The organism is Kitasatospora aureofaciens, from assembly GCF_019192735.1.
Classification (GTDB): domain Bacteria; phylum Actinomycetota; class Actinomycetes; order Streptomycetales; family Streptomycetaceae; genus Kitasatospora; species Kitasatospora aureofaciens_A.
This window is the reverse complement of sequence record NZ_JAHTKP010000045.1, coordinates 1-57,671: the sequence shown is the minus strand read 5'-3', so window position 1 is coordinate 57,671 and position 57,671 is coordinate 1. Positions and strand designations below refer to the sequence as shown.

Below are 57,671 nucleotides of genomic sequence, written 5' to 3'. Positions count from 1 at the left end.
CTACCTCTGCCAGGATCCCGCCTCGGACCACGGGCCGCCCGTCCTGGACGGCCTGCGGCCGCTGGCCGCCGACCTCCGGGCCGCGTTCGGCCGCCGGGGGGTGGCGGTCAAGGAGTCGCTGTGCGTCTCGGACGGCCGCTGGTGGTCCTTCCTCTGCCGCCGCGAGGGCTGCTGCGCTCCGGCGGGCAATCCGATCCGGCGGGCCCCCGCCCCGGGGCCGGCCGCCGCCGCGGCGACCTTCGCCGGCCTCGCCCCGCGCGGCAGCCGGAAGGCCATCGTCGCCGGGCTGGCCCCGATCGGGCCACCGGGCGGGGACGCCCAGCGCGCCGCCCTCGCCCGGGCCGAGGCGGTCGGCCTGCCGGAGCCGGGGGTCGACCTGCTCGACCAGGCCTTCGCCGAGTTCGCGGCCGGTGCCCGGGAACTCGACGACGACCGGGCGGCGCGGCTGCTGGTCGCCCTGTGCGACCGGCACACCCGGGACCGCGGCGCCGAGTACGTCCGGCCCGCCGAGCTGGCGCCCGCCGAGCGGCTCTGGCGCTTCCTCGCCCGGCGGGCCGTGCCGCCCTACGAGGGTTGTGCGGTGGCCCCGCTCACCCTGCTGGCCTGGGCCTCCTGGGTCGCCGGGGACACCGCGACGGCCCGGGTCGTCCTCGACCACACGCTCAAGCTCGACCCGTCGTACCTGCTGGCCGATCTGCTGCACGAGTCGCTCAACGACGGCATGACGCCGGAGGGGTTGCTCGCGGCCATCGAGGGCCAGCGGTTGCGCCGCGAGGCGCGGCAGGCACCGGCTCCGGAGCCAGTGGTCGAGGAGCGCCTGGGCCCGGCCCCCGGCCCGGGTGAGTCGCCCGGTCCAGCGACGGGCAGGCGCCGTCGGCGGAACGCCCGCCGGGCTGCCTCGGCCGGGGGCTCGGCCCCCGCGGACGTCGCTCCCGACAGCCCGGCCGAGGGCGCGTCGGAGCCGGGCGGGCCAGGGCCGGTCGCCCTGCTCCCGGCGCCCGGGTGTCGCTCGGGGGAGCGGTCCGCCGGAGGCCTGCGGCTGGGCCGAGGGCAGTCGTGCGCGTCGGCCTCACCCTCGCGCCGCCGGTGCAGCCGACGGTCGGCCCGGGGAGCCCACCGTGCGCGCTGACGTCCTCGGCCGCCCGCCGTGGGCGCCCCGGGGCCGGGCCCCGCTACGCCTCGCCGTGGGCCATCCTGATCAGACGGTCGAGCACCTTGCCGCCGCTCACCCGCAGGCCGTCGTGCTCCCACTCGTTGGTGATCCAGGTCCGCAGGCCGCGCACCGCGCGGGCGGTCTCCAGAGAGTCGGCGGTGTCCACGTACATGTCGTCGTGGTACACGGCCGCCACGACGGGCACCTCGTTGGCGGCCAGCCGCTCCGGGTCGTACAGGTCGGGCCAGTCGGTCCGGGCGGCGAGCAGGTGGGCGGTCTCCTTCAGCGGGCGCAGCGTCGCGTCCGTGTCGAACATCCAGGGGTAGATCATCTCCCCCGTGAACAGGACCGGAGCGCCCGAGTCCAGCGCCGCCCGGGCGTCGAACTCCGGGAACTCCTTGCGGATCCGCTCGGCCGACCAGGCGGTGCCGCCCTGGTCCACCGACCGCTGGCCGTAGATCGACTCGTGCAGTACCGCGTACAGCGGGCCCTCCGCGAAGGTGAGCTTGGCCTGGATGCCGTAGCGGAAGGTGTCGGAGAGCTCGGGCCCGTCCGCGCCCTCCACCCAGGCCTCCTCCAGCAGGTAGTGCAGGGCGCCGGAGCCGGTTCCGCCGCCGAGCATCATCCCGAGCGCCTGGAACGCATCGACGGTGAGCAGGCCGCCGTCGGGCAGGGTCGCGGGGGTGGCGGCGAGGTGAGCGGCGATCCGCCGTACCGCCTCGACGTCCTGCGGGAACCGGGCGTAGTGGCCCTCGTTCTTGTGGACCACCCGCGGGTAGGCGGCACGGTAGACGTCGTCCGCCGAACTGCGGAGGCCGGAGAGGCCGCCGGTGATGAAGGCCTCGGTCAGGCCTTCGGGGGCGATCGAGAGGTAGGTGAGCGTGCAGAAGCCGCCGAAGCTCTGGCCGAGCACGCTCCAGCGCCGGTCCGCGCCGAGCAGCTGGTGGCGGATCAGCTCGGCGTCGCGCACGATCGAGTCCGCGCGGAAGTGCGCCAGGTAGTCCGCCTGTTCCCGGGCGGCGCCGCGCCGGGCGAGGCTCTGCCGGGTCGCGGGCGTGGAGCGCCCGGTGCCGCGCTGGTCGAGCAGGAGCACCCGGTAGTCGTCCAGGGCGCGGTCCAGCCAGGCGTCCCGGCCGAGCGGGCGGGCCGCCTTGCCGCCCGGCCCGCCCTGGAGGAAGAGCAGCCAGGGCAGCTCGTCCCGCTCGCGGCCGGCGGCCACCACCTCACGGGCGTACACCTCGATCCGCTCGCCCTGCGGGGCGGCGTGGTCGAGGGGGAGCTGGAAGACGTGGTCGGTCGTGACAATCCCGGGCAGCCAGCTGGCGGTGGACATACAACTCCTCGGTCTCTGCTGGTCACAGCGGTCGCGTCGCCGTTCACGGTGTCACCGGGTGCGGGCGCGGCGACCCCCGCACCGTATCCTGGCGGCGGTCGAGCACCGGTTCGACGGCCACTGTCCACCCCGGGGCGTACCCGGGACCGGCCGACGCCGGGACCACGCGGTTCGCCCCGGCACGGCACAGGGCCGGCAGCGCGGTGGACCCCGCGACGGCGCCCGCCGGCCGATGCGCCGGAGTTCCGGGCCCCGCGCGGGCGTGACCTGCGGCCGGTCTGCGGCGTTCACCCCGGGGGCCCTGTGTCCGCCCGGCGGACGGTTTGGCACTGCGCCGGCACCCGGGGCGGCGGAGCACGGGCGGCCGTATCCGGCACCGCGCCCGGCCGCCGCCGCGAGAGCGGCAGGCCCGACGGGCGGCGGTCACCGGAAGAGGGCGTCACTGGCCTGCCGGGGCGCAGGACCTGACGACGGGCCGGGCACAGCGGCGTGCCCGGCGCGAAGGCACGGCGCGCCGGTACCGGCCCGGTACCGCGCACCGCATGGCACGACCCGGTGCCGGGTACGGCCAGACACGGCACACCCGCCGACGGGACACCCCGCCGGCCCGGCACCATCAGCACGCGATCGAGCATGCTCGCGGCCCACCGGCCTGACCCGGCCACCGGACCGCCGAGGGGAGGAGAGTCCGGTGACCGCCATGAGGCCACCACAGGCCATGCCGGCCGAGAGCGTGGTCGGCGCGCCGAGACTGGTCGGCCGCCCCGACCAGTTCCCGGCGGGGGCACCCGCCGGTCCGGGCCGGCCCGCCGCCCCGCCCCGACCGCAGCCCGCCGCCGTCCACCAAGCGGTGCTCTGCGTCAACGCCCCCGCGATGGCCGCCTCCGGCCCGGACGGCCAGCTGCGCGGCCACGGGCTGCACGGCTTCTACCGCAACGGCGTCCGGGTGGTGGCCCGGATGGAGCTGCGCCTCGGCGGTATGGAGCCGCTGCCGCTCCAGGGCACGCTGACCAGCACGGCCCAGGCCCGCTTCCTCGGCGCCGTCCGCCTCCCCGGCGACCTCGACCCCGACCCGGCGCTCTCCGTCGAACGGCTGCGCCACGCGGACGGCGTGGAGACGGTGACCGTGCGCAACACCGGCAGCCGGCCCGCCCGGCTGCCGCTGGAGATCGCCCTCGGCACCGACCTCGGCCCGGTCGCCGAGATCGCCGCCGGGCACCGCCGGCCGGACCTGCCGGGCCAGGTGCAGTCGGCCGGCCTGCGCTGGGCCGGTCCGGCCCACAGCGCGGTGGTCAGCGCCAAGCCGTCCCCGCACGCCGTCCTGGCCGGCGCCGGGGTGCTCCGCTGGGACCTGGAGGTGCAGCCCGGCGCCCGCTGGTCGGTCGAGCTGCGTGCCGAACTTGAGAGCACCGCGCCCGGCCCGCGCCCGCCGGGCGGACGCGGTACCGGCGTGCCACTGCCCTGGTCCGAACCGGAGGTCCGCAGCGACGACGCCCGGGCCGGGCTGCTGGTCACCCGCTCCCTCGACGCCCTCGGCGGCCTGCTGTTCGCCGACTCGGACCGTCCGACCGACCTCTACCCGGCCTCCGGTGCGCCCTGGCGGTTCGGCCTCGCCCCGGCCGACGCGCTCTGGGCCGCCCGTCTGACCCTCCCGCTCGGCACCCGGCTCGCCGCCGGAACCCTCCGGGCGCTGGCCCGCCGTCAGCAGCTCACCCCGGCCCCGGGCCGCACCGAGGGCCTGCTGCCCGGCGCCCTCCGGCACGGCGGCCCCGAGCTGCCGCCCACCTGCACCGCCACCGAGGCCACCCTGCTGTTCGTCACCGTGCTGGCCGAGGCCTGGCGCTGGGGCCTGCCCCGGGCCGAGGTTGCCGACCTGCTCCCGGCCGCCGAGCGGGCCCTCGCCGCCCTCCGCGAGGGCCAGGCCGACGGCTTCGTCACCGACCTGAGCCGTCCGGTGGAGGACCGGGCCGCCCACCCGGTGGCCGCCCGCGCGGAGGTCCAGGCCCAGGCGCATCGCGCCGCCCTGCACGGCGCCGAACTGCTGGAGGCCTTCGGCCGCCCCGGCGCCGAGGAGTGGCGCGGCTGGGCCGCCGAACTGCGCGGGCGCTTCCGCGAGCGGTTCTGGATCGACGACCTCTCCGGCGGACGGCCCGCCGCCGGCCTCGCCCCGGGCGGCCAGCCGCTCCCGGCGGTCGCCTCCTCGCTCGTCCACCTGCTCGACACCGGGCTGGCCGCCGACGGCGGCCGGCACGAGAGCCTGTTGGACCGCGAACAGACCCGGCTGCTCGCCCAGCGGCTGGTCGCGCCGGAGCTGGACAGCGGCTGGGGCCTGCGCACCCTCAGCGCCAAGTCGCCCCGCTTCAACCCGCTGGGCCACCGCGGCGGCGCGGTACGCGTGCACGAGACGGCACTCGCGATCGCCGGCCTCGCCGAGGCCGGCCACGAGAACGAGGCCGGCACCCTGCTGGAGGGCCTGCTCGCCGCAGCCGCCCACTTCGACGGCCGACTGCCCGAGATGTACGCGGGCGAGCAGCGCACCCCCGCCTGTCCACCCGTCCCGCACCCGGCCGCCTGCCGCCCGGCGGCAGTCTCCGCAGCCGGCGCCGCCCACGCGGTCTTCGCCCTCGCCGGCGTCCGCCCCGACGCCCCCGGCGGCCGAGTCCTGGTCCGCCCCGCCAGCACCGCCCCCCTGGGCGAACTGGAACTGACCGGCCTACGCGTCGCCGGTGCCCCCTTCTCCGTCCGAGTGAGCCGCATCGGCGTAGCCATGGTCGAAGAGGCCTCTCCCGCCCTCCAACTGGTCGCCCGCTGACCCCTCCCCAGAAGCAGCCACCCCACGCCACCCCGGACCCCCACCGAGCCGAGCCTGGCGCCCGGCCCGCCCATGGCACCCGGCAGGGGCCGAGCCTGGCGCTTGGCCCGCGCCGTGGGCAAGGGTTGGGGCGGGTCTGCGCGGGCCTGTGCTTATCGTCAGAGAGACGACTATGATCGTCGCCATGTCGCGCTATGACCCGTCGGCCTTTCCCCCGTTTGCTGTCACGGTTGACCTGGTGGTGCTGACGGTGCGCGACCACGCGCTGTGTGCGCTGCTGGTCAGACGGGGGGAGCCGCCGTTCCAGGGGTACTGGGCGTTGCCCGGGGGGTTCGTTCGGCCGGACGAGGGGCTGGCCGAGGCGGCGTCCCGGGAGCTCGCCGAGGAGACGGGGCTACGGGCGCACTCCGCGCCCGGGCATGATGCGGCGGGGCCGGGGGCGGCCGGGGCCCACCTGGAGCAGCTCGCGACCTACGGGCACCCGCAGCGTGATCCCCGGATGCGGGTGGTCAGCGTCGCCTACCTCGTGCTCGCTCCCGACCTGCCGACGCCCCGGGCGGGCGGCGACGCCAGCGGTGCCCGGTGGGCGCCGGTCGCCGAGCTGCTCGGACAGAGTCCGGTCGACGGTGTCCCGCTCGCGTTCGACCACGGGCTGATCCTGGCCGACGGCGTGGAGCGCGCCCGCTCCAAGATCGAGTACTCCTCGCTCGCCACCGCCTTCTGCCCGGCCGAGTTCACCGTCGGCGAGCTGCGGCGGGTCTACGAGGCGGTCTGGGGTGTGGTCCTGGACCCGCGGAACTTCCACCGCAAGGTCACCGGCACGCCCGGTTTCCTGCTGCCCTCCGGCGGTACGACGACCCGTCAGGGCGGCCGTCCGGCGCAGCTCTTCACGGCCGGCGGCGCGACCGTCCTCAACCCGCCCATGCTGCGCCCGGAGCCCTGACCCGCGAAACCCGCGGCCGCCGCGAAACCTGCGAATCGCAGGATCGGATTGTCCCCTGATCGGGTGAGGTGGGCTGCCGGAGGGCCCGTGCCGCTCCCGTAATGCCCGGAATCTCCTTCGCGGCCCCCTAATGTGCTGGCGCGGAGCCGTGCGGGCACGGTCCCGCTCCGCGTCGAGCAGGCCGACCGAGGCCGGCGCCAAGGGCATGGGAGCAGGCAGCGATGATCCAGATCACCGGACTCACCAAGGTCTGCGGCAAGGGCGCCCCGCCCGCCGTGTTGGACCTGACCTTCGACGCCCGGCCCGGCCTGGTGACGGCGCTGCTCGGTCCCGAGGGTGCCGGCAAGTCGACCGCGCTGCGCCTGATGCTCGAACTTGAGCGCGGCCAGGGCGTCACACTCTTCGACGGCCGCACCTACCGCCGGCTGCGCCGCCCCGAACGCGAGGTCGGCGTGCTGCTGCCCGGCCCGGGGGAGGGCGCGGCCGCGATGGCCGGCCACCCGGGCCGCAAGGCGCGCAGCCATCTGCGGATGCTCGCGGCGGTCGTCGGCGTGCCCGCCCGCCGGGTCGACGAGCTGCTGGAGCAGACCCGGCTGGCGCCCGTCGCCGGGCAGCGGCTGCGCACCTTCTCGCCGGGCATGCACCGGCGGCTGGCGCTGGCCGCCGCCCTCCTCGGCGATCCCGGCACGCTGCTCCTGGACGCGCCGACCGAGGGCCTGTCGCCGCGCAACGTCGAGTGGTTCCACTCCTTCCTGCGCTCGTTCGCGGTCGCGGGCGGGACGGTCCTGGTGACCACCCGCACCCCGCAGGAGGCGGCGCAGCTGGCCGACCGCGTCATCACGCTGGACCGGGGCCGGCCGGTGGCCGACCAGCCCGTGGCGGAGTTCTGCCGCACCCGGCTCAGCCCCGAAGTGGCCGTCCGCGGGCCGCAGATGGCGCGGCTGGCCGACCTACTGGTGAGTCAGGGCGCCGAGGTGCGCCGGGACGGCGGCGCCGGCCTCGCGGTGGCGGGCATCGGCCGCACCGAGATCGGTGAACTCGCCTACCGCCACGGCATCCTGCTGCACGAGCTGGCCGACCGGGTGGTCGAGCAGCCCGCGCCGAAGGCCGCCCTGCCGGTCTCCTCGGGCCGCTCCGGCCACATCCACGCGCAGCCGAAGCCTGCTGCCGAACCGGCCGAAGCGGAGCCCGCCGCCCCGAAGCCGCAGGACGACGCCACTCTCCCCATCCAGGCCCTGCCCGTCGCCTCGGTCGCGACTGCCCTTTCCGCCCTCGCCGTCGTCGCGCCCGAGCCCCGCGCAAGGGAGGACACCGCCCCGACGGTGGCCGTGGACCGCCTCTTCTGGGACGGCCCCAGCCCCGGCTCCGGAGACCGTGAGGCCGCCACCGACCTGCTGCTCGATGACACCGTCCGCCTACGCCGCCTCACGCCGAAGGCGGCCCCGGCCGCCGCCCCCGCCACCCCCGACGACCACCGGAGCGAGTGAACCGTGCGTGTTCTGGCCTACGAGCTGCGCCGGCTGCGCGGCCTCCGTTCCACCTGGCTGCTCCTCGCCGCCGTGCTGCTCTGCGACGCCGCGGTGGCCGCCGTCCTGGCGAGCCAGGCCCCTGCGGGCCCGCTGCCCGGCCCGGCGGAGGTGCGGCTGCTGACCGCCGCCGTCCCGCTGCTGCCGCTGCCCTTCGCGGCGCTCGGGGCGGGCGTGCTGGGCGCCCTCTCGTACGGGCACGAGGTGCGCCACCCGGGGCTGCCGGCCTCGCAGGTGTCGTACACGCGCCGGGTGCGGTTGCTGTTGGGCAAGTTGCTGGTGATCGGCCCGGTGGCGGGGCTGCTGGCGCTGGCCACCCTGCTGCTCGACACGCTGGCCGTGCACCTCGCGCTGCCCGCCGGGGTGTCGGTGGCGGCCTGGGCGGATCCGTCCGCGCTGTCCGGCCGGGTGTCCGAGGCGCTGACCTCCGCCGGGCTCTCCGGGCTGGCCGATCTGCCGGGCGCGTTCGCCCCGGTGGCGCTGGTCGCGGGGCACGGGGTGCCGGCCGCGCTGGTGGCCTTCGTCCTGCTGACCGTGGTGGCGGGCTGGACCGGGGTGCTCACGGCCTCGCTGACCCGCGGCGCCGCGGCCGGGGTGCTGCTGCTGTGCGCGCTGCCGCCACTGCTGGAGTCGGGCGTGGCGCTGCTGCTGCGGCAGACCGGCACGCCGTGGCCGGCCCGGGCGGCCGAGCTGCTGCCGTTCCAGTCCGGCGTCGAGTGGGCGTACGGGTGGGTGTACGGCGGGGACCGGGGGGCGGCGCCCGGAGGTGCGGCGCTGACCGATCCGGCTCTGCTCGCGGCGATGGCCGCTCCGGCGGCGGCCCTGCTGCTGGTGGCCCTGCTGGTCCAGGCTCGCCGCCGCGAGCTCTGAACCCCGCACCCGCTGCCCCCGAACCACCAAGATCGACCAGCAGTGACCGTAATGCGCGGTTCTTCCTGATAAGAAGTCAATTATCCAGTCGCGGTCGATCACCCTTTCGTGTGCTTTTCACGAGAATTCTCAAGCTGCGTCTGCCGATCGCCGACAAAGGAGCTGTGAGTACCCTTGCGCACCCCACCATGACCCCCGCCCGTTCCGCCGATGGGCCCATCCACGGCCCCAGCGATCCGGACCGCTTCTCGTACGCCGACCGGCCGACCCCGCCGGCTCCCCGCTGGGAGGGCGCTGAGTCCGACCTCGCCCGGGTCGGCCGCAAGACCACCAGCAGCCGCGGTCGCGGCCTGCACGGCCAGCTGGTCCAGCAGCTCGGCCAGATGATCGTCTCCGGTGACCTCGGCGCCGACCGCCCGCTGGTGCCCGAGGAGATCGGCCAGCGGTTCGAGGTCTCCCGCACCGTTGTCCGCGAGTCGCTGCGCGTGCTGGAGGCCAAGGGCCTGGTCAGCGCCCGGCCGAACGTCGGCACCCGGGTCCGCCCGGTCGCCGACTGGAACCTGCTGGACCCGGACATCATCGAGTGGCGCGCCTTCGGCCCGCAGCGGGACGAGCAGCGCCGGGAGCTGTTCGAGCTGCGCTGGGCGATCGAGCCGCTGGCCGCCCGCCTCGCCGCCGGCCACGGCCGGGAGGACGTCCAGCAGCGGTTGGTCGAGCTGGTCGAGATCATGGGCCACGCCGCCGCCCAGGCCGACCTCTCCACCTGTACCCGGGCCGATGCCGAGCTGCACGGCCTGGTCCTGCAGATGGCGGGCAACCGGATGCTGGAGCACCTGTCCGGGATCGTCTCCTGTGCGCTCCAGGTGTCCGGCGGCCCGACCACCTCGTGCGAGCGGCCCTCCGAGTCCTCGGTCAGCCTGCACGCCCGGCTGGTGGACGCGCTCGGCACCGGTGACGGCACCGCGGGCGAGGCCGCGATGCGGGCGCTGCTCACCGTCCACCCCGAGATCGAGCCGTCCGTCCCGGCCCCCCGGGAGCACTGAGCGGTCTGGTTCGTGCCGCCGGCCCACGGCCCTCCCGCCCGCACCGCCCGGTGCAACGGGAGGGCCGTCCCGTCGGCTCGGGGCGACTTCCCCCTCCAGGTCGCCATGTGCATGGTGACCGACTTCGGCGCGAGTGCGCGATGATGGATTCCGGCCCGGAGGCCGCGGACGCCGAGCGGTGTGACCCGCGACACGAAGGCCATGCGTAACACTTGACGAGTAGCAGCGATGTGTCCTGAGCGGAAGCAGCTCCGGAATTCGCCAGCACGCCAGACGGTTGTGTTGGTCCGCGGCGCTGCTGCCGTCCCAAACCCAGTCCTCAAGCCCGAGTCGGTCGGAATCGACACCGCGCGTCCGACGCGCGATCTCTTTCCCCGCCCGCTCGGGCGGCCGGTACGGGTTCGAGTCCACTCATCGTCCGAGAGGTTGTTCGTGTCGGCCAGCACATCCCGTTCGCTTCCCCCCGAGATCGCCGAGTCCGCGGCTCTGCTGGCGCTCATCGAGCGGGGCAAGGCCCAGGGGCAGATCGCCGGTGACGACGTGCGCCAGGCGTTCGAGGCGGACCAGATCCCGGTCACCAAGTGGAAGAACGTCATGCGCAGCCTCAACCAGGTGCTGATTGAGGAGGGGGTGGACCTCATGGTCAGCGCGGCCGAGCCGGCCGGTGCCAAGCGCAAGAGCGTTGCTGCCAAGAGCCCCACCAAGCGCACCGCCACCAAGGCGGTCACCACCCGGAGCCCGGCCGCTCCGGCGGCCCCGACCAAGCCGCCCGTGCGCATCGCGCCCGGCGCGCCCGTCGCGGCCCCGGCCGTGGCGGCCGCGGCCGCGCCGGCTCCGACGGTCTCCGCCGAGATCACCGTCGAGGGGACGACCTCGGTCGTCGCCGAGGTGAAGGCGCCCGCGAAGAAGGCGGCCCCGGCCAAGAAGGCCGCGGCCAAGAAGACTGCCGCGCCGGCCAAGAAGACCGCCGCCAAGAAGACCACCACCGCCAAGGCCGCCAAGGGCGGCGACGAGGAACTGCTCGGCGAAGAGGAGCTGCTCGAAGACGCGGCCCTGCCCGGCGACAAGGCCGGTGCCGAGGCCGAGGGCGCCCCGGAGGAGGAGTCGGAGGGCTTCGTCCTCTCCGATGACGACGAGGACGACGCGCCGGCCCAGCAGGTCGCCGTCGCCGGTGCCACCGCCGACCCGGTCAAGGACTACCTGAAGCAGATCGGCAAGGTCCCGCTGCTCAACGCCGAGCAGGAGGTCGAGCTCGCCAAGCGCATCGAGGCCGGCCTGTTCGCCGAGGACAAGCTCTCGGCCGCCGACAAGCTCGCCCCGAAGCTCAAGCGCGAGCTGGAGATCATCGCCGAGGACGGCCGCCGCGCCAAGAACCACCTGCTGGAGGCCAACCTCCGCCTGGTGGTCTCGCTGGCCAAGCGCTACACCGGCCGCGGCATGCTCTTCCTGGACCTGATCCAGGAGGGCAACCTCGGTCTGATCCGTGCGGTCGAGAAGTTCGACTACACCAAGGGCTACAAGTTCTCCACCTACGCCACGTGGTGGATCCGCCAGGCGATCACCCGCGCCATGGCCGACCAGGCCCGCACCATCCGTATCCCGGTGCACATGGTCGAGGTCATCAACAAGCTGGCCCGCGTCCAGCGCCAGATGCTCCAGGACCTGGGCCGCGAGCCCACCCCGGAGGAGCTGGCCAAGGAGCTCGACATGACCCCCGAGAAGGTCATCGAGGTCCAGAAGTACGGCCGCGAGCCGATCTCGCTGCACACCCCGCTGGGCGAGGACGGCGACAGCGAGTTCGGTGACCTGATCGAGGACTCCGAGGCGGTCGTCCCGGCCGACGCGGTCTCCTTCACCCTCCTCCAGGAGCAGCTGCACTCGGTGCTGGACACCCTGTCCGAGCGCGAGGCCGGCGTCGTGTCGATGCGCTTCGGCCTGACGGACGGTCAGCCGAAGACCCTCGACGAGATCGGCAAGGTGTACGGGGTCACCCGTGAGCGCATCCGCCAGATCGAGTCGAAGACCATGTCGAAGCTGCGCCACCCGTCGCGCTCCCAGGTGCTGCGCGACTACCTGGACTGATCCGGTCACGTCCCGCATGTGACGAAGAAGGCCCGGAGCCCACGGCTCCGGGCCTTTTCGTCTGTCTGTGCAAGGTGTGTCAGCGTCCGAGTGGTGCTTGTCGCTCGTCCGGGTGGCGGTCCGACGGGAACCGGTCGCGCAGTGTAGTTGATCACCTACGCTGTGCCGGTTGCCTGCCGCCGAGCCAACTGGAGAAACGGTGCTGCCCAACCCGGTCCGCGCGGACCTGCCGACCGCCGCCCCGCCCCCGGCACAGCCGGCCGCTGCCCGGCCGGGCCGCCGCCGACCGGCCGCCGTGCTGGCGCTGCTGGCCGCCGTACCCGTCCCGCTGGTCGCGTTCGGCGCGGCCGTGCCGGCCGGGGCGGCCGCGCCGCAGCACCGGATCGTCGGCGGCGGCACCGCGAGCACCGCGGACCACCCGTGGGTGGTGGGGCTGGCCAGCCGCCAGCAGTTCGGCAGCGGGCGCTCCGGCCAGTTCTGCGGGGGAGCGCTGGTCACCCCGACCAAGGTGGTGACGGCCGCGCACTGCTTCTACGACGAGTCCAAGGGCGTCCGGGTGGACCGGCCGGGCCTCAAGGTCATCGTGGGCCGGGACGACTTGCGCGGCTCGGCCGGCCGCGAGGTGCCCGTCAAGGCCATCTGGATCCACCCCGACTACGCCTACGCCGCCAACATCAACGACGTGGCCGTGGTCACCCTCGCCGAGTCGCAGGGCTCCCGGCCGGTGCTCGACCTGGTCGGCCAGGGCGAGACCGAGCCGTACACGGCCGGGACCAGGGCGCAGGTGTACGGCTGGGGCGATATCAGCGGGCGGAGCGAGTACTCGCCCGTGCTGCGCGCGGCGGACGTGCCGATCGTCGCGGACCAGACGTGTGCGCGCGACTACCCGGGCGGGCAGGACGGGAAGTTCGACGCCAAGGGCATGGTGTGCGCGGGCGAGGAGAAGGGCGGCAAGGACGCCTGCCAAGGGGACAGCGGCGGGCCGCTGGTCGTCGGCGGGCGGCTGGCCGGCCTGGTGTCCTGGGGGACGGGCTGCGCGGAGCCTGCCCACCCGGGTGTGTACACGAGGGTCGGTGCCGTCGCGGATGCGGTGCGTTCGGTGCTGTGACGCTCTGCTGACCGCTCCGACGTTCTGACGTCCCGTCGGGTGGCTTTGAAGTGCGGGGCCTGCAGCAGGAGCAGACGCTGGAGAACAGCAGAGCCGGGCGATCGGCCCCAAGGGATCCGATCGCCCGGCCCACCGGTCGCGCTCGGTGCGCGACCGGACACAGCTCGACGCTGGCTGCTGGTGTGGCGCCCGGGATCAGCGCTCGTCGTCGACGGCCGTCGCGGTGGGGGTGCTGGTGAGACGGCCGCTCTCGTCCTGTATCTCCACGGCGATCTTCTTGAGCTCGGGCTCGAACTTCCGGCCGTGGTGGGCGCAGAAGAGCAGCTCTCCGCCGCTCGCGAGTACGACGCGCAGGTAGGCCTGGGCGCCGCAGCGGTCGCAGCGGTCAGCCGCGGTGAGCGGGCTCGCAGGTGTCAGAACAGTAGTCACGTCGCCTCTTCTCTAGCTCGACGAGCTGTCGTACCAGGGTCAACATCCAACCAGGCCGAAAACGTTCCCGCTCGTGGCTTTTCTTCTTTGAGGATTCTGCTGTGTTGATGAGGACGTGCCCCGGGGGCCGGTGGTTCATGCGTACCGGATCCCAGGATCCGCCCGTGCCTCGAACGCCCGATCGGAACCGGGTGCGAGATCCGCGTAGCATAATCCTCTGCCGGGTTGGAGCATAAGCCCCGTCCCAGGCCCCGGTAGCCTGCATAACGGCAGTTCCGGAGCCTGCGCGGGCCCCACGATCCGCCAGGACCGGTGGTACCGGGAGGAGATGGCGCTCCGGAGCCCCCGACTCCGGCGCAGCCCTTGTTCGCGCAGCGCGTACAAGCTGCGCGGGACCGGCCTTCCGTGCTGTGCACCCAGCGGAGGGGTGTGCACACGCTGGGAGACGGCTGTCGGTGCGGCGTGCTGCACTGGCGGATGCGTCCGGATGCGTCCGGGTGCGTCCGGATGTGACCGATGAGACAGAACTTCACCGAGGAGAGTGCCGCGTGAGCGCCGAAACGACCGTGCCGTCCGCACTGCTGGCCGGCGACGACGGTTCCAACTACACCGCTCGGCACCTGCTCGTCCTGGAGGGCCTGGAGGCGGTCCGCAAGCGCCCCGGCATGTACATCGGGTCGACCGACAGCCGCGGCCTGATGCACTGCCTCTGGGAGATCATCGACAACTCCGTCGACGAGGCCCTGGGCGGCTACTGCGACCGCATCGACGTCGTGCTGCACGCCGACTCCTCGGTCGAGGTCCGCGACAACGGGCGCGGCATCCCGGTGGACGTCGAGCCCAAGACCGGGCTGTCCGGCGTCGAGGTCGTGATGACCAAGCTGCACGCCGGTGGCAAGTTCGGCGGCGGCTCCTACGCGGCCTCCGGCGGTCTGCACGGCGTCGGAGCCTCGGTCGTCAACGCGCTCTCCGCCCGGCTGGACGTCGAGGTCGACCGCAGCGGCCACACCCACGCGATCAGCTTCCGCCGCGGCACCCCGGGCATCTTCACCGAGACCAGCCCGGACGCGCCCTTCGAGCCCGCCAACGGTCTGACCAAGGCCCGCAAGGTGCCCAAGACCCGCACCGGCACCCGGATCCGCTACTGGGCCGACCGGCAGATCTTCCTCAAGGACGCGAAGCTCTCGCTGGAGCACCTGCACAACCGGGCCCGGCAGACCGCCTTCCTGGTCCCGGGCCTGACCATCGTCGTCCGTGACGAACGGCTCACCGAGAGCGAGCAGATCGACGAATCGGTCTTCCGCTACGACGGCGGCATCGCCGAGTTCTGCGAGTTCCTGGCCCCGGACAAGCCGGTCTGCGACGTGCTGCGGCTGCGCGGCGAGGGCACCTTCAAGGAGACCGTGCCCGTCCTCGACGAGCTCGGCCACATGACGCCGACCGAGGTCACCCGTCACCTCGGCGTGGACATCGCGCTGCGCTGGGGCGCCGGTTACGACACCACCCTGCGCTCCTTCGTCAACATCATCGCCACCCCCAAGGGCGGCACCCACGTCACCGGCTTCGAGCGCTCGCTCGCCAAGACCGTCAACGAGGTGCTGCGCGCCAGCAAGCTGCTGCGCGTCGCCGAGGACGACATCACCAAGGACGACGCCACCGAGGGCCTCACCGCGGTGGTCACCGTCCGGCTCGCCGAGCCGCAGTTCGAGGGCCAGACCAAGGAGGTCCTCGGCACCTCGGCGGCCAACCGGATCGTCGCCGCCGTCCTCGCCAAGGAGCTCAAGGCCTTCCTCACCTCGGCCAAGAAGGACCACAAGCTCCAGGCCCGGGCGGTGCTGGAGAAGATCGTCGCCGCGGCCCGCACCCGGGTCGCCGCCCGCCAGCACAAGGAGGCCCAGCGCCGGAAGACCGCGCTGGAGACCAGCTCGCTGCCGGCCAAGCTGGCGGACTGCCGCAGCGACGACGTCGACCGCAGCGAACTCTTCATCGTCGAGGGGGACTCCGCGCTCGGCACCGCCAAGCTCGCCCGCAACTCCGAGTTCCAGGCGCTGCTGCCGATCCGCGGCAAGATCCTCAACGTGCAGAAGGCCTCGGTGAGCGACATGCTCAAGAACGCCGAGTGCGCCGCGATCATCCAGGTGATAGGGGCCGGTTCGGGCCGCACCTTCGACATCGACCAGGCCCGCTACGGCCGGGTCATCTTCATGGCCGACGCCGACGTCGACGGCTCGCACATCCGCACCCTGCTGCTGACCCTCTTCCACCGCTACATGCGGCCCATGGTCGAGCAGGGCCGGGTGTTCGCCGCGGTGCCGCCGCTGCACCGGATCGAGCTCACCAGCCCCAAGCGCGGCCAGGAGAAGTACCACTACACCTACTCCGACGCCGAACTGCGCTCCACCCTGCTGGAGTTCCAGCGCAAGGGGCAGCGCTGGAAGGAGCCGGTGCAGCGATACAAGGGTCTGGGCGAGATGGACGCCGACCAACTGGCCGAGACCACCATGGACCCGCGCCACCGCACGCTGCGCCGGATCAACCTGGGGGACCTGGAGCAGGCCGAGAAGATCTTCGACCTGCTGATGGGCAACGACGTCGCCCCGCGCAAGGAGTTCATCGTGGACTCGGCGGCCACCCTGGACCGCTCGCGCATCGACGCCTGACGCACCCCGCGCGACGAGGGCCCTCCACCCGTGGGTGGAGGGCCCTCGTGTTGCCGGTTCCACCCCCGGTCCACCCCGGCTCCGATCACCGGGCGGCGCCGGATCCGTAGCGTCGGAGAGGTCAGCACAAGCCTCCTGTCGGGACGGAGAGTTCGATGACCACCCTCGCCAATATCGTTCTGGTTGTCGCGGTAATGGCCCTGGTGATCCAGCGCCAGATGCGCGCCCAGCGCCTGGACACCCAACGCCGCTTCTGGCTGCTGCCGCTGATTCTCGGCGCGCTCGCGCTGCGCGACCCGCAGCTGATCGACCACGAGCACACGGCGGTCTCCGCCGTCCTGCTCGCCTTCTCCCTGGTGACGGTGCTCGCCATGGGCTCCGTCTGGGGCTGGACCGTCCGGCTCTGGCGGGCCGAGGACGGCTCGGTGTGGGCCAAGGGCACCAAGGCCACGCTGGCCGCCTGGGGCGGCATGATCTTCATCCGGGTCGGCCTGTTCGAGGCCGGCTCGGCGATGCACATCCACCAGGCGAGCAGTTCGCTGCTGCTCGGCCTCGCGGTCATGCTGCTGGTCCGGTCGCTCGTGGTGAACTGGAGGGCGCGGACCATGGAGCTGCCCCAGCAGGCCGCCGCGATCGGCTGACCGCCCCCACCGCCAGGTTCGAGCCACCGCCGTACCGGAGCCACTGCCGCACCCGAGCCACCGCCATATCCGAGCCGCCGCCGTGATCGAGATCCCCGAGGAGGCACCCGTGACCGGGTGGTACTGGACCCGCTGGCCGTCCCGCGAGGGGCTGGAGCGCGAGGCCGACAGCGGCCCTCGGCGGGTCCTGACCGTGCTCGGGCGGGTCGTGCTGCTCGTCAGCGTCACTTGGGGGACGTACGCCGGCGGCAAGTACCACGGCTGGGCGGCGGTGGCCGCCGGCGCCGGGCTGGTGGCCATGCTGGGGCTGAGCGCGGCCTACCTGCACGCCACCCGGGAACAGCGGCTCCTGCCCTCGCTCGGCCTGGCCGCCGCCCTGATCGGCGTCGGCTGGCTGGCCAACTACGGCGGGGCATACCTGCTGGCCGACGTCACCTGGTACGGGCTGGCCGTGATGGCGCTGGTCCGGCTGCCGCCCGCGCCCGCGCTCCTGGTCGCGGCGGCGGCGCTGGGCTCCTACACCGCCGTCAGCTGGGCGAGTTGGCTCAGCATCGTGTCCACGGTCGGCGGGCTGGCGCTGCTCGGCTACCTGCTGCGGCTGGACATCGAGGCACGCGGCACCGCGCGCCGGCTGCTCGCCCAGGAACGCGCCGCCCGGGCCGCCGAGGCGGAGAGCGCGGCCCTCGCCGAACGGGCCAGGATCGCCCGCGAGATCCACGACGTGCTCGCCCACAGCCTCTCCGCGCAGCTCGTCCACCTGGAGGCGGCCCGGCTGATGCTGGATGCCGGCACCGACCGCGAGCAGATCCGCGAACGGGTCGTCGCCGCCCGGCGGATGGCGCAGGACGGGCTGGCCGAGACCCGGCAGGCGCTGTCCGCGCTGCGCGGCGAACTCACCCCGGTGGGGGACTTCCTGGTGGAGCTGACCGGGCGCGAGCGGGCCTCGCTCACCGTCACCGGCACCCCCCGGCCGCTCGCCGCCGAGGCCGCGCTCGCGGTGCGGCGCACCGCGCAGGAGGCGGTGACGAACGTCCGCAAGCACGCGCCCGGCGCCAGGTGCGGCGTCGAACTGCGCTACCTGCCGGGCGCGGTGGAGCTGGAGGTGCGCAACTCCAGGGCGCCGCGCGGCGAAGCGCCGGCGGAGCTGGCGGGCAGCGGCAGCGGGTACGGTCTGCTGGGGATGCGCGAACGCGCGGAACTGCTCGGCGGCACCCTGCTGACGGGCCCGGAGGACGACGGAGGATGGCGCGTGCTGCTGCGGGTGCCGGCATGACCGGAGCGCTGACCAGGGTGCTGGTGGCGGACGACCAGACGGTCGTCCGCGAGGGCATCGTGATGTTGCTCGGGCTGCTGCCCGGGATCGAGGTGGTCGGTTCGGCGGCGGACGGGGAGGAGGCCGTCGCCCTGGTGGAGCGGCATCACCCGGACGTGGTGCTGATGGACCTGCGGATGCCGCGCGTCGACGGTGTCGAGGCGACCCGGCGGATCCGGGCGGCGCACCCGGAGACCGAGGTCGTGGTGCTCACCACCTATGCCGACGACGACTCGCTGTTCCCGGCGCTCCAGGCCGGGGCGCGCGGCTACCTGACCAAGGACGCGGGCGGCGAGGAGATCGCCCGGGCCATCGCGGACGTGCGCTCGGGCGCGGCCGGGCTCTCGCCGCAGGTCCAACTGCGGTTGCTGGAAAAGCTGTCGGATGCCCAGGGCACCCCGGCGCCGGCGCCTGCGTCAGCGCCCGTACCCGCCGCCACCCGGCCGGGGGAGCTGCCGGACGGGTTGACCGCCCGCGAGGCAGAGGTGCTGGCGCTGATCGCCGCGGGTCTCTCCAACACGGAGATCGCCCAGCGGCTGTTCGTCAGCCCCGCCACGGTGAAGACACACATCAACAACCTCTTCGCGAAGACCGCCGTGCGGGACCGGGCGCAGGCCGTCGCGTACGCCTTCCGACACGGAATCACTGGTACGCAGCAGTAGTCGCATGAGTGTCTGTCGGATGATCGATCACCTCATCGAGTGAACGTATCTGCAATGGTCAGAGACGCTGTTCAGGGGCCTCCATGATGGTTCGGGTCAGAGTGCCCGCCGGTCCAGGAGCAGCAGTGCCACAGCAGCAGATGAGCAGTCCAGGGCAGGGGCAGAGATTCGACTGGTGGGCAGCTCCGGCCGCCGCCACCGCGTCCGCTCGGCCGGATCGGCCCACTCCGCCGGCCGCCGCCCGGCCGGTCCCGTCGGTACCCGTTCAGCCAGCGCCCGTCCCGGCTGCCGCCCATGCCGCCGCGCCCGCCGTACCTGTCGCCGGACGGGCCACCGCCACCGACAGCACCGAGGTGTACCGGGCGGTCCAGGGCAGCGAGGCATTCCAGGAGATCCGACGTAGCTACCGGGCGTTCGTCTTCCCCGTCAGCAGCGCCTTCCTCGCCTGGTACCTGGCGTACGTCGCCGCCCAGGCCGCCGCGCCCGACCTCATGCGCAGCCCGGTGGCCGGACCGTTCAACGTCGCCTGGCTGCTCGGCCTGCTGCAGTTCGCCACCACGTTCCTGCTCACCTGGCTCTACGCCCGCAACGCCCGCACCAAGCGCGACCGCGCCGCCCTGGGCCTGCGCTGGGACACCCAGGACCAGCTGCGATGACGACCGCGATGACGACCGCCACCCCGCCCCCCGTCGCCCCCGCCGGCGACCACCACGACCTCGCGATCGTGCTCTTCGCCGTCATCGTCCTGGTCACCCTCGGGATCACCCTGTGGGTCGGCCGCCGCGGCAGCGCCGCCGAGGACTTCTACGCCGGCGGCCGGGACTTCACCCCGCTGCAGAACGGCTTCGCGCTCTCCGGCGACTACCTCTCCGCTGCCTCCTTCCTCGGCGTCGCCGGGCTGATCGCCCTCTACGGCTACGACGGCGTGCTCTACAGCATCGGCTTCCTGGTCGCCTGGCTGGTCGTCCTGATGCTGGTCGCCGAACTCGTCCGCAACGCCGGCCGGTACACCCTCGCCGACGTGCTCGCGCTGCGGCTGCGCCGTCGCAAGGTCCGGGCCGCGGCCGGTGGCGCCAGCGTCGTCGTCACCCTGCTCTACCTGGTCGCCCAGATGGTCGGCGCGGGCTCGCTGGTCGCCCTGCTGCTCGGTACCAACAGTGCGCAGGCCAGGACCTGGACCATCGTCGCGGTCGGCGGCCTGATGATCGTCTACGTCACGGTCGGCGGGATGCGGGCCACCACCTGGATCCAGATCGTCAAGGCGTTCCTGCTGGTCGCCGGTTCGGTGCTGCTCACCGTGCTGCTGATGGTCCGCTTCCACGGCGACGTCGGCGAGCTGATGCGCCAGGCCGCCCAGCACAGCGGCGCCGGGCAGCGCTACCTCGAACCCGGGCTCAAGTACGGGGCGACCTCCACCAGCCGGCTCGACTTCTTCAGCCTGGGCCTCGCCCTCGTGCTCGGCACCGCCGGGCTGCCGCACATCCTGTCCCGCTTCTACACCGTGCCCACCGCGCGGGCCGCCCGCCGCTCCACGATGTGGGCGATCGGTCTGGTCGGCGGCTTCTACCTGATGGCCATCGCGCTCGGCCTCGGCGCCACCGCGCTGGTCGGCTCGGCGGAGGTGCGGCACGCCAACTCGGCCGGGAACACCGCCGTTCCGCTGCTGGCCCTGGTGCTCGGCGGCGGCAACGGCAGCACCGGCGGGGTGGTGCTGTTCGCGCTGATCTCCGCGATCGCCTTCGCCACCATCCTCGCCGTGGTCGCCGGGCTCACCCTGGCCTCCTCGGCGGCCTTCGCCCACGACATCTGGGCCGGTGCCTGGCGCGGCCGCCCGCGCCGCCGGTCGTTGCTGCGGCGCCGCGCCGTGCCGGCCTCCCGGCCGTCCGGCGAGGCCGGGGGTGAGGCTCAGAGCGAGGCCGAGGGTAAGGCCCAACGCGAGGCCGGCGAGCGCCAGGAGGTCGTCGTCGCCCGGATTGCCGCCGTCGGGATCGGCGCGGCGGCGATCGCGATCAGCCTCTTCGCGCAGCAGCTGAACGTCGCCTTCCTGGTCGGCCTGGCGTTCGCGGTGGCCGCCTCGGCCAACCTGCCGGTGCTGCTGTACACCCTGTTCTGGCGGCGGTTCACCGCCCGCGGTGCGATCTGGTCGGTGTACGGCGGGCTGATCCCGGCCATCGTGCTGGTGACCTTCTCGCCGGTCGTCTCCGGTACCAAGGTGGCGCTCTTCCCCGGCGTCGACTTCCACTGGTTCCCGCTGGAGAACCCCGGCATCGTCTCCATCCCGCTCGGCTTCCTGGCCGGCTGGATCGGGACGCTCACCTCGCCCGAACCAGCCGACGCGGACCGCTTCGCCGAGCTGGAGGTGCGCTCCCTCACCGGGGCGGGCGCGGCCTGAGCCGCGCCCGGGGGAACCCGGCGGGCCTGGGGCCGCCGGGTTCCCCCATGTCACCCGGTGCGGGTCACCTGGTGCGGCCGGCCAGTCCGTAGCGGTGCTCCGGCCGCCCGGTGTCGCCGTAGCGAAGGGTCAGCCGCAGCCGGCTGTCCCGCTCCAGCTGCTTGAGGTAGCGCTGCGCCGTCGACCGGCTCAGCCCGGTGGCGTCCGCCACCTCCTGCGCGGACAGCGGACGGCCCGCCTGCCGCAGCACGCCGAGCACCAGGTCCGTGGTCGGCGCCGAGTGCCCCTTCGGCAGCGGACCGCCTGGGGCGGCGGCGCTGCGCAGCGTCGCGAACAGCCGGTCCACCTCGTCCTGGCCGGCCTCCCGGGCCGCCGGACCGGCCAGCGCGTGCCGCAGCTGCGCGTACGCGACCAGCTTCTCCCGAAGCCCGGCGAACGTGAACGGCTTGACCAGGTACTGCAGCGCGCCGTGCTGCATCGCCGCATGCACCGTCGACACGTCCCGAGCGGCCGTCACCATCATCACGTCGCAGGCCACTTGGCGCTCCCGCAGCCGGCGCACCAGGGCCAGGCCCGTCTCGTCCGGCAGGTGGTGGTCGAGCAGCAGCAGGTCGACCGGGCGGCGCTCCAGCGCGGCCAGCGCCTCCCCGGCCGAGTGCGCCGTCCCCGTCACCCGGAAGCCCGGCACCTTCGCCACGTAGGCGGCGTGCACGTCCGCGACCCGGAAGTCGTCGTCCACCACGAGTACGTCGATCATCACGCCTCCACGAGTCGCTGGGTGAGCAGGGCCTCCGGCAGCTCGACCGTGAACCGGGCGCCGCCCAGCGGCCCCGCGTCGAGCACGATCCGGCCGCCGGTGCGCTCCACCAGCCGCCGCACCATCGCCAGACCCAGCCCGCGCGGCCGGTGCGCGGGCGCGTCCTTGCTGGTCCACCCCTCCTCGAAGACCTGCTCGCGCAGCTCCTCAGGTACGCCCGGGCCGCTGTCCGCGACCTGCAGCAGCAGCGTCGAGCCGGCCGCTGCCAGCGTCACCTCCACCTCGCCGCTCCCACCCGGCGCCAGCGCGTCCACCGCGTTGTCGATCAGATTGCCGAGCACCGTCACCAGCGCCCGCGCGTCCACTACGACGTCCGGCAGGTGCGCCGCCGGGGCCAGCACCAGCCGCACCCCGCGCTCGCCCGCCACCGCCGACTTGCCCGCCAGCAGCGCCGCCACGTGCGGATCCTGCACCTGCTCGGCGATCCGGGCCGCGACCACCGTGTGCGAGCCGGACTGCTCGGAGATGAACGCCACCGCCTGCTTGTGCCGGCCCAGCTCCAGCAGGCCCAGCAGGGTGTGCATCCGGTTGGCGTGCTCGTGGTCCTGCGCGCGCAGCGCCTCGGTCAGGCTGCGGGTCGTGTCCAGCTCCCGGACCAGCGACTCCAGCTCGGTGCGGTCGCGCAGGGTCACCACCGCGCCGCCCTCGGCGGTGGCCATCCGGTTCACCACCAGCACCCGGTCGTCGCGGACGGCCGGCAGGTCCGGGCCGGTGATCCGCCCGGCCAGCACGTCCGCCAGCCGACCCGGCGGCAGCACCGCGTCGATCGGACGGCCGGTGCAGCCCTCGGGCAGGCCCAGCAGGCGCACTGCCTCGTCGTTCGCCAGGCGGATCCGGCCGCGCTCGTCCAGCGCCACCATGCCCTCGCGGATGCCGTGCAGCATCGCCTCCCGCTCCACCAGCAGCGCCGAGATGTCGGCCAGCGCGATGTTGTGCGTACGGCGCTTCAGCCGCCGGGCCAGCGCCAGCGTGGCGATCGTGCCCGCAGTCAGGCCGGCGCCCGCGCACAGCAGGATCCCGGTCAGCATCTTCAGCAGCCGGCGACGGATCGAGTCGTCGCTGATGCCCACCGACACCTCGCCGACGATCCGCCCGTCCGCGACCCGCAGCGGCACCTTGCCGCGCGCGGTGCGCCCCAGCGTGCCCTCCTGGATCGCGGTGACGCTGCGCCCGCTGAGCGCCGGCTCCGGGTCGGTGGAGACCCGGTGGCCGATCCGGCCCGGGTCGGTGTGCGAGAGCCGGATCCCGTCCAGGTCGGTGACCACGACGAAGCTGGCGCCGGTGGCCAGCCGGATCTGCTCGGCGTTGCGCTGGGCGGTCGCCGAGTCGCGGGCCTCGGCGGCCCGGGCGATCACCTCGTCGGTGGCGGTGGCCTGGGCGATCGACAGCGCGCGCTGCATCGCGTCGTGGTCCAGCTCGCTGCTGACCGGGGCCAGGAACAGCCCGGCGGTCACAGCGGTGACACCGACGGTGACGACGGTCTGGCTGAGCAGCAGCTGCGCGAAGACCCGGCGGGGCCAGCGGGGGCGCTTCATCCGGGCCTCCTCTCGGCGGCTTCGGGTCTGTGCAGGTGGGGGGTTGGGACACCCTATGTTTCCGGCGCGTTTCTGTCAGCGGCGTCCCCGCAGTTGTAGCGGAAGCAAAACGAGCAGAACACCCCTCAATGCGGAGAAACCGCAGTACGCCGAGAAGCCTCCCGCGGAGGCCTGGCCCGCTCCTACCTTCCTCGGGCAAGCACTGACCCGGGAGGAACGCATGAGTAACACCCCGGCGATCGAGCTGACGAACGCCACCAAGCGGTTCCGCACCCCGTCCGGGGCCCTGCACACCGCCGTACGCGATCTCGATCTGACCGTCGCCCAAGGCGAGTTCGTCGCCGTCGTCGGACCCACCGGCTGCGGCAAGTCCACCACGCTGACCCTGGTCAGCGGCCTGGAGGAGCCCACCGAGGGCGAGGTCCGGGTGTACGGCGAGCCGGTCCGCGGGATCAACCCCAAGGTCGGGTTCGTCTTCCAGCAGGACGCTGTCTTCCCCTGGCGCACCGTCCTGTCCAACGTCATGGCCGGCCCCCGCTTCCGCGGCGTGCCCGCCGCCGAGGCGAAGGAGCGGGCCCGGGACTGGCTGGGCCGGGTCGGCCTCGGCGCCTTCGAGGACCGCTACCCGCACCAGCTCTCCGGCGGCATGCGCAAGCGCGTCGCGCTCGCCCAGACCTTCGTCAACGACCCGGACATCCTGCTGATGGACGAGCCGTTCTCGGCGCTGGACGTGCAGACCCGCGCCCTGATGTCCGACCAGCTGCTGGAGCTGTGGGCCGGGACAGGCTCGTCGGTCGTCTTCGTCACCCACGACCTGGACGAGGCCATCGCGCTCGCCGACCGGGTCGTCGTCATGACCGCCGGACCGGCCACCGTCAAGGAGATCTTCACCGTCGACCTGCCACGACCGCGCACCGTGGAGGCCGTCCGGCTGGAACCGAGGTTCGTCGAGCTGTACCGCGAGATCTGGGCCTCGCTCGGCGAAGAGGTGCGTATCACCCGTGAGAGAGGAGCGGGTCGTGCCGCTTGAGACCGCGCCGGCCGTCGCCGGCAAGCCCCCGGCGGCCACCCCCGCCACCCGCACCGAGGCCCGCGAACGAGCCGCCCGCAACCGGAAGTTGACGGTCTACGGCGCCCGGATCGCGGTGCTGCTCGCCTTCCTCGGGCTCTGGGAGGTCTGCGCCCGCACGGACGTCATCGACCCGTTCAACTTCTCGCAGCCGTCGAGGATCTGGGACCAGATCTGGCAGTGGGTCACCCACGGCACCGCGCAGGGCTCGCTCGGCGAGCAGATCGGCTACACCCTCTACGAGGCCCTCACCGGCTGGGTGATCGGCGTCACCGGCGGTGTGCTGCTCGGCATCGCGCTCGGCCGGATCCGCTTCCTGGCCGACGTGTTCGGGCCCTACATCAAGGTGCTCAACGCCATCCCGCGCATCGTCCTCGCCCCGATCTTCCTGATCTGGTTCGGCCTCGGCCCGGCCTCCAAGGTCGCCTCCGCGGTGGTGCTGGTGTTCTTCCCGGTGTTCTTCAACGCCTTCCAGGGCGCCCGCGAGGTGGACCGCAACCTCGTCGCCAACGCCCGAATCCTCGGCGCCGACAACCGCAGGGTCACTCTCCAGGTGGTCATCCCCGCCGCCACCACCTGGATCTTCACCAGCCTGCACGTCAGCTTCGGCTTCGCGCTGATCGGCGCCATCGTCGGCGAGTACATCGGCGCGACCAAGGGCCTCGGCCTGCTTGTCGCCGCCGCCCAGGGCACCTTCAACGCGGCCGGTGTGTACGCCGCCATGACCATCCTCGCCGTTGTCGCGCTGCTCACCGAGGGGTTGCTGACCTTCGCCGAGAAGAAGCTGTTCCGCTGGAAGCCCGCCGACGCGGGCGACGGCCGCTGACCCCACCCCTTCGCTGAGAGAGGCACCCCCACCCATGCGCAGATCTGCTGTTGCCGCCCTCGCCGCCGTCCTCCTGCTCCCGCTCTCCGCCTGCGCCAACGACGCCGCCACGTCCACCCACGGTGCCGCCGCCCCGGCCGGACAGCAGGTCGACGGGCCCAAGGTCAAGATCATGGTCGGCGGCCTGGACAAGGTCATCTACCTGCCCGCGATGCTCACCCAGCGGCTCGGCTTCTTTGCCGAGGCCGGCGTCAACGTCGAGCTGATGAGCGAGCCCGCCGGTGTCAACGCCACCACCGCACTGCTCGCCGGGGACGTCCAGGGCGCCGTTGGCTTCTACGACCACACCATCGACCTCCAGGCCAAGGGCAAGAACGTCGAGTCCGTGGTGCAGTTCTCGCAGGCCCCCGGCGAGGTCGAGCTCGTCTCCACCAAGCAGGCCGACGCCATCAGGTCCGGCGCCGACTTCAAGGGCAAGAAGCTCGGCGTCACCAGCGTCGGCTCCTCCACCGACTTCCTCACCAAGTACCTCGCGGTCAAGAACGGCACCGCCGTCAGCGAGTTCAGCCCGATCGCGGTCGGCGCCGGCCAGACCTTCGTCGCCGCGCTCCAGCAGGGCAGCATCGACGCCGGGATGACGACCGACCCGACCGTCGCCAGCGTCCTCGACAAGGGCCTCGGGAAGATCCTCTACGACATGCGCACCCCCGAGGGCTCGCGCCAGGCGCTCGGCGGGCTCTACCCCTCGTCCTCGCTCTACATGAACACCGACTGGGTGGAGAAGAACAAGGACACCACCCAGAAGCTCGCCAACGCCTTCGTGAAAACCCTCAAGTGGATGTCCACACACAGCCCCGAGGAGATCGCCGCGAAGATGCCCGCCGACTACGTGCAGGGCGGCGCCGAGCAGTACGCGGCGGCGATCAAGGCGACCCTGCCGATGTTCACCACGGACGGCGTGATGCCGGCCGACGGCCCGAAGACCGTCCTCGCGGTGCTCGCCGCCTTCCACCCGGACGTGAAGGGCAAGGAGGGCTCGATCGACCTCTCCCGCACCTACACCACCGAGTTCGTCGGCAAGGCCGCCACCGGCTGACCAGGCTCGCTCTGACCAGGCCCTTCTGGGCCGGCCCCGGACGCGACGGTCCCGCGCTCACCCCCACGGGCGCGGGGCCGCTCGCGTGCTACTCGCCCCGGACGGACAGGACGTCCATCCGCGACGGCGTGCCCGCCGCCTTGCCGCAGCTCTCCGGACGCGGCGGCTCGCTCGCCCCCTCGATCACGTCGACCTCCCACGCCCGGCCGTCCGCGTGCAGCACCGTGACCAGCCAGCGGCCCTCGCCGTCCGGCCGCAGCGTCAACGTCAGCGCGTCCACCCGGGTCTCGCCGGTCGCCAGCCGCACCGCCTGCTCGGCCGCCTGGCCCGGACGGTCCCAGCCCGAGCAGCCCCGCGACCACTCCGGCACCATGTGCCCGGCCGCCGTCGCCGCCAGTACCTCCTTGGCGCTCTCCGCCGTCAGCCGTCCGTACGCGTAGCCGTACGGCAGCACCAGCATCGTGGGGGAGAAGCGGTGCCCGCCCAGGTGCGTCACCTCCCACACCTCGCTGTGCCCGGCGGCCGCCAACTCCGCTGCGAGCGGACGGCCCAGCAGCGCGCAGCAGCGGTCCCGCCGCCCGTTCGTGCACACGAGCGCCACCGGACCGCCGACGTGCGCCACGCCGAAGCCGGTGTGGTCGCCGGCACCCAGCGCGGCGAAGTCCAGCCCCAGCAGCTCGGCCGGATCGGTCACCTCCGCCCGGCGCACCCAGCCGCGGCCCGGCACCGTGTGCGCGACGATCACCTCGTGCCGCGCCGTCGGCAGGCAGTCCGCGTGCCGCCCCGGCCGGCGGATCAGCGCCACCCGCACGCCCGTTCCCGCCGCGGCCGCCTCCAGCGCCCGCCCCACCGCCGGGTCCAGGTGGCTCTCGCCCAGGGCCTTCGCGCCCCACGGCCCGTTCTGCTCGACCAGCAGCCAGGTGGTGGCCACCGCCGCCGTGGCGGACAGCGGCTCCGACAGTTCCCGCGACAGCGTCGCACACGTACTCACGCGGGCCAGGCTACCCGCACCGCCTGCCGCGCCCCTGAACGACGGAGGAGGGGTACCGGATGCCTCCGGTACCCCTCCTCAGCTCTGCGTTACCCCGTGCGCGGTTACGCCGGGCCCGCGACCACCGCGATCGGCGTCGTCACCGGCGAACCCGAACCGTCCCGGCGCGGATCGCGCTCGGGCAGGTCCACCGGAGCGCCCTTCGCCGTCGCCGCCCGGGCCGGGGCCGCGCCCGCCCAGGCGAACGTCAGAGCGTCCTCACCGCGCAGGAACCGCTGGCAGCGGACACCGCCCGTCGCCCGGCCCTTGCGCGGGTACTGCTCGAACGGCGTGACCTTCCACGTCGACTGCTCCTCGCCCGTCAGCGTGCCCGATGCACCCGCCACCGAGACCACCACCGCGTCCACCGCCGGATCCACCGCCGTGAACGACAGCACCCGGACACCGTCCGCGAGCTTGATGCCCGCCATGCCACCCGCCGGACGGCCCTGCGGACGCACCTGCCCCGCCGGGTAGCGCAGCAGTTGCGCGTCCGAGGTGATGAAGACCAAGTCCTCGTCGCCGGTGCGCAGTTCGACCGCACCCACCAGCGCGTCACCCTCCTTGAGGGCGATCACCTCGAACTCGTCCTTGTTCGCCGGCCACTCCGGCACCACCCGCTTCACCACGCCCTGCACCGTGCCGAGCGCCAGCCCCGGCGACGACTCGTCCAGCGTGGTCAGCGCCAGCACCCGCTCACCCGCCTCCAGCCGCAGGAACTCGCCCACCGCCGCCCCGCCCGCCAGCGTCGGCGACGGCGTCGGCGGCAGCGCCGGCAGATCGATCACCGGCAGCCGCAGCACCCGGCCCGCCGACGTCACCACACCGACGTCCGCCCGCGCCGTCGCCGGCACCGCCGACACGATCACGTCGTGCTTCGACCGCGACTCCGACAGCTCGAACGGCTCCCCGTCCGCCGTCCGAGCCAGCAGACCCGTCGACGACAGCAGCACCCGGCACGGATCGTCCGCCACCTCCAGCGGCACCGCCGGCGCCGCTGACGCCGCCGTGCCCGCCTCCAGCAGCACCGTCCGCCGCTCCGTCCCGAACTGCTTCGCCACCGCGCCCAGTTCGGACGACACCACGCTGCGCAGCCGCGTGTCCGACTCCAGGATCTCGGTCAGCTCCGCGATCTCCGCGGTCAGCTTCGCCTTCTCCTGCTCCAGCTCCACCCGGTCGAACCGGGTCAGCCGCCGCAGCGGCGTGTCCAGGATGTACGCGGTCTGCGTCTCCGACAGCGAGAAACGCTCCATCAGGCGCTCCTTCGCCTGGGCCGCGTTGTCGCTCGACCGGATGATCGCGATGACCTCGTCGATGTCGAGCAGCGCCACCAGCAGGCCCTCGACCAGGTGCAGCCGCTCCTCGCGCTTGCGCCGGCGGAAGTCGCTGCGCCGCCGCACCACCGAGAACCGGTGGTCGACGTAGACCTCCAGCAGCTCCTTCAGCCCCAGCGTCAGCGGCTGGCCGTCCACCAGCGCCACGTTGTTGATGCCGAAGGTCTCCTCCATCGGCGTCAGCTTGTACAGCTGCTCCAGCAGCGCTTCCGGCACGAAGCCGTTCTTCACTTCGATCACCAGCCGCAGCCCGTGCTCGCGGTCGGTCAGGTCCTTGACGTCCGCGATGCCCTGCAGCTTCTTCGCGTTGACCAGGTCCTTGATCTTCGCGATGACCTTCTCCGGGCCGACGTTGTACGGCAGCTCGGTCACCACGATGCCCTTGCGGCGCGCCGTCACCGCCTCCACCGTCGTCGTCGCCCGGATCTTGAACGTGCCGCGGCCCGACTCGTACGCGTCCCGGATCCCCGCCAGGCCCACGATCCGCCCGCCCGTCGGCAGGTCGGGACCGGGCACGAACCGCATCAGCGTGTCCAGGTCCGCGTTCGGGTGCTTGATCAGGTGCCGTGCGGCCGCCACCACCTCGGACAGGTTGTGCGGCGGCATGTTCGTCGCCATGCCCACCGCAATGCCCGTCGCGCCGTTCACCAGCAGGTTCGGGAACGCGGCCGGCAGCGCCTGCGGCTCCTGCTCGCTGCCGTCGTAGTTCGGCCCGAAGTCGACGGTGTCCTCGTGGATCGACTCCACCAGCGCCATCGACGCCGCCGTCAGCCGCGACTCCGTGTAGCGCATCGCGGCCGGCGGGTCGTCGTTGCCCAGTGAACCGAAGTTCCCGTGCCCGTCGATCAGCGGAAGCCGCATCGAGAACGGCTGCGCCATCCGGACGACCGAGTCGTAGATCGACGCGTCACCGTGCGGGTGAAGCCGGCCCATCACCTCGCCCACCAGACGGGCGCACTTCACGTGCGCGCGCTCCGGGCGCAGGCCCATCTCGTTGGCCTGGTACAGGATCCGGCGGTGCACCGGCTTCAGACCGTCCCGCGCGTCCGGCAGCGCGCGGGAGTAGATCACCGAGTAGGCGTACTCCAGAAAGGAGCCCTGCATCTCGTCCACGACGTCGACGTCGAGGATCCGCTCCTCGAAGTCTCCGGGCGGCGGGGTCTGCGAACTGCGGCGGGCCATCGCGGCGGGGCTCCCTTACGTCTCGCTTGCTGTGTCTCGATCGGTCTCTGTCGCTGTCTCTGTCGTCCAGCCACCGGCCCCCGTCAACAAGGCGCGGCGCCCCCATTGTGGACCCTCGCACCGACACTCCCGGCCAGTGGCCCTCTTCCGCCCCTGGCGAACGCCCCGTCCGCGCGGACACAAACACACCCCCCACGCGTTGCACCACAATGGGGGACGCCACACGAACCCCGAGCCACACGAACCCCGACATCGACGACGGGAAGGACCCGAGCGCATGGCCAACCCGGCCCCCGCCTCCAGCCGAGGCATCGCCATCACCGAGCACCGCCTGGCCAACGGCCTGCGCGTCGTCCTCTCCGAGGACCACCTCACCCCGGTCGCCGCGGTCTGCCTCTGGTACGACGTGGGCTCCCGGCACGAGGTCAAGGGCCGCACCGGCCTCGCCCACCTCTTCGAACACCTCATGTTCCAGGGGTCGGCCAACGTCTCCAACAACGGCCACTTCGAACTCGTGCAGGGCGCCGGCGGCTCGCTCAACGGCACCACCAGCTTCGAGCGCACCAACTACTTCGAGACCATGCCCGCCCACCAGCTGGAGCTCGCCCTCTGGCTGGAGGCCGACCGCATGGGCTCGCTGCTCGCCGCCCTCGACGAGACGTCCATGGAGAACCAGCGCGACGTCGTCAAGAACGAGCGCCGCCAGCGCTACGACAACGTCCCCTACGGCACCGCCTTCGAGAAGCTCACCGCGCTCTCCTTCCCCGACGGCCACCCGTACCACCACACCCCCATCGGCTCCATGGCCGACCTCGACGCCGCCACCCTTGAGGACGCCCGCGCGTTCTTCCGCACGTACTACGCGCCCAACAACGCCGTCCTCTCCGTCGTCGGCGACATCGACCCCGAGCAGACCATCGCCTGGGTCGAGAAGTACTTCGGCAGCATCCCCGCCCACGACGGCAAGCAGCCCCCGCGCTCCGGCGAACTCCCCGACACCATCGGCCGTGAACTCCGCGAGGAGATCCACGAGGACGTCCCCTCCCGAGCCCTCATGGCCGCCTACCGCCTCCCGCACGACGGCACCCGCCAGGCCGACGCCGCCGACCTCGCCCTCACCATCCTCGGCAGCGGCGAATCCAGCCGCCTCTACAACCGGCTCGTCCGCCGCGACCGCAGCGCCGTCGCCGCCGGCTTCGGCCTGCTCCGCCTCGCCGGCGCCCCCAGCCTCGGCTGGCTCGACGTCAAGACCTCCGGCGACGCCACCCTCGCGCAGATCGACGCCGCCGTCGACGAGGAACTCGCCCGCTTCGCCGCCGAAGGCCCCACCGCCGCCGAACTCGAACGCGCCCAGGCCCAGATCGAGCGCGAATGGCTCGACCGGCTCACCACCGTCGCCGGCCGCGCCGACGAACTCTGCCGCTACGCCGTCCTGTTCGGCGACCCCAAGCTGCTCAACGACGCCCTCCCCAAGGTCCTCGACATCACCGCCGAGGAGGTCCAGGCCGTCGCCAAGGCCCGGCTCCACCCCGACAACCGGGCCGTCCTCGTCTACGAGCCCACCCCGGCCGACGCCGACGACACCGACGCTGCTTCCGAAGAGGAGGGTGCCGCCGTATGAGCACCGACTACGTCCCCGCCATGACGTTCCACCCCCAGCCCAAGCCCGGCACCCCCAGCCCGTGGGCCTTCCCCGCCCCCGAGCGAGCCGCCCTCGGCAACGGCATCACCGTCCTGCACTGCCACCGGCCCGGCCAGCAGCTCGTCGCCGTCGAGGTCCTCCTCGACGCCCCGCTCGCCGCCGAACCCGAAGGCCTCGACGGCGTCGCCGCGATCCTCGCCCGCGCGCTCAACGAGGGCACCGACACCCTCACCGCCGAGGAGTTCGCCGCCGAACTCGAACGCGCCGGCGCCACCCTCGACGCCCACGCCGACCACCCCTGCATCCGCGTCTCCCTGGAGGTCCCCGCCTCCCGCCTCCAGCGCGGACTCGCCCTCCTCGCCGACGCCCTGCGCGCCCCCGCCCTCCCCGAGGACGAGATCGAGCGCCTCGTCGCCAACCGACTCGACGAGATCGTCCACGAGCAGGCCAACCCCGCGCGGCGCGCCGCCAAGGCCCTCTACGCCGAACTCTTCGCCGCCGCCGACCGCCTCTCCCGCCCCCGCAGCGGCACCGCCGACACGGTCAAGTCCATCGACCGCGCCGCCGTCAAGGCCTTCTACGACGCCCACGTCCGGCCCGCCACCACCACCGTCGTCGTGGTCGGCGACCTCACCGGGGCCGACCTCCCCGCCCTCCTGGAGAGCACCCTCGGGGCCTGGACCGGCATCTCCGCCGAGCCCTCCGGCCACGCCCCCGTCACCGCCGACGACCGCGGCCGCGTCCTCATCGTCGACCGCCCCGGATCCGTCCAGACCCAGCTCCTCATCGGCCGCATCGGCCCCGACCGCCACGACCCCGCCTGGGCCGCCCAGATCCTCGGCACCTACTGCCTCGGCGGCACCCTCACCTCCCGCCTCGACCGCGTCCTGCGCGAGGAGAAGGGCTACACCTACGGCGTCCGCGCCTTCGCCCAGCCGCTGCGCTCCGTCGCCGACGGCAGCGGGCGCGCGCTGCTCGCCATCAGCGGCTCGGTGGACACCGCCTCCACCGCCCCGGCGCTGGCCGACACCTGGACGATCCTGCGCACCCTCGCCGCCGAGGGCCTCACCGACGCCGAGCGGGACGAGGCCGTGCAGTTCCTGGTGGGCGTCGCCCCGCTGAAGTACGAGACCGCGGGCTCGGTCGCCGGCACCCTCGCCGACCAGGTCGAGCAGCACCTGCCCGACGACTACCAGGCCGAGGTCTACCGGCAGCTCGCCGAACTGCCCACGGCCGCCGCCACCGAGGCCGTCGTCGCCGCCTTCCCGCCGGACCGCCTGGTCACCGTGCTGGTCGGCGACGCCGCCGGGATCGCCGACGACGTGCGCGCGTTGGGCATCGGCGAGGTCACGGTCATCAGCTGACCCTCTCTCTGATCCGGCAGGCCCGGTGGAGCACCAGCTCCGCCGGGCCTGCCGCGCTTTAAATCCCTTGCAGGTCGCACCCGTTCCGTGGATAGATATCCCCCGGCACACACGTACGAACTCTGACGAACGAAGGGAGGCGGTCACCATGCGGGTCGAGCGAGCCATACGACGACGCTCCCCAAGGCCGTACTCCCGTTGTGCCCTGGGCGCCTGAGCCCCCTCCTGATCTTCCCCGAGCCACGCCGGGATCTCTTTCGCGCGGCAATTCCCTGTGAACCAACTGACCTTGGAGGTCGAACACCCATGTCGTACACCGAAGTACCCGGTATCCGGGTCCCGATCCGGATGTGGACCAACCCGTCCACCGTCGAGGGCGCGGCGATGCAGCAGCTGCGCAACATCAGCTCGCTGCCCTGGCTGCACGGCCTCGCCGTCATGCCCGACGTCCACCTGGGCAAGGGCGCGACCGTCGGCTCCGTCATCGCCATGAAGGGCGCGGTCTGCCCGGCGGCGGTCGGCGTGGACATCGGCTGCGGAATGAGCGCGGTGAAGACCTCCCTCACCGCCAAGGACCTCCCGGACGACCTGTCCCGCCTCCGTTCCAAGATCGAGCAGGCCATCCCCGTAGGCCGCGGCCTCCACACCGACCCGGTCGACCCGCGCAAGCTCCACGGCTTCGCGACGGCCGGTTGGGACGACTTCTGGCAGCGCTTCGACGGGGTGGCGTCGGAGGTGAAGTGGCGGCGCGAGCGGGCCATGCAGCAGATGGCGACGCTTGGCGGAGGAAATCACTTCATAGAACTGTGCGTTGATAGCACTGATGTGGTCTGGCTGATGCTCCACTCGGGCTCGCGCAACATCGGCAAGGAGCTGGCGGAGCACCACATGGGCGTCGCCCGCTCGCTGCCGCACAACCAGGGCCTGATCGACCAGGACCTCGCGGTGTTCATCGCGGACACCCCGCAGATGGCCGCCTACCGGCAGGACCTGTTCTGGGCGCAGGAGTACGCCAAGCACAACCGCGCCCTGATGATGTCGCTCTTCCAGGATGTCGTCCGCCGCGAGTTCGCCAAGGCGAAGGTCACCTTCGACGAGGTCATCAGCTGCCACCACAACTACGTGGCGGAGGAGACCTACGACGGCGTCGACCTGCTCGTGACCCGCAAGGGTGCGATCAAGGCCGGTTCCGGCGACTACGGGATCATCCCAGGCTCGATGGGTACCGGTTCGTACATCGTCCGCGGTCTCGGCAACAAGGCGGCGTTCAACTCCGCCTCGCACGGCGCCGGCCGCAAGATGAGCCGGAACGCCGCGAAGAAGCGGTTCACCACGCAGGACCTGGTCGAGCAGACCAAGGGCGTGGAGTGCCGCAAGGACAGCGGCGTCGTCGACGAGATCCCGGGCGCCTACAAGTCGATCGAGAAGGTCATCGAGCAGCAGAAGGACCTCGTCGAGGTGGTCGCCCACCTGAAGCAGGTCGTCTGCGTCAAGGGCTGACGTCAGGGGCTGACGTCAGGGGCTGGCGTCAAGGGTTGACATATGACGAGGCCCCCGGGTGGATCCCGGGGGCCTCGTCCACGGCGCTTTGCGCTCAGGCGGCGGCCGGGAGCTCGTCGAGGCCTTCCTGGACGAGCTTGGCGAGGCGGTCGAGGGCCTCGTCGGCGTTGTCGGCGTCGGAGGCCAGGATGACCTCTTCGCCGCCCTGGGCGCCCAGGGCGAGGAGGCCGAGCATGGAGGCGGCGTTGACCGGGTTGCCGCCGGGCTTCGCGATGGTGATGGGCACGCCGGTGGCCGTGACGGCCCGGACGAAGATGGAGGCGGGACGGGCGTGCAGGCCCTCGGCCCAACCGATGGTGACGCGGCGCTCAGCCATGAGACGTGCCTTTCCGGTGAAGCTGGTCACGGCCTTGCTCGGGGAAGCGGCCATGGTGTCTAGGTTGTCTAGACCAGTGTTGCATGCGGGCGACCCCTCCGAGCCGCCGCGTTCGGGACTTGTGATTGTTTCTTTTCGGGGCATAAGGCCCGGCCAGTGGCCGTGCCCACCCTGCCGCGAGCGCACGCCCGGCGCCATCCGGCTCGCCGCCGGATAACCTGACGAATGTGGATGACTCCGCGGTGGCGCACCCCGAACCGGACTACCCGCAGCACTGGGAGGCCGACATCCTGCTGCGCGACGGCGGCACGGCCCGGATCCGGCCGATCACGCCCGACGACGCCGGGCGGCTGGTGGAGTTCTACGAGCAGGTCTCGGACCAGTCCAAGTACTTCCGCTTCTTCGCGCCCTACCCGAGGCTGTCCGACAAGGACGTCCGCCGCTTCACGCATCACGACTTCGTGAACCGGGTCGCCCTGGCCGTCGTCATCCGCGACCGCTTCATCGCGACCGTCCGCTACGACCGGATCGACGCCGAGGGCCGCCCGTCCGACTCCGGCACCGACGCCGAGGTGGCGTTCCTGGTGCAGGACGCCCACCAGGGCCGCGGGGTGGCGTCGGCGCTGCTGGAGCACATCGCGGCGGTGGCGCAGGAGCGCGGGATCCGCCGGTTCCAGGCGGAGGTGCTGCCGGAGAACCGGAAGATGGTGAAGGTCTTCACCGACGCCGGCTACACCCAGCGCCGCAGTTTCGCCGACGGCGTGGTGCACCTGGAGTTCGATCTCGAACCGACGGCCCGCTCGCTGGCCGTGATGCGGGCGCGCGAGCACCGCGCGGAGGCGCGCTCGGTGCAGCGGCTGCTCACGCCGCGCTCGGTGGCGGTGATCGGCGTCTCGCGAAACCCGCAGACCGTCGGCCGGGCGCTCCTTCGCGACCTCCTGGGCAGCTTCGACACCGAGTTCGACAGCAGGTACGGGACGGCCGCCCCCGACGCCAAGGGCACCCTGCGCGCCGTCTACGTGGTGAATCGCAACGCCCCGCCCGGCACCGAGCTGGACGGCGTCCCGGTGCACCGCTCGATTCTGGACATCCCCGGCCCGGTGGATCTCGCGGTGATCGCCGTCCCTGAGGGCGCCGTGCCCGCGGCCGTCGCCGAGTGCGGCGCGCACGGCGTGCAGGGCCTGGTGGTGGTGACGGCCGGGTACGCGGAGACCGGCGTGGAGGGCCGCGACCGGCAGCGGGCGCTGGTCCGCCAGGCCCGTGCGGCGGGGATGCGGGTGATCGGCCCGAACGCGTTCGGCCTGATCAACACCGATCCGGACCTCCCGCTGAACGCCTCGCTGGCGCCGCATCTGCCCGGACGCGGCGGCTTCGGGATCTTTTGCCAGTCCGGCGCGATCGGCGTCGCACTCCTGGAGGCCGCGCACCGCCGCGGCCTCGGCGTCTCCTCGTTCGCCTCGGTCGGCAACCGCGCGGACGTCTCCGGCAACGACTTCCTGCAGTACTGGGCGGAGGACGACGCGACCGAGGTGGTGCTGCTCTACCTGGAGTCCTTCGGCAACCCGCGCAAGTTCACCCGCATCGCCCGCCGCCTGGCCGCCGTGAAGCCGATCGTCGTGGTGAAGGGCGCCCGCCACACCGGCAGCCTGCCGCCCGGCCACGCCGTCCCGGCCACCGCGACGGGACTGCGCGACGCGACGGTGGACGCGCTGTTCGAGCAGGCCGGGGTCATCAGGGTGGAGACGATCACCGAGCTGTACGACACCGGCGAGCTGCTCGCGCTGCAGCCGCTGCCGTCGGGGGACCGGGTCGCGGTGGTCGGCAACTCGGACTCGCTCGGCCTGCTGACGCACGACGCCTGCCTGAGCGCGGGCCTGCGCCCCCGCACGCCCGTCGACCTGACCACCGCCGCGACCGGCGAGAACTTCCGGATCGCCCTGGACGTCGCACTGAGCGATCCGGCTGTGGACGCGGTGATCGCCGTCGCCATCCCGCCGATCGGCACGTCCGCGCACGCGTTCATGGGCGGCCGGCTGACCGGCCCGGACGACCCTGAGATGGGCTCGGACGATCCGGAGATCGCCGCCGCCCTGCTCGAAGCCGGCGAGCGGGCAAGGGAGTTGGGCAAGCCGCTGGTGCTGGCCCACCTGGCGCTGACCGACCTACCGGCCCGGCTGCGCCCGGGCGGCATCCCCGCCTTCGCGGCGCCCGAGCGGGCGGTGCACGCCCTCGCGCACGCCGTGCACTACGCGCAGTGGCGTCGCCGGATGGCCGAGGCGGAGGAGACGGCCCGCGTTCCCGAGCTGGAGCGGATCGACGAGCCCGGCGCCCGCGCCCTTGTGGAGGCGGCACTGAGCACCCGCGCCGCGATTGCCGCCCGCACCCAGCCGGGCGGCGCCCGGATCACCCTGCCGGACGCGGAGGCCCGCGCCCTGCTGGCCCACTACGGCATCGACGTCTCGCCGACGCTGCCCGCCCCGGACGAGGAGACGGCCGTCCGGGCGGCAGCCACGCTCGGCTACCCGGTGGCGCTCAAGGCGACCGCCCCGCACCTGCGTCACCGCCCGGACCTGGGCAGCGTCCGGCTGGACCTGACCGGCGAGCCGGGTCTGCGCCGCGCCCACCGCGAGCTGGACGCCCTGCTCGGCGGTGCGGCGCAGGCCGAGCTGGTGGTGCAGGGGCTGGCCCCGCGCGGGGTGGACACCGTGATCGGCGCGACGGTCGACCCGGCGGTGGGCGCGATCCTGTCCTTCGGCCTGGCCGGTGCGCCCGCCGAACTGCTGGGCGATGTCGCGCACCGGCTGGTTCCGGCCACCGATCAGGACGTCGCGGGGCTGATCCGGGAGGTCCGCGCGGCCCCGCTGCTGTTCGGCTGGCGGGGTGCGGAGGCGGTGGACACGGACGCGCTGGAGGAGCTGCTGCTGCGGGTGTCGCAGCTGGTGGACGAGGTGCCGGAGGTCGCGTCGGTGGATCTCGAACCGGTGGTCGTGGCCCCGCACGGGCTGGCGATCCTGGGGGCGCGGGTGCGGATCGCACCCCTGCCCGTCCGCAGCGATCTGGGCCCGCGCGCCATGAGCACCCTGTAACCTTCCTTGGTTGCGCCTGCCCCCGTGGGCGCTGTTGTCCGAAGCTCGGCGCCGTGCCGCCCGCTTCGTCGGCGGACCATGCCAGGATGGAGTTATGGCGAAGACCGGTACCACCACCACTCAGGACCTGCGCTCGGCGATCGAGCGCAGCGGCTACTACCCGGCCCTGGTGTCCGAGGCGGTCGAGTCCGCGGTGGGCCCGGAGCCGATCAGCTCCTACCTGGTGCACCAGGAGACGACGTTCGACGCGAACGAGGTGCGTCGGCACGTCACGGTGCTGGTGCTGACCCCGACCCGGTTCGTGGTGAGCCACACCGACGAGCAGTCCGGTGACGCCGGCAGCCCGGCGGTGCCGTTCGCGACGACCTCGACGGAGAGCGTCCGGCTGGACCGGATCGGCTCGGTCGTGGTGAGCCGGATGGTGGCGAACCCGGAGACGTACACGCCGGGGACGCTGCCGCGCGAGGTGGTGCTGACGATCGGCTGGGGCGCGGTGCAGCGGCTGGACCTGGAGCCGGCCGGCTGCTCGGACCCGAACTGTGAGGCGGACCACGGCTACACCGGTTCGGCGACGGCTGACGACCTGTCACTGCGGGTGAGCGAGGCCGGCGACGGTCCGGAGACGGTCGCGCAGGCGTTGGTGTTCGCCCGGGCGCTGTCGGACGCGACGATCAGCAACGGCCCGCGGGCCTGAGCGCCTCCGCCGACGACTGCCACGAAACCGGATCCATGTCCTTCGCACCTTCCGACGGCTATGACGCCTTCGAGATCCTCGATCCCGCAACGGCCCCCGCGCCCGCGTACGGCAGCGGTTCGCTCTGCGACCTGCTGCCCTCGGTGGCGGCGGGGCTCGGCGTCGCCGGGTTCTCCGCGACGCTGCCGATCGCTCCGGCGGACCGGGTGGTGGTGTTCCTGGTCGACGGTCTCGGCTGGGAGCTGCTGCTGCGCCACCCCGAGTACGCGCCGTTCCTGTCCTCGCTGGTGGGGAGTTCGCTGGGCGGTTCGGGCCGCCCGCTGACGGCCGGGTTCCCGTCGACGACGGCGACCTCGCTGGCCTCGGTCGGCACGGGCACTCCGCCGGGCCTGCACGGTCTGGCGGGGTACACGGTCGCGGTCCCCGACGCCGGTTATCTGATGAACCAGCTGCGCTGGCAGCCGCACACCGACCCGGCCGTCTGGCAGCCGTACCCGACGGTCTTCGAGCGGACGCACGCGGCCGGGGTGGCGACCGCGCAGGTCTCGTCCCCGCTGTTCGCGCAGACGCCGCTGACCAGGGTGGCGCTGTCCGGCGGCACCTTCCTCGGCCGGACCACCGGCGAGGAGCGGATGGACCAGGCCGCCGCCTGGCTGGCCGAGCACGACCGGGCACTGGTGTACACGTACGTCAGTGAGCTGGACGGCGCGGGCCACCGCTTCGGGGTCGACTCGGACGAGTGGCGGATGACGCTGGACTCGGTGGACCGGCTGGCCCGGCGCCTGGCCGAGCAGCTGCCGCCGCGGTCGGCGATGTACGTGACGGCCGACCACGGCATGATCGACATCGCGCCCGAGGACCGGATCGACTTCGACGAGGACTGGGAGCTCGGCGCGGGCGTGGCCCTGCTGGGCGGCGAGGGCCGGGCGCGGCACGTGTACGCGGTGCCGGGCGCCGCGGCCGACGTGTACACGGTCTGGAGCGAGGTGCTGGGCGACCGGATGTGGGTGGCGACCCGGGACGAGGCGATCGCGGCGGGCTGGTTCGGCCCGGCCGTGGACGAGCGGGTGTACCGGCGGATCGGCGACGTGGTCGCCGCGGCCCGGGACGACGTCGCGATCATCGCCTCCCGCAACGAGCCGGGCGAGTCGGCGATGGTCGGCCTGCACGGTTCGATGACCCCGGTCGAGCAGTTCGTGCCGCTGCTCGAAGTGCGCGGCTGAGCCCGGCCGTCGATTCCTCTGTGCCCGAACTCCCCTGATTTGAAAGGCCCTTGCTCCACCCATGGCTGAACTGGTGTTCTTCTCGGGCACGATGGACTGCGGCAAGTCGACGCTGGCGCTGCAGATGGACCACAACCACACCGCCCGCGGCCGGCAGGGGATCATCCTGACCCGGCACGACCGGGCCGGCGCGGCCACCATCTCCAGTCGGCTGGGCCTGCGCGCCGACGCGGTCGAGGTGACCGACGACTTCGACTTCCACGCCCACGTGGTGCACCGGCTCTCGGCCGGCGGCCGGGTGGACTACCTGATCTGCGACGAGGCCCAGTTCTTCGACGCCGAGCAGGTCGACCAGCTGGCCCGGGTCGTGGACGAACTCGACATCGACGTCTACACGTTCGGCATCACCACGGACTTCCGCACCCGGCTGTTCCCGGGTTCGCAGCGGCTGATCGAGCTGGCCGACCGGGTCGAGGTACTCCAGGTGGAGGCGCTGTGCTGGTGCGGCGCGCGGGCCACCCACAACGCGCGGACGGTCGGCGGCGTGATGGTGGTCGAGGGCGCGCAGGTCGTGATCGGTGACATCTCGGTGAACGAGGACGAGGTGGGCTACGAAGTGCTGTGCCGCCGGCACCACCGCCGCCGCCTGACCGCGGCGACCGCCCGCGTCTCGGTGCTCTCCCCGGACGTGCTGCCCTTCGAGGAGCAGCAGGTCTAAGGCCGGCTTTCAAACTCGGGCCAGCGCGCTTCCAGTACCGAGAAGTGCCCGCCCTGCGGGTCGGCCAGCCGGGCGGCCCGGCCGCGGGCGGTGTCGTGCGGCTCGACCAGCACCCGGCCGCCCAGTTCGGTGACGCGACGGGTCGTCAGTTCGGCGTCGCGGACGGCGAAGTGGACGCGCCAGCGGGGCGGGTGGCCGCGCAGTTCGGCGCCGTGCCGGATGCCGGCGACCGGCCGCCCGTGGACCAGCAGTGCGGATTCGCCGCCGGCGGGCCGGACCGGCCGGCCGAGGATCGTGGCGTAGAAGGCGGCGGCGCCCTCCGCGTCGGGGGTGAGCAGTTCGGCCCAGGCCGGTCCGCCGGGTTCGGGGCCGGCCTCGCGCCCGGTGTGCTCCTCGCCCTGCCAGAGGCCGAAGACGGCGCCGGACACGTCGGCGGCGATGGCCATCCGCCCGGCGCGTTCGGCCTGGAGGGGCCCGACGGCGACGGTGCCGCCACACTCGCGGACCAGTTGGGCGGTCGAGTCGGCGCTGTCCACGGCGAAGTAGGTGGTCCACTGCACCGGGAACCCGGTGGCGGTGGAGATGCCGAGACCGGCGACCGGTTCCCCGTCGAGTTCGGCCCGGACGTAGGCGCCGAGCTGGGTGGGGCCGGGGGAGTAGGTCCAGCCGAGCAGGTCGCCGTAGAACGCGCGGGCGCCGGCCAGGTCGTCGGTCAGCAGGCTGACCCAGCAGGGCGTGCCCTGGGCCAGTCGGAGTTTCACCGCGGGCAATGCGGGCCTCCTCACAGGCGGTTGGCGCACGGGATTGCGCACGCGAGGGTGATGCTTCCACTCCGGCGCGTACCGAACCCTCGGGCCGCGCGGAATATCCGGCAAAGACCGCACAAAGAGCGGCGGTTCGGCCGTGCTGCGCGAGAATGTCCGCCATGACCACCTACAACGAGGGTTCCCCGCTGATCTCCGCGGCCGAGCTGCGGGAGGCGCTCGCCTCCGCGCGTCCGCCGGTGCTGCTGGACGTGCGCTACCAGCTCGTCGGTGCCGCCGCGTCCGGCCCGACCGCGGCCGAGGAGTACCGGGAGGGGCATCTGCCCGGCGCCCACTTCGTCGACCTGGACCGGGATCTCGCGGCCCCGCCCGGCGCGCCCGGGCAGGGCGGTCGCCATCCGCTGCCGGACCCGGAGCGGTTCGGCGCGGCGATGCGCCGCTTCGGAGTCGGTGCCGACCGCCCGGTCGTGGTCTACGACGGCGGGCCGTCGCTGTCGGCGGCGCGCGCGTGGTGGCTGCTGCGCTGGGCCGGGCACCTGGACGTCCGGGTGCTGGACGGCGGGTACGCGGCGTGGCTGGCGGCCGGGCTGCCGGTGACGGCCGAGGTGCCGGCGCCGGAGGAGGGCGACTTCAAGCCGGCCCCGGGTCAGCTGCCGACGGTCGACGCGGACGGCGCGGCGGCCTGGGCGCGCAGCGGTCTGCTGCTGGACGCCAGGTCGGGGGAGCGGTACCGGGGCGAGACCGAGCCGGTCGACCCGCGGGCCGGGCACATTCCGGGCGCGGTCTCGGCGCCGACCAGCGAGAACGTCGGCCCGGACGGGAGGTTCCGGCCGGCCGCGGAGCTGGCGGCGCGGTTCCGGGCGCTGGGCGCGGGTGAGCGGGAGACGGCGGTGTACTGCGGCTCGGGGGTGACGGCGGCGCACCAGATCCTGGCGCTGGAGGCGGCGGGCCTGCCGGCCACGCTGTACCCGGGTTCGTGGAGCGAGTGGTCGAGCGACGCGAGCCGCCCGGTGGCGGTGACCGACCAGCCGGGCTGAGCCCGGGCACGTCGAAGGGGCGGGAGGCCGGGCCTCCCGCCCCTTCGACGTGGACGACTACTCCTGCTTCTTGCGCCGGCTGCCGAAGACGATCTCGTCCCAGCTGGGCACGGTGGCCCGGCGGCCGGGCCGGACGCCGTCCGCCTCGGCCTGCCGGTCGGTGGTGCCGACCAGGCGCTCGCGGTGCGGGGCGACGGCGCGCGGCATCAGGATGTCCGCGTACGCCGAGCCCGCGCCGACGGCGGGCGCCGCGGCGGCGGCCGGCTCCTCGCTCTCCTCGGCGACCTCGGCGGGCACCGGCTCGATCGGGGCGGGGCCGACGGCGAGGTCTCCGCGGAAGGCGGGGACCACGTCGAGCAGGCTGGTCAGCGAGTCCCTGGCGTCGGCGGTGGCTTCGCGCGACTCGCGGAGTTCGCGGGCCGACATGATGCGGTCGGCGGAGGGCCGGTCGATCATCGGGCGGGGCGGCCGGTCCTGGGGGAGCCGGGCGATCCGCGGGATGAACGGGAAGACCGACTCCTCCTCGCGCTCGACGTTCTCGCCGATCAGCGCGCGGGCCTCGTCGTCGTTGGGCTGGACCAGGCGCCGGGGCGGGTCGTACGTCCACGAGGCGCTGCGGCCCTCGCCGTCGGCCCGGTAGGAGAGGATGACCTCCCACGTGCCGTCGTCGCGCCGCCAGGAGTCCCAGCGTTCGGTGTCCTTCTCGGCGCCGCGCAGCGCGAGCCGCTCGGCGACGGCCTCGCCGAGCTGCGGGCCGGTGGACTCGCCGTTGCGGCGGATGGCGGTCTTGCGGGCGCGCTCGGCCATGAAGGCGCGTTCGGCGAGGACGGGGCCCTCGAAGCGACGGACCCGGTCGACGGAGATGCCGGCGGCCTGGGCGACCTCCTCGGCGGAGGCACCGGCTCGTATCCGCGCCTGGATGTCCCGGGGGCGGAGGTGGCTCTCGACCTCGATCTCGATCTGGCCGAGGCGTGGCCGGTCGCCGCGGATGGCGGCGCGCAGCCGCTCGTCGATGGGGAGGGTGTACTCCGTGCTGTCGGCAGCCTTGAGCACCAGCCGTGTGCCGTCGTTGCTGACGGCCACAACCCGCAGTTCGGGCACGGTTACCTCCCGGGTGGTGCCTGCCGACGTCACCTGCGTCGCTGCTCCCGTACTGAGTGTGGCCTGCCCGCTCGCGACTGGCCACAACCTTGCTGAGTTCCCCGGCGTGTCGGGCTTATGCCCGCCCACGCCGCTGTGGCACGGTTGCCTTTTTGCCACGTCATCGGTCGACGTCGCGCCTGGGTGTCCCGGCCGTCCTCGCACGCGCAGTGAATCGCGACGATCCGGGACGGGCGTCGCCGTGCGTGCCTGTTTCGTGGCTCTTCGTCAAGCTGCCGGTGAAGGCGCAGTCGACAAGTCGACCCAAGGCTCAGGCTTTACGAACAGTACTCCATTCGTGGCATCCGAAGGGGCGGCTCGCCGCTCAAGTCTCCCGCGATTCACGGGAATCTCAAGAGCACGCGCCCGTGAGGGCGGACCATCGTCGGATGAACGGTGATCATCTTCACATAAACCGGGAGCGGAGAACCGCATTTTCGTCCCTTGTGTCCTTCTTTGGGCAAGATGGAGTGTCTTGTTCGAAGAGCCGTCGTACGAACCGAGGGATGTTGATGCCGGAGTTGAGCCCCGCCGAGGAGGGCGGCAAGGACGAGCGCAAGCGCATAGATCTGAGTGTGGCTCAGGTCGCGGCGAGTGCGCTGGCCGCGGTGGTCGGGGCGGTGCTCGCCTCCGAACTCGGCGTCTACGGCTCGATCCTGGGCGCGGCGGTGGTGAGTGTCGGGGCCACCACGGGCGGTGCGGTGTTCCAGCACATCTTCAGGCGCACCGGCGAGCAGCTGCGCGACGCGGTGGACCGCGGGCCGGGCCAGACGGTGAACGGGCTGCGCCAGGTGCCGACGGATCCGGTCGGCCCGTCGGTGATCTCTTCGGAGTGGAACGAGCCGCAGGTGGTCCGAGCGCGTCGGCGGTGGACGTGGAGGACGTACGCGGCGGTGTCGGGGCTGGTGTTCGTGCTGGCGATGACGCCGATCGTCGCGTTCGAACTGGCCACTGGGCAGCCGGTGTCGGCGACGGTGACGGGGACGTCGGGCAGTGGCACCTCGCTGGGCGGCACGGTGAGCCCGAGGTCGACGCCGCCGGCCGAGGAGCCCGCGGGCCGTCCGTCCGGTGGCGGGCACGAGCCGGGCGGGTTGCCGTCGGACGGTGCCTCGGCCGCGGCGACGACGAAGCCGCGGCCGGAGCCGAGCACCAGCCCGAGCAGTGGGACCGGCGACCAGGGCGGCACGGCCTCGCCCTCGGCGAAGCCGAGCCCGGACCCGAGCCCGAGCGGAAGCGCGACGCCCACGTCCGGCGTGTCCCCGTCGGCGGGCGGCGGGCAGCCGACCGGCGGGTCGACGTCGCAGTCGCCCGACCCGAGCCAGGCCCCGGCGTCGGTGGCCCCGCAGCCGCCCGCCCAGACCCCTGCCGGCTAGGCGCCGAGGACCCGGCGCAGGTAGGCGTTGCCGAAGACGCGCTGCGGGTCGACCTCGTCGCGCAGCGCGGTGAAGTCGGCGAAGTGCGGGTAGACGCCGGCGAGGTACTCGGCGTCGCGGGTGTGCAGCTTGCCCCAGTGGGGGCGGCCGCGGTGGGCGGTCATCAGCTGCTCCACGCCGGTGAAGTAGCCCTGGTCGTGGGTGCCCCGGTAGAGGTGGACGGCGATGTAGGCGCTGTCGCGGCCGGAGGCGGTGGAGAGCCAGAGGTCGTCGGCGGGGGCGAAGCGGACCTCCACCGGGAAGCTGATCCGCCAGTCGGACCGTTCGATCAGCGCCTTCAGCTCACGCAGCACCTCGGCGACCTCCTCGCGCGGCACCGCGTACTCCATCTCGACGAAGCGGACCTTGCGCGGGCTGGTGAACACCTTGTGCGCGGTGTCGGTGTAGCTGCGGTCGGACCAGGCGCGGCTGGCCAGCGAGGCGATGGTGGGGATGCTGCCGGGGAAGCGGCGGCCGACCCGGCAGGCGCCCTCCCACACGGTGTTGGAGAGGAAGTCGTCCTCCAGCCACCCCTTGAACCGGGGCAGCGGGGCGGCCGGGCCCTGGCTGCGGTTGTTGCGCTTGGTGCTGCAGCGGTCGGTGTGCGGGAACCAGTAGAACTCGAAGTGCTCGTTGACGGCGGTGAGGTCGTCGAGGCGGTCGAGCACCTCGTCGAAGCGCATCGGCTGCTCGTGCGCGGTGAGCAGGAAGGCCGGTTCGACGGCGAGGGTGAGCGCGGTGATCACGCCGAGCGCGCCGAGGCCGAGTCGGGCGCCCTGGAAGAGCCGGGGATGCTCGGTGGGGGAGCAGTGCCGGACGGTGCCGTCGGCGAGGACGATCTCCAGGGCGCGGATCTGGGCGGCGAGCGAGCCGGAGTCGCGGCCGGTGCCGTGGGTGCCGGTGCTGGTGGCGCCCGCGATGGTCTGGACCTCGATGTCGCCCATGTTGGTGAGGGAGAGGCCCTCGGCGGCGAGGAGCCGGTTGAGCCGGTGCAGCGGGAGGCCGGACTCGACGGTGACGGTGCCGGCCTCGCGGTCGATCTCGCGGACGGCGGTGAGGGCGTGGGGGCGGATCTGGACGCCGTCGCCGGCGGAGGCGATGGCGGTGAAGGAGTGGCCGGAGCCGACGGCCTTGACGGTGCGGCCCTGGTCGGCGGCGCGCAGGATCTCTCTGGCCAGTTCCTCCGCGGTGCCGGGCGTGGCCGCCCGGGCGGGGCGGGCGCTCTGGTTGCCGGCCCAGTTGGTCCAGCGGGTGGGGGTCGCGGTACTGGCCTGGGGCATTGCGCTGCCTCCTGCTCCGTGGCCGAACGGGGTCGGCGGGGTCCGGGGCGGTGGGGGCCGCCCGTCGAGGGGGCGCGGCCCCCTACCCGCGGGTAGGCCCCCGCGAGTAGGGAGGAGAGTAGTCAGTTCACCGTTCGAGGTCTACGGGTTCGGCGGCGGCCTGTCCGGCCTCGGGGGCGGGGTCGCCGGCCCGCAGGCGGCGCAGGCCGATCAGGGCGACCAGGACGCCGAACGCCCCGGCGACCAGCGGCACCCAGTACCCGGCGGCGGCTCCGGAGGCGTCGATCACCCAGCCGGCGGTCGAGGAGCCGAAGGCCACGCCGAGGGCGAGCCCGGTGGTGGTCCAGGCCATGCCCTCGGTGAGCTGGGCGGCCGGGACGAGCCGCTCGACCAGGGCCATCGCGGAGATCAGGGTGGGGGAGATGGCGACGCCGGCGGCCAGCAGGGCGCCGCCGGCCGCGAGCAGGCCGCCGAGGCCGTGCACGGTGGAGGCGACGAGCAGGATCGGGACCATGCTGAGCGCCATCATCAGCACGCCGGCGAAGAAGCGGGTGGAGAGCGGGCTCCTGAGCCTGAGCGCGCCGTAGACCATGCCGGCCAGGCCCGAGCCGAGCGCCCACACGGCGAGGATGATCGCGGCAAGTCCCTTGTGGCCCTGGGCATCGGCGAACGCGACGGTGACGATCTCGACCGAGCCGAAGATCGCACCGGTGGCGATGAAGGTGAGCACCAGGACGATCAGGCCGCCGTTGACGATGGCGCTGCCGCCGCCGCGGGTTGCGGCCGGGTGGACCGGCGGCTCGGTGCGGCGCTGGGCGGTGAACAGGGCGATGCCGACGGTGAGTGCGACGGCGGCGGCGAGCACGCCGGACTCGGGGAAGACGGTGGTGGCCAGGCCGACGGCGAGGATCGGGCCGACGATGAAGCAGAACTCGTCGACCACCGCCTCGAAGGAGTAGGCGGTGTGCAGCTTGGCCGGTTCCTTCCGGTACAGCTGGGCCCAGCGGGCGCGGACCATGGCGCCCGCGCTGGGCATCACGCCCATCCCGATGGCGAACAGGAAGAGCGTCCAGGTCGGCGCGTCGAAGTGCGCGCAGAGCAGCAGCCCGGCCGCGAAGACGACGGTGAGCGCGGCGGCGGGGATGGCGACGCGGCGCTGTCCGCGCCGGTCGACCAGCCAGGAGACCGCCGGGCCGAGCGCCGCCGCGGCGATCGCCAGCGTCGCCGAGACCGCGCCCGCCACCCCGTACGACCCCTTCAGCTGGGAGAGCATCGTGACGATGCCGATGCCCGTCATGGAGATCGGCAGGCGGGCTATGAACCCGGCGGAGGAGAAGGCCAGCGTGCCGGGTGCGGCGAAGATCTGGCGGTAGCTGGACAGCACGGGGGAACTCCGTGGGGGTAAGGAACGTAGGTCGTGAACACAGCTTACGTACCTTGGCAAACGGTATTTTCCGGACACCCTCGCGGCCCCGGCGACGGCACCCGGCCCCTCAATGGCAGGATCGGTGCCATGCCCGACGCGCGCAAACCCTCCCTCTCCGGCGCCGCTCCCTACGACGCCCTCCTGCTGCTCTCCTTCGGCGGGCCCGAGGCCCCCGAGGACGTCGTGCCGTTCCTGGAGAACGTCACCCGCGGCCGGGGAATCCCGAAGGAACGGCTGAAGGAGGTGGGCAAGCACTACTTCATGTTCGGCGGCGTGAGTCCGATCAACGAGCAGAACCGTGAGCTGCTGGCCGCGCTGCGCAAGGACTTCGCCGAGCACGGCCTGGACCTGCCGGTCCACTGGGGCAACCGGAACTGGGCGCCCTACCTGGTCGACACCCTGCGCGAGATGGCCGCCGACGGGCACCGCCGGATCGCCGTCCTCGCCACCAGCGCCTACGCCGGCTACTCCGGCTGCCGCCAGTACCGCGAGAACCTCGCCGACGCGCTGGCCACCCTCGCCGAGGAAGGCAGCCCCGAGCTGCGGGTCGACAAGCTGCGGCACTTCTACAACCACCCCGGCTTCGTCGAGCCGATGATCGACGCCACCCTCGCCGCCCTGGAGCAGCTGCCCGCCGACGTGCGGGCCGGCGCCCGGCTGGCGTTCACCACCCACTCCATCCCGGACGCGATGGCCGAGACCTCCGGCGCCCCGGACGACCCGGCCCGCGGCCGGCCCGGCGGCGCGTACGTCGCCCAGCACCTGGACGTCGCCCGGCTGATCGCCGAGGCCGTCGCCGAGCGCACCGGCGCCGCGGACCGGTCCTGGGAACTGGTGTTCCAGAGCCGCAGCGGCGCCCCGCACATCCCGTGGCTGGAACCGGACATCTGCGACCACCTGGAGGCCCAGCACGCCGACGGGGCGCCGGCCGTCGTGATGGTCCCGATCGGCTTCGTCTCCGACCACATGGAGGTCAAGTACGACCTCGACACCGAGGCCGTCGCCAAGGCCGCCGAGCTCGGCCTGCCGGTGGCCCGCGCCGCCACCGTCGGCGCCGACCCGCGGTTCACCGCCGCCGTGCGCGAGCTGGTCCTGGAGCGGGCCGCCACCGAGCGTGGCGAGAGCGTCACCCGCTGCGCCCTCGGCCGGCTCGGCCCCAGCCACGACGTGTGCGCGGTCGCCTGCTGCCCCAACCCGCGCGCCCCCCGCCCGGCCGCCGCCGAGCGCTGACCCCGTCCCGGAGGAGAACCCCCGTGCCCAGCCCCGCCCTGCCCGACGACCGGCTGCTCGACGACCTGCTTGACATCGCCCTGGACGCGGCCCGCCGGGCCGGCGCCCTGCTGCGCGACGGCCGGCCCGCCGACCTGGGCGTGGCCGGCACCAAGAGCAGCCCGGTCGACGTGGTCACCGAGATGGACCTCGCCTCCGAGAAGCTGGTCCTGGAGCTGATCGCCGAACGCCGCCCGGAGGACGGCTACCTCGGCGAGGAGGGCGCCGAGCGGGCCGGCACCAGCGGGGTGCGCTGGGTCGTCGACCCGCTCGACGGCACGGTCAACTACCTGTACGGGCTGCCCTCGTGGGCCGTGAGCGTGGCCGCCGAGGTGGACGGCCGGGCGGTCGTCGGCGTCGTGTACGCCCCGGCGCGGGGCGAGCTGTTCCACGCCGTCCTCGGCCGGGGTGCCCACCTCGACGGCCGGCCGATCTCGGCCCGCCAGGCCCCGCCGTGGGGGCAGGCGCTGATCGGCACCGGCTTCAACTACGTCCAGGCGGTGCGGGTCCGGCAGGCCGAGGTGCTGCTCGCGCTGATGCCCGAGGTGCGGGACGTCCGCCGGGGCGGCGCCGCCGCGGTGGACCTGTGCGACGTCGCCGCCGGGCGGCTGGACGGTTACTACGAGCGCGGCCTGGCCCCCTGGGACCGGGCCGCGGGCTGCCTGATCGCCGCCGAGGCCGGCGCCCTGATCGGCGGCCGGCCGGGGCAGGGCCCGGACGGCGAGCTGACGGTCGCCGCCGCCCCCGGCGTGTACGAGCCGCTCCAGGAGCGCCTGGCCGCGCTGCGCGCCTGGGCGGACTGACCGGCCGGTTTTCACCGATCGGAAACCTTCGGGCTCGAACGGAAACCCGGGCTCGAACGGTAGTAGGCAAGCCCCGAACGGAAGAAGGCCGGCCCCGGACGGAAGAAGGCCGGCCCCGAACGGAAGAAGGCCGGCCCCGAACGGAAGAAGGCCGGCCCCGGCCGGAAGAAGGCAAACGAAGAGCCCTGGCATACGGGGAATGCCAGGGCCTGGGGTTTCGCACGACCCCCGCAGGGCCGCTGGTGCCGGAGGACCGGCGTCGGGTCAGGCGTTGCGGAGCGTCACGCGGCGGTGCGGTGGCGATCCAGCACGGTGTCGACGCCGTGCTCGGCAGCGAGCCGGCGGAGGTCGTCCAGCTCGGACTGCTCCACCTCGGCGAGGAACTCGTCCCCGGCCTCGATCGCGCGGTGCAGGTCCTGCTCGGCGTTGGCTATGCGCTGCAGGATTCCGGCCTTGAAGGCGTCCATACGGGCCCCCTTACTGTGTCGGACGTGCACGGTCGTGCGTTCTCCGCCCTGTGGTGGTCCGGTCGACGGAAGCGTCCGAGCCGCAGGTCTGCTGCTCCGGTCGGGCGCGGAGACGGCCTTCGGCCGCTCCCGGTGACGTCCCAGCCCCAGGGCCGGCGCGGATGAACGCACGGCGGGTGGGTGCGATCGACCAAGGGCCAGATCGCGGGTGTGCAGCTGTCCTCCCCGCCCCGGGCGCGCGGAAACCTTCGGGAGCGAGAAAGTTGCCTGTGTCACAGTCCAATCGGACTGCTGCGGATGCGAACCGTGATCGCCGGAGCCCGGGCGAACGTGCCTCGACGGCAGCTTATCGCTGCTTTACCGACGGACCAGGCAGGATGGAGGCACCGTCGGAGCCGCGCGTCCGCTTCCGGGGCCGGCCTGGAGAAGGGACAACCACCGTGCGGGTTCTCGTGGTCGAGGACGAGCAGCTGCTCGCCGAGGCCGTCGCCACCGGCCTGCGCCGTGAGGCGATGGCCGTCGACGTGGTGTACGACGGGGAGGCCGCGCTCCAGCGCATCGCGGTCAACGACTACGACGTCGTGGTGCTGGACCGCGATCTGCCGCTGGTCCACGGTGACGATGTCTGCCGCAAGGTGGTCGAGCAGGGCATGGCGACCCGGGTGATCATGCTGACCGCCTCCGGCGACATCAGCGACCGGGTCGAGGGCCTGGAGATCGGTGCGGACGACTACCTTCCGAAGCCGTTCGCCTTCAGCGAACTCGTCGCCCGGGTAAGGGCGCTGGGCCGCCGCGCGACCATCCCGCTGCCGCCCGTCCTGGAACGCGCCGGCATCTCGGTCGACCCCGGCCGGCGCGAGGTGATCCGCGAGGGGCGCACCGTCCAGCTCGCGCCCAAGGAGTTCGCCGTCCTGGAGGTGCTCATGCGCGCCGGCGGCGCCGTCGTCTCCGCCGAGCAGCTCCTGGAGAAGGCCTGGGACGAGCACACCGACCCGTTCACCAACGTCGTGCGCGTCACCGTGATGACGCTGCGCCGCAAGCTCGGCGACCCGCCCGTGATCATCACCGTGCCCGGCTCCGGCTACCGGATCTGACCGGAATCCGCCCACCCCGACACCCCTGAAAGTTCCCCCCTGCTCTGCGCCCGCCCCTGGCGGACGCCCCGAGAGGACCATCATGACCACCCCGCCCCCGGCCGGCGGGCCCTCCGGCGCGCCCGCCGGCGGCCCGCGCACCGTGCCGCCCAAGCCCCTGCACCCGCCGCGTGCGCCCCGGCTGCAGCAGTCGCGACGCGACGAGACCTATGTGCCCGGCGACGGCATGCTCGCCTGGCTGCCCTTCCGCCCGACCATCCGCATCCGGCTCACCCTGCTCTACGGCGGGATGTTCCTGATGGCGGGCGTCGTCCTGCTCCTGCTGATGTACTTCTTCGTCCGGCAGGCCCTGGACTACGTCGCGCCGCCGCAGCTGAACTTCGCCGTGGTCACCCCCAACGGCCCCTCGTCGTCGTTCATGGTCAACGGCGTCCAGATGTCCAGCGAGCAGCTCAACGGGCTGCTCGCCAGCCGGCACGAGGCGGCCTCCAACGTCGCCCTGAACACGCTGCTGCGCAAGTCCCTCACCGTGCTCGTCTGCCTCGCCGTGATCGCCTTCGCGGCCGGCTACGCGATGGCCGGCCGGGTGCTGCGCCCGCTCGGCCGGATCACCCGGACCGCGCGCGACGTCGCCTCCTCCGACCTGCACCGGCGGATCGAGCTGGACGGGCCGGACGACGAGCTCAAGGAGCTCGCCGACACCTTCGACGACATGCTCGACCGGCTGGACCGCTCGTTCGACTCCCAGCGCCGCTTCGTCGCCAACGCCTCGCACGAGCTGCGAACACCGCTGGCGATCAACCGCACGCTGCTCGAGGTCCAGCTCTCCGACCCCGGCGCCTCGGCCGACCTCCAGCAGCTCGGCAAGACCCTGCTGGCCACCAACGAGCGCAGCGAGCAGCTGGTCGAGGGCCTGCTGCTGCTCGCCCGCAGCGACAACGAGCTGACCGACCGCCGCCCGGTCGAGCTGTCCGAGGTGGCCACCCGGGCGCTGGAGCAGACCAGGACCGAGGCCGGAAAGCGCGAGATCGAGCTGCGCTCGACGCTCGATCCGGCCGTGGTCCCGGGCAACGGTGTCCTGCTGGAGCGGATCGCGCTCAATCTGCTGCAGAACGCCGTCCGCTACAACACCCCGGGCGGCTGGGTCGAGCTGACCACCGCCGAGGTGCCGGGCGGCGGCGAGCTGGTCGTCACCAACACCGGCCCGGTGGTGCCCGGGTACGAACTGGAGCACATCTTCGAGCCGTTCCGCCGGATCAAGGGCGCCGACCGCACCCGCAGCGACAAGGGGGTCGGGCTCGGCCTGTCCATCGTGCGCTCGGTGGTCCGCGCCCACGGGGGCGCCATCGAGGCCACCCCGCGCCCCGGTGGCGGCCTCACCATGCGGGTGCGCATCCCCGGCCCCTGACCCTGCCCGCGGGCCGCTCCGGGGCCCGCCGCGCGGCCCGCGCCGCCGCGCTCCGTAAGCGACCGTTTCAAGCCGCCCCCGCCAGGCCTGTCAAGACGACATAAGGCCTGGCGGGGGCGGCTTGTCTTTTCCGGGCCGAGCAACTTACGGTGTCGTAACCTACGCAACCGTAACTGCGTCCGTCCGTGCGTCCGCCACGTTGCCCGTCCAACGCGCCCGTCCCGCGCGTGCCGTCCCCCCAGGAGCAAGACCCGTGACCATCGCCCCCGTGCAGCGCAGCACCTCGCTCGGATCGAGCGCCTGGACCGACACGCGGCTGATCCTGGCCCTCGAAGAGGTCGTGGAGAAGGAGCTCAACCGCCACCTGAACGTGGCCAAGGAGTGGATGCCGCACGAGTTCGTCCCGTGGAGCCAGGGCCGTGACTTCGACGGCGTGCTCGGCGGCGAGGCCTGGGCGGTGGAGCAGTCCCAGGTGACCCCGCTCGGCCGGGTCTCGCTCGTCGTCAACCTGCTGACCGAGGACAACCTCCCCAGCTACCACCACGAGATCGCGACCATGTTCGGCCGCGAGGGCGCCTGGGGCACCTGGGTGCACCGCTGGACCGCGGAGGAGGGCCGGCACGGGATAGCCATCCGCGACTTCCTGCTCGCCACCCGGGCCGTCGACCCGGTAGAGCTGGAGCGGGCCCGGATGAGCCACATGTCCGAGGGCTTCGAGTCCGACAACGCGCACAGCATGCTGCACTCGGTCGCGTACGTGGCCTTCCAGGAACTCGCCACCCGCATCTCGCACCGCAACACCGGCAAGTACGCCGGCGACCCGCTCTGCGACCAGCTGCTGGCGAAGATCGCCAACGACGAGAACCTGCACATGGTCTTCTACCGGAACCTGCTCAAGGCCGCCCTGGAGATCGCCCCCGACCAGGCCATGCGGGCCATCGCCGACGTGGTCACCGACTTCCGGATGCCCGGCCACGGCATCCCCGGCTTCGAGCGCGCCGCCGCGCAGATCGCCCTCGGCGGCGTGTACAACCTCCGGATCCACCACGACGACGTGCTCCAGCCGGTGCTGCGGCACCTGCGGGTGATGGAGATCGACGGCCTCGGCGCGGACGGCCTGATGGCCCAGGACGAGCTCGGCGTCTTCCTCGACGGGCTGGACGGGCAGGCCCGAAAGTTCGAGGAGCGGCAGGCCGCGATCCAGGCCCGCCGGGCCGCGCGTCAGGGCGCCTAGCGCGCCCCGAGGGGCGGACGACCGCCGGTGCGCCGCCGTCTCCGGCGGCGCGCGGGCGGGGGCGCGCCCCAGGGCCCGGCGGCGGTCCGTCCGGCCGGTCCGGCTGGGTGGATTTTCCGTGATTTGCCCTGGAAGATTCCGAACGTGAGCAAGCTCACACCGTGTCGCTCCGTGACTTCGGCCAACCCCGGAGAGTGATCATCCGTCAACAGAGCCCGATCGCCGTCCGTGACCGGAATTCCGGTCCGGGCACGTCCGCGGGATTGACCGGCACCCCTGGTGGGCAAAGGAATGGGCGAGTACCGGTACGGGCTGCGCTCACTGTGAGTGGCCGCCGAACGGGCCTCGACCGAGGGCGGAGATGGCCCAGCGTGAGGCCTCCTGCGCCCGGGTGGATCACCCCAACGGACCCCCGGCTGAGTGTCGATTGAGTAACAGGGCTTGAAGTAAGGCAAAATCTCCGCCTCGGGTCGGGCACAAGACCGACCCCCCATGCGTTACGTGCGCTGGAGATACCGCACACACCGCACAACCCGGAGGGGGAGAGCGAAAAATGGCAACGGACTACGACACCCCGCGCAAGACCGACGACGAGCTCAACGAGGACAGCATCGAGGAACTCAAGGCTCGGCGGAACGACAAGGGCGGAAGCTCTGTCGACGTCGACGAGTTCGATGCGGCCGAGGGCATGGAGCTCCCCGGCGCCGACCTCTCGAACGAGGAGCTCGCCGTCCGCGTGCTGCCGAAGCAGGCCGACGAGTTCACCTGCATGAGCTGCTTCCTCGTGCACCACCGCAGCCAGCTGTACAGCGAGAAGAACGGCAACCCGATCTGCCGGGACTGCGGCGCCTGAGCACGGCGGCGGACACGGCCCGGCGCCCGCGGTTCACGCGGGACCGGCACCAAGTTCCTTCCGGCTCCGGGCAGCGGAGCCGGACGGCAGGTCCGGGCAGGACAAAGTCATAGGGACGGTCCCGCAACTGCGGAACCGTCCCTCTTTGTTTTCCGGCGCACCCGGTCTTCCCCGGCCTTCCCCGGTCTCGCTGCGCTCCGACGTCACGCGGACGTCACGCGCGGGCGCTGCGGCGGGCCTCCTCCAGCGCCTCGGCCAGCTTCATCGGCGAGCGGGTCGACAGATAGAGGTACGGCGTCGGGTCGGTCGGGTCGGTCACCTCGACCCGCAGCGCCGTCGGGACGTAGCTGCGCAGCAGCATGAAGGCCCGCGGGTCCGACTTCGGTCCGCGCCAGGCGACCGCCTCGGCCGGGCTCAGCGCGTGCGCGGCGCCCAGGGCGTCCACCGGGATCCGGGCCGGCCCGGCCACCAGGGAGCCCTGGACCACGCGGATCCGGGCCGAGCCGTAGCTGCTGATCGCGACCGCGCCGATGGCGATCCCGACGACCAGCCCGATCAGTGCGCCCAGCCCGCTGACCCGCAGCAGGATCAACGCGAACGTGAGCCCGGTCGCGACCGGGAGCAGCCACCAGGAACGGGGCACGGTGAGGCGTTCGTCGTACATGCCCCCATTGTGGGCGCCCTGACGCCCGGGCCCGGACGGCGCCCCCGCCGACCGCCTTCCTACCGGCCGGTAGGGCCCTCGGGGGGCCTCGGTAGGGTGGGGCAGCGTGACCGGTACGACAACCCCCACCACCCCCACCGACCGGCCGGCGCCCGCGATGCCGCCGACCCCAACCACCCCGCCGCCGGACGCCGTCCTGCCGCCGCGCGCCCCCGAGGCGCCCGCCCCCGGCACCCGGCTCGGGTCCCACTACGAGCACTGCTTCGGCTGCGGCCCGCAGCACCCCGGCGGCCTGCGGATCGACGCGGTCGCCGGCGAAGGGCTCGACGTCACCGCCGAGTTCACCGTCCGGGACGTCCACCAGGGCGGCCCCGGCCTCGCCCACGGCGGCGTGCTGACCACCGCCATGGACGAGACCCTCGGCACGCTCAACTGGCTGCTGCACGCCCCCGCCGTCACCGGCCGGCTGGAGACCGACTTCCTCTGCCCGGTTCCCGTCGGCTCCGTGCTGCACCTGCGCGCCCGGATCACCGGCGTGCACGGCCGCAAGATCTACAGCGCCGCCGAGGCCCGGATCGGCGGCCCCGACGGACCGGTCGCGGTGCGGGCGCAGGCGCTCTTCATCCAGGTGAAGCTGGAACACTTCACCACGCACGGTCGTCCCGAGGACATCGAGAAGGTCCTCGACGACCCGGATCTGATGAAGCGCGCACGAGCCTTTGAGGTGAACCCTTGAGCAGTACCCCCCGACCGCCGCTGGACGTCCTGATCACGCGCATCGACCCCGAGCTGCCGCTGCCCGCCTACGCGCAGCCCGGAGACGCGGGAGCCGATCTGCGCACCACCGTCGACGCCGAACTGGCACCCGGCGAGCGGGCCGTCCTGCCCACCGGCATCGCCATCGCCCTCCCGGACGGCCACGCGGCCTTCGTCCACCCCCGGTCCGGGCTCGCAGCTCGTTGCGGTGTTGCTCTCGTGAACGCCCCGGGGACGGTCGATGCCGGGTACCGTGGAGAGATCAAGGTGATCGTCGTCAATCTGGACCCGCGCGAGGGGGTCAGCTTCCGCCGAGGGGACCGGATCGCCCAGCTGGTGATCCAGCAGGTCGAGAAGGCCCGCTTCCACGAGGTGGCCGAGCTGCCTGGGTCGGCACGCGCCGAGGGCGGGTTCGGGTCGACCGGCGGCCATGCCGCGGTCTAGCATGCCCGCGGCCTCGCAGGAAGCCGAGCAGGTATTCGCATCGGTCTTGGACCGGGAAGGACAGTGACCGTGTTCCGTCGTCGCCAGAAGAGCGAGGACGCTGTCGAGCAGCTCGCCGACGACGCCATCAGCGCCGACGAGACGGCCGATGACGTCGAAGGTTCCGCCGAGAGCGAGAACGTGACCGAGCTGGACCCGGCCGACAGGGTCGGCCTGCCGCCGGCTCCGCGGCCGGACGGTCCGTGGGACCACTCCGAGCTGGAGAATCCCGAGGAGGGGCGAGTCGACCTCGGGGGTCTGCTGGTCCCCGGTGTCGAGGGCATGGAACTGCGCGTCGAGGTCGCCGGCGACGCGATCGTCGCCGCGACCCTCGTCCTCGGTAACAGCGCCGTCCAGCTCCAGGCCTTCGCCGCCCCCAAGTCGGAGGGCATCTGGGGGGAGGTCCGCGAGGAGATCGCCAACGGCATCACCTCGCAGGGCGGCATCGTCGAGGAAGAGGAGGGCCCGCTCGGCTGGCACCTCCGCGCCCAGGTCCCGGTGCAGCTGCCGGACGGCACCCAGGGTGTGCAGCTGGTGCGCTTCGTCGGCTGCGACGGACCGCGCTGGTTCCTGCGCGGCGTGATCTCGGGCCAGGCCGCCGTGCAGCCCGAGATGGCCGGGATCCTTGAGCAGGTCTTCCGGCAGACGGTCGTCGTCCGTGGCGAGAGCCCGATGGCGCCCCGCGACCCGATCGTGCTGAAGCTCCCCGAGGACGCGCAGATGGTGGCCGACGGTGGCGGGGCAGCCGCCGCCGGCGAGGGCGAAAACCGCTTCGGCGGCACCGCGCTCGACCCGTTCGCGCGTGGCCCGGAGATCACCGAGGTCCGCTGACGCCGGTTCGCCGGTTCGCCGGTTCGCCGATCGCCCCCGCCCGGAAGCCCGGGCGGGGGCGATTTGCATGTGACGGGCCCTGACCCGTACAGTTCCGGAGTCGCCGCGAGAGAGCGGGGACAAGCGGAAAGCAAATCCGATGGAATGAAACTCCGGGAAAACGGGGCGGAAAACATCTGATAAGCTGGAAACACGAAAGAACGAAGCGCCCGGAGGGCCCGCTGGAAGGCGGTCCGAAGGAAGTGTCCGTTCCTTGAGAACTCAACAGCGTGCCAAAAGTCAACGCCAGATA

48 protein-coding genes (1 of these 48 running past the window's edge) are annotated in these 57,671 nt (G+C 73.1%); 35 read left to right on the top strand and 13 right to left on the bottom strand.

What is annotated here, in order from left to right; translation table 11 throughout:
• Positions 1-1,129 carry the 3' portion of a DUF4192 domain-containing protein gene (locus tag KV557_RS30995; protein WP_218204867.1) on the top strand. It extends 317 nt beyond the left edge of the window, so the window shows 1,129 of its 1,446 coding nt (coding positions 318-1,446); its start codon lies off the left edge, out of view; its stop codon occupies positions 1,127-1,129.
• 43 nt (positions 1,130-1,172) lie between these two features.
• Here the strand turns inward: KV557_RS30995 and KV557_RS30990 are convergent, their stop codons facing one another.
• On the bottom strand, positions 1,173-2,486 hold the full coding sequence (locus tag KV557_RS30990; protein WP_218204866.1) for an alpha/beta fold hydrolase: 1,314 nt from the start codon (positions 2,484-2,486) through the stop codon (positions 1,173-1,175).
• Between the two features lie 700 nt (positions 2,487-3,186).
• Here KV557_RS30990 and KV557_RS30985 point away from each other — a divergent pair.
• The 7 genes from KV557_RS30985 to KV557_RS30955 all read left to right on the top strand — a co-directional run bounded on the left by KV557_RS30985 (position 3,187) and on the right by KV557_RS30955 (position 12,870).
• Complete coding sequence (locus KV557_RS30985; protein ID WP_256178214.1) at positions 3,187-5,298, top strand: amylo-alpha-1,6-glucosidase; 2,112 nt, start codon at positions 3,187-3,189, stop codon at positions 5,296-5,298.
• A 184-nt stretch (positions 5,299-5,482) separates the two neighbouring features.
• A complete protein-coding gene (locus KV557_RS30980) occupies positions 5,483-6,241 on the top strand; it encodes an NUDIX hydrolase (RefSeq protein ID WP_218204865.1) in 759 nt (252 codons plus the stop codon).
• 221 nt (positions 6,242-6,462) lie between these two features.
• Positions 6,463-7,728 carry an ATP-binding cassette domain-containing protein gene (locus tag KV557_RS30975; RefSeq protein ID WP_218204864.1) on the top strand — a complete coding sequence of 422 codons (1,266 nt, stop codon included), beginning with the start codon at positions 6,463-6,465 and terminating at the stop codon, positions 7,726-7,728.
• A gap of 3 nt (positions 7,729-7,731) precedes the next feature.
• Positions 7,732-8,637 carry a hypothetical protein gene (locus KV557_RS30970; RefSeq protein WP_218204863.1) on the top strand — a complete coding sequence of 302 codons (906 nt, stop codon included), beginning with the start codon at positions 7,732-7,734 and terminating at the stop codon, positions 8,635-8,637.
• A gap of 110 nt (positions 8,638-8,747) precedes the next feature.
• Positions 8,748-9,680 (top strand): FadR/GntR family transcriptional regulator, encoded by a 933-nt coding sequence (locus KV557_RS30965; RefSeq protein ID WP_308130157.1) that lies wholly within the window; start codon positions 8,748-8,750, stop codon positions 9,678-9,680.
• 426 nt (positions 9,681-10,106) lie between these two features.
• Positions 10,107-11,762 carry an RNA polymerase sigma factor gene (locus KV557_RS30960; protein ID WP_218204861.1) on the top strand — a complete coding sequence of 552 codons (1,656 nt, stop codon included), beginning with the start codon at positions 10,107-10,109 and terminating at the stop codon, positions 11,760-11,762.
• Between the two features lie 295 nt (positions 11,763-12,057).
• On the top strand, positions 12,058-12,870 hold the full coding sequence (locus KV557_RS30955; protein WP_218204873.1) for a S1 family peptidase: 813 nt from the start codon (positions 12,058-12,060) through the stop codon (positions 12,868-12,870).
• Positions 12,871-13,065: 195 nt separating this feature from the next.
• On the opposite strand, the gene KV557_RS30950 is transcribed toward KV557_RS30955, so the two are convergent.
• Positions 13,066-13,299, bottom strand: a complete 234-nt coding sequence (locus tag KV557_RS30950) for a DUF7455 domain-containing protein (RefSeq protein ID WP_218204860.1) — start codon at positions 13,297-13,299, stop codon at positions 13,066-13,068.
• Between the two features lie 548 nt (positions 13,300-13,847).
• Between KV557_RS30950 and KV557_RS30945 the strand changes: the two genes are divergently transcribed.
• The 6 genes from KV557_RS30945 (at position 13,848) to KV557_RS30920 (ending at position 20,966) form a co-directional block, all read left to right on the top strand.
• Positions 13,848-15,959 carry a DNA gyrase/topoisomerase IV subunit B gene (locus KV557_RS30945; protein ID WP_218204859.1) on the top strand — a complete coding sequence of 704 codons (2,112 nt, stop codon included), beginning with the start codon at positions 13,848-13,850 and terminating at the stop codon, positions 15,957-15,959.
• 155 nt (positions 15,960-16,114) lie between these two features.
• Positions 16,115-16,600, top strand: a complete 486-nt coding sequence (locus KV557_RS30940) for a CcdC protein domain-containing protein (protein ID WP_218204858.1) — start codon at positions 16,115-16,117, stop codon at positions 16,598-16,600.
• Positions 16,601-16,709: 109 nt separating this feature from the next.
• Positions 16,710-17,873 (top strand): sensor histidine kinase, encoded by a 1,164-nt coding sequence (locus tag KV557_RS30935; protein ID WP_218204857.1) that lies wholly within the window; start codon positions 16,710-16,712, stop codon positions 17,871-17,873.
• Positions 17,870-18,574 carry a response regulator transcription factor gene (locus KV557_RS30930; RefSeq protein WP_218204856.1) on the top strand — a complete coding sequence of 235 codons (705 nt, stop codon included), beginning with the start codon at positions 17,870-17,872 and terminating at the stop codon, positions 18,572-18,574. The genes KV557_RS30935 and KV557_RS30930 overlap by 4 nt, the downstream gene beginning before the upstream one ends.
• A gap of 125 nt (positions 18,575-18,699) precedes the next feature.
• The gene (locus tag KV557_RS43230; protein WP_308130155.1) at positions 18,700-19,230 is read left to right on the top strand and encodes a DUF485 domain-containing protein; all 531 of its coding nucleotides are present in this window, start codon (positions 18,700-18,702) and stop codon (positions 19,228-19,230) included.
• Positions 19,227-20,966 (top strand): solute symporter family protein, encoded by a 1,740-nt coding sequence (locus KV557_RS30920; RefSeq protein ID WP_256178197.1) that lies wholly within the window; start codon positions 19,227-19,229, stop codon positions 20,964-20,966. The genes KV557_RS43230 and KV557_RS30920 overlap by 4 nt, the downstream gene beginning before the upstream one ends.
• 64 nt (positions 20,967-21,030) lie before the next feature.
• On the opposite strand, the gene KV557_RS30915 is transcribed toward KV557_RS30920, so the two are convergent.
• Both KV557_RS30915 and KV557_RS30910 read right to left on the bottom strand, forming a co-directional pair.
• Complete coding sequence (locus KV557_RS30915) at positions 21,031-21,723, bottom strand: response regulator (protein ID WP_218204855.1); 693 nt, start codon at positions 21,721-21,723, stop codon at positions 21,031-21,033.
• Positions 21,723-23,318 carry an ATP-binding protein gene (locus KV557_RS30910; protein WP_218204854.1) on the bottom strand — a complete coding sequence of 532 codons (1,596 nt, stop codon included), beginning with the start codon at positions 23,316-23,318 and terminating at the stop codon, positions 21,723-21,725. The genes KV557_RS30915 and KV557_RS30910 overlap by 1 nt, the downstream gene beginning before the upstream one ends.
• 220 nt (positions 23,319-23,538) lie before the next feature.
• On the opposite strand from KV557_RS30910, the gene KV557_RS30905 reads away from it, so the two are divergent.
• From KV557_RS30905 to KV557_RS30895, 3 genes are read left to right on the top strand one after another with little or no spacing between them, the layout of a single operon-like run.
• Complete coding sequence (locus tag KV557_RS30905; RefSeq protein ID WP_218204853.1) at positions 23,539-24,348, top strand: ABC transporter ATP-binding protein; 810 nt, start codon at positions 23,539-23,541, stop codon at positions 24,346-24,348.
• On the top strand, positions 24,338-25,213 hold the full coding sequence (locus KV557_RS30900) for an ABC transporter permease (RefSeq protein WP_218204852.1): 876 nt from the start codon (positions 24,338-24,340) through the stop codon (positions 25,211-25,213). The genes KV557_RS30905 and KV557_RS30900 overlap by 11 nt, the downstream gene beginning before the upstream one ends.
• A 34-nt stretch (positions 25,214-25,247) precedes the next feature.
• Positions 25,248-26,309, top strand: coding sequence for an ABC transporter substrate-binding protein (locus tag KV557_RS30895; RefSeq protein WP_218204851.1), 1,062 nt, complete (start codon positions 25,248-25,250; stop codon positions 26,307-26,309).
• Positions 26,310-26,397: 88 nt separating this feature from the next.
• On the opposite strand, the gene KV557_RS30890 is transcribed toward KV557_RS30895, so the two are convergent.
• Positions 26,398-27,300, bottom strand: a complete 903-nt coding sequence (locus tag KV557_RS30890) for a sucrase ferredoxin (protein ID WP_218204850.1) — start codon at positions 27,298-27,300, stop codon at positions 26,398-26,400.
• 104 nt (positions 27,301-27,404) lie between these two features.
• Positions 27,405-29,855 carry a DNA gyrase/topoisomerase IV subunit A gene (locus KV557_RS30885; protein ID WP_218204849.1) on the bottom strand — a complete coding sequence of 817 codons (2,451 nt, stop codon included), beginning with the start codon at positions 29,853-29,855 and terminating at the stop codon, positions 27,405-27,407.
• A gap of 277 nt (positions 29,856-30,132) precedes the next feature.
• On the opposite strand from KV557_RS30885, the gene KV557_RS30880 reads away from it, so the two are divergent.
• The 3 genes from KV557_RS30880 (at position 30,133) to KV557_RS30870 (ending at position 34,361) form a co-directional block, all read left to right on the top strand.
• On the top strand, positions 30,133-31,476 hold the full coding sequence (locus tag KV557_RS30880; RefSeq protein ID WP_218204848.1) for a M16 family metallopeptidase: 1,344 nt from the start codon (positions 30,133-30,135) through the stop codon (positions 31,474-31,476).
• Between the two features lie 20 nt (positions 31,477-31,496).
• The gene (locus tag KV557_RS30875; protein WP_218204870.1) at positions 31,497-32,861 is read left to right on the top strand and encodes a M16 family metallopeptidase; all 1,365 of its coding nucleotides are present in this window, start codon (positions 31,497-31,499) and stop codon (positions 32,859-32,861) included.
• 306 nt (positions 32,862-33,167) lie between these two features.
• Positions 33,168-34,361, top strand: coding sequence for an RtcB family protein (locus KV557_RS30870; protein ID WP_218204847.1), 1,194 nt, complete (start codon positions 33,168-33,170; stop codon positions 34,359-34,361).
• Between the two features lie 94 nt (positions 34,362-34,455).
• On the opposite strand, the gene KV557_RS30865 is transcribed toward KV557_RS30870, so the two are convergent.
• On the bottom strand, positions 34,456-34,737 hold the full coding sequence (locus KV557_RS30865) for an HPr family phosphocarrier protein (RefSeq protein ID WP_218204846.1): 282 nt from the start codon (positions 34,735-34,737) through the stop codon (positions 34,456-34,458).
• Between the two features lie 227 nt (positions 34,738-34,964).
• On the opposite strand from KV557_RS30865, the gene KV557_RS30860 reads away from it, so the two are divergent.
• The 4 genes from KV557_RS30860 (at position 34,965) to KV557_RS30845 (ending at position 40,458) form a co-directional block, all read left to right on the top strand.
• Positions 34,965-37,823, top strand: coding sequence for a bifunctional acetate--CoA ligase family protein/GNAT family N-acetyltransferase (locus KV557_RS30860; RefSeq protein ID WP_218204845.1), 2,859 nt, complete (start codon positions 34,965-34,967; stop codon positions 37,821-37,823).
• A gap of 94 nt (positions 37,824-37,917) precedes the next feature.
• The gene (locus tag KV557_RS30855) at positions 37,918-38,517 is read left to right on the top strand and encodes a DUF5998 family protein (protein ID WP_218204844.1); all 600 of its coding nucleotides are present in this window, start codon (positions 37,918-37,920) and stop codon (positions 38,515-38,517) included.
• Between the two features lie 35 nt (positions 38,518-38,552).
• Positions 38,553-39,740, top strand: a complete 1,188-nt coding sequence (locus KV557_RS30850) for an alkaline phosphatase family protein (RefSeq protein WP_218204843.1) — start codon at positions 38,553-38,555, stop codon at positions 39,738-39,740.
• A gap of 61 nt (positions 39,741-39,801) precedes the next feature.
• Entirely contained in the window at positions 39,802-40,458 is a 657-nt protein-coding gene (locus KV557_RS30845) for a thymidine kinase (RefSeq protein WP_218204842.1), read from the top strand.
• On the opposite strand, the gene KV557_RS30840 is transcribed toward KV557_RS30845, so the two are convergent.
• Entirely contained in the window at positions 40,455-41,219 is a 765-nt protein-coding gene (locus KV557_RS30840; protein ID WP_308130154.1) for a VOC family protein, read from the bottom strand. The genes KV557_RS30845 and KV557_RS30840 overlap by 4 nt on opposite strands.
• 164 nt (positions 41,220-41,383) lie before the next feature.
• Between KV557_RS30840 and KV557_RS30835 the strand changes: the two genes are divergently transcribed.
• Positions 41,384-42,259, top strand: coding sequence for a sulfurtransferase (locus KV557_RS30835; protein WP_218204840.1), 876 nt, complete (start codon positions 41,384-41,386; stop codon positions 42,257-42,259).
• A gap of 57 nt (positions 42,260-42,316) precedes the next feature.
• Here KV557_RS30835 and sepH read toward each other — a convergent pair whose 3' ends face one another.
• Complete coding sequence (gene sepH, locus KV557_RS30830) at positions 42,317-43,393, bottom strand: septation protein SepH (RefSeq protein ID WP_218204839.1); 1,077 nt, start codon at positions 43,391-43,393, stop codon at positions 42,317-42,319.
• 518 nt (positions 43,394-43,911) lie between these two features.
• Here sepH and KV557_RS30825 point away from each other — a divergent pair.
• Positions 43,912-44,772 carry a hypothetical protein gene (locus tag KV557_RS30825; protein WP_218204838.1) on the top strand — a complete coding sequence of 287 codons (861 nt, stop codon included), beginning with the start codon at positions 43,912-43,914 and terminating at the stop codon, positions 44,770-44,772.
• On the opposite strand, the gene KV557_RS30820 is transcribed toward KV557_RS30825, so the two are convergent.
• Both KV557_RS30820 and KV557_RS30815 read right to left on the bottom strand, forming a co-directional pair.
• Positions 44,769-46,091, bottom strand: a complete 1,323-nt coding sequence (locus tag KV557_RS30820; protein ID WP_218204837.1) for a D-arabinono-1,4-lactone oxidase — start codon at positions 46,089-46,091, stop codon at positions 44,769-44,771. The two genes, KV557_RS30825 and KV557_RS30820, sit on opposite strands and share 4 nt — an antisense overlap.
• A gap of 127 nt (positions 46,092-46,218) precedes the next feature.
• Positions 46,219-47,475: an MFS transporter gene (locus tag KV557_RS30815; protein WP_218204836.1), complete on the bottom strand. Its 1,257-nt coding sequence runs from the start codon at positions 47,473-47,475 to the stop codon at positions 46,219-46,221.
• A gap of 129 nt (positions 47,476-47,604) precedes the next feature.
• Here KV557_RS30815 and KV557_RS30810 point away from each other — a divergent pair, with 129 nt between their 5' ends.
• Both KV557_RS30810 and KV557_RS30805 read left to right on the top strand, forming a co-directional pair.
• Positions 47,605-48,747 (top strand): ferrochelatase, encoded by a 1,143-nt coding sequence (locus KV557_RS30810; RefSeq protein ID WP_218204835.1) that lies wholly within the window; start codon positions 47,605-47,607, stop codon positions 48,745-48,747.
• Between the two features lie 23 nt (positions 48,748-48,770).
• Positions 48,771-49,589 carry an inositol monophosphatase family protein gene (locus tag KV557_RS30805; protein WP_218204834.1) on the top strand — a complete coding sequence of 273 codons (819 nt, stop codon included), beginning with the start codon at positions 48,771-48,773 and terminating at the stop codon, positions 49,587-49,589.
• A gap of 281 nt (positions 49,590-49,870) precedes the next feature.
• Here the strand turns inward: KV557_RS30805 and KV557_RS30800 are convergent, their stop codons facing one another.
• Positions 49,871-50,056 carry a hypothetical protein gene (locus tag KV557_RS30800; RefSeq protein ID WP_030285471.1) on the bottom strand — a complete coding sequence of 62 codons (186 nt, stop codon included), beginning with the start codon at positions 50,054-50,056 and terminating at the stop codon, positions 49,871-49,873.
• Positions 50,057-50,496: 440 nt separating this feature from the next.
• Between KV557_RS30800 and KV557_RS30795 the strand changes: the two genes are divergently transcribed.
• From KV557_RS30795 to KV557_RS30780, 4 genes are all read left to right on the top strand, one after another.
• Positions 50,497-51,150 (top strand): response regulator transcription factor, encoded by a 654-nt coding sequence (locus tag KV557_RS30795; RefSeq protein ID WP_218204833.1) that lies wholly within the window; start codon positions 50,497-50,499, stop codon positions 51,148-51,150.
• 82 nt (positions 51,151-51,232) lie between these two features.
• Entirely contained in the window at positions 51,233-52,558 is a 1,326-nt protein-coding gene (locus tag KV557_RS30790; protein WP_218204832.1) for a sensor histidine kinase, read from the top strand.
• Between the two features lie 253 nt (positions 52,559-52,811).
• Positions 52,812-53,792 (top strand): acyl-ACP desaturase, encoded by a 981-nt coding sequence (locus KV557_RS30785; RefSeq protein WP_218204831.1) that lies wholly within the window; start codon positions 52,812-52,814, stop codon positions 53,790-53,792.
• A gap of 553 nt (positions 53,793-54,345) precedes the next feature.
• Entirely contained in the window at positions 54,346-54,645 is a 300-nt protein-coding gene (locus KV557_RS30780) for a DUF4193 domain-containing protein (RefSeq protein ID WP_030285479.1), read from the top strand.
• Between the two features lie 214 nt (positions 54,646-54,859).
• Here the strand turns inward: KV557_RS30780 and KV557_RS30775 are convergent, their stop codons facing one another.
• Positions 54,860-55,309, bottom strand: coding sequence for a DUF3093 domain-containing protein (locus KV557_RS30775; protein ID WP_218204830.1), 450 nt, complete (start codon positions 55,307-55,309; stop codon positions 54,860-54,862).
• Between the two features lie 157 nt (positions 55,310-55,466).
• Between KV557_RS30775 and KV557_RS30770 the strand changes: the two genes are divergently transcribed.
• From KV557_RS30770 to KV557_RS30760, 3 genes are all read left to right on the top strand, one after another.
• On the top strand, positions 55,467-56,045 hold the full coding sequence (locus KV557_RS30770) for a PaaI family thioesterase (RefSeq protein ID WP_218204869.1): 579 nt from the start codon (positions 55,467-55,469) through the stop codon (positions 56,043-56,045).
• Positions 56,042-56,509, top strand: a complete 468-nt coding sequence (gene dut / locus KV557_RS30765; protein WP_218204829.1) for a dUTP diphosphatase — start codon at positions 56,042-56,044, stop codon at positions 56,507-56,509. The genes KV557_RS30770 and dut overlap by 4 nt, the downstream gene beginning before the upstream one ends.
• Before the next feature lie 69 nt (positions 56,510-56,578).
• Entirely contained in the window at positions 56,579-57,379 is an 801-nt protein-coding gene (locus KV557_RS30760) for a DUF3710 domain-containing protein (protein WP_218204828.1), read from the top strand.
• Positions 57,380-57,671: the final 292 nt, after the last annotated feature.

Excerpts from the sequence above, each read along its gene's own strand:
- KV557_RS30990 (WP_218204866.1), bottom strand. The coding sequence starts at position 2,486 with ATGTCCACCGCCAGCTGGCTGCCCGGGATTGTCACGACCGACCACGTC.
- KV557_RS30985 (WP_256178214.1), top strand. The coding sequence starts at position 3,187 with ATGAGGCCACCACAGGCCATGCCGGCCGAGAGCGTGGTCGGCGCGCCG.
- KV557_RS30980 (WP_218204865.1), top strand. The coding sequence starts at position 5,483 with ATGTCGCGCTATGACCCGTCGGCCTTTCCCCCGTTTGCTGTCACGGTT.
- KV557_RS30975 (WP_218204864.1), top strand. The coding sequence starts at position 6,463 with ATGATCCAGATCACCGGACTCACCAAGGTCTGCGGCAAGGGCGCCCCG.
- KV557_RS30940 (WP_218204858.1), top strand. The coding sequence starts at position 16,115 with ATGACCACCCTCGCCAATATCGTTCTGGTTGTCGCGGTAATGGCCCTG.
- KV557_RS30930 (WP_218204856.1), top strand. The coding sequence starts at position 17,870 with ATGACCGGAGCGCTGACCAGGGTGCTGGTGGCGGACGACCAGACGGTC.
- KV557_RS30920 (WP_256178197.1), top strand. The coding sequence starts at position 19,227 with ATGACGACCGCGATGACGACCGCCACCCCGCCCCCCGTCGCCCCCGCC.
- KV557_RS30915 (WP_218204855.1), bottom strand. The coding sequence starts at position 21,723 with ATGATCGACGTACTCGTGGTGGACGACGACTTCCGGGTCGCGGACGTG.
- KV557_RS30910 (WP_218204854.1), bottom strand. The coding sequence starts at position 23,318 with ATGAAGCGCCCCCGCTGGCCCCGCCGGGTCTTCGCGCAGCTGCTGCTC.
- KV557_RS30905 (WP_218204853.1), top strand. The coding sequence starts at position 23,539 with ATGAGTAACACCCCGGCGATCGAGCTGACGAACGCCACCAAGCGGTTC.
- KV557_RS30895 (WP_218204851.1), top strand. The coding sequence starts at position 25,248 with ATGCGCAGATCTGCTGTTGCCGCCCTCGCCGCCGTCCTCCTGCTCCCG.
- KV557_RS30885 (WP_218204849.1), bottom strand. The coding sequence starts at position 29,855 with ATGGCCCGCCGCAGTTCGCAGACCCCGCCGCCCGGAGACTTCGAGGAG.
- KV557_RS30880 (WP_218204848.1), top strand. The coding sequence starts at position 30,133 with ATGGCCAACCCGGCCCCCGCCTCCAGCCGAGGCATCGCCATCACCGAG.
- KV557_RS30875 (WP_218204870.1), top strand. The coding sequence starts at position 31,497 with ATGACGTTCCACCCCCAGCCCAAGCCCGGCACCCCCAGCCCGTGGGCC.
- KV557_RS30870 (WP_218204847.1), top strand. The coding sequence starts at position 33,168 with ATGTCGTACACCGAAGTACCCGGTATCCGGGTCCCGATCCGGATGTGG.
- KV557_RS30865 (WP_218204846.1), bottom strand. The coding sequence starts at position 34,737 with ATGGCTGAGCGCCGCGTCACCATCGGTTGGGCCGAGGGCCTGCACGCC.
- KV557_RS30855 (WP_218204844.1), top strand. The coding sequence starts at position 37,918 with ATGGCGAAGACCGGTACCACCACCACTCAGGACCTGCGCTCGGCGATC.
- KV557_RS30850 (WP_218204843.1), top strand. The coding sequence starts at position 38,553 with ATGTCCTTCGCACCTTCCGACGGCTATGACGCCTTCGAGATCCTCGAT.
- KV557_RS30845 (WP_218204842.1), top strand. The coding sequence starts at position 39,802 with ATGGCTGAACTGGTGTTCTTCTCGGGCACGATGGACTGCGGCAAGTCG.
- KV557_RS30835 (WP_218204840.1), top strand. The coding sequence starts at position 41,384 with ATGACCACCTACAACGAGGGTTCCCCGCTGATCTCCGCGGCCGAGCTG.
- KV557_RS30825 (WP_218204838.1), top strand. The coding sequence starts at position 43,912 with ATGCCGGAGTTGAGCCCCGCCGAGGAGGGCGGCAAGGACGAGCGCAAG.
- KV557_RS30820 (WP_218204837.1), bottom strand. The coding sequence starts at position 46,091 with ATGCCCCAGGCCAGTACCGCGACCCCCACCCGCTGGACCAACTGGGCC.
- KV557_RS30810 (WP_218204835.1), top strand. The coding sequence starts at position 47,605 with ATGCCCGACGCGCGCAAACCCTCCCTCTCCGGCGCCGCTCCCTACGAC.
- KV557_RS30800 (WP_030285471.1), bottom strand. The coding sequence starts at position 50,056 with ATGGACGCCTTCAAGGCCGGAATCCTGCAGCGCATAGCCAACGCCGAG.
- KV557_RS30790 (WP_218204832.1), top strand. The coding sequence starts at position 51,233 with ATGACCACCCCGCCCCCGGCCGGCGGGCCCTCCGGCGCGCCCGCCGGC.
- KV557_RS30780 (WP_030285479.1), top strand. The coding sequence starts at position 54,346 with ATGGCAACGGACTACGACACCCCGCGCAAGACCGACGACGAGCTCAAC.
- KV557_RS30775 (WP_218204830.1), bottom strand. The coding sequence starts at position 55,309 with ATGTACGACGAACGCCTCACCGTGCCCCGTTCCTGGTGGCTGCTCCCG.
- KV557_RS30770 (WP_218204869.1), top strand. The coding sequence starts at position 55,467 with ATGCCGCCGACCCCAACCACCCCGCCGCCGGACGCCGTCCTGCCGCCG.